Consider the following 57,671-nt stretch of genomic DNA (forward strand, 5'->3'; position numbering starts at 1 on the left):
GACGAAATCAATGGATGGCTCTATCACAGAATACGTATGTGTATATGGAAACAATGGAAGAAGCCCAAGACAAAGGTGCGAAATCTGATTAAGATGGGTGTGCCTAAGGACTTGGCACATATGGCTGGCAACAGTCGGCGTGGATATTGGTTTACCACACATACAGTCGCAGTCAACATGGCGATGACAAAAGATAGACTGATAAACAGTGGCTTCTATGATTTAGCCACAGCCTATCAGTCTGTGCACGTCAACTATTGAAAACGCCGTATACCGAACGGTACGTACGGTGTTATGAGAGGACGGGAGCTAGTCACTCCCTCCTACTCGATTAAAATGTAGAAATTAGCAAACACCATGTGCAAGCATAGCATCCGCAACTTTTTCAAAACCAGCGATGTTAGCACCGGCAACATAGTCACCTTCCTTACCGTAACGCTTAGCAGCATCGTCGATATTGTGGAAGATATTTACCATGATTCCCTTAAGCTTAGAATCAACTTCTTCGAAAGTCCAGCTAAGTCTTTCTGAGTTCTGGCTCATTTCAAGAGCGGAAGTAGCAACACCACCTGCGTTAGATGCTTTACCTGGGGAGAAGAGGACCTTATTTTGCTGTAAGTAGATTGTAGCATCTGCAGTAGTAGGCATGTTAGCACCCTCAGCAACAGCAATGACACCATTAGCAACAAGCTTCTTGGCATCTTCAAGATTTAACTCATTTTGTGTTGCGCAAGGAAGTGCGATGTCAGCCTTAATCTGCCACTGATTTGTTCCTTCTTTTGCCTTATCATGATACTCAGCAGAAGATCTTTGAGCAGCATATTCTGTAAGACGGGCACGCTTAACTTCTTTGATTTCCTTAAGAAGATCAACATCGATACCTTCCGGATCATAAATCCATCCTGTAGAATCAGAGCAGGTAACAACCTTGGCACCAAGCTGCTGAGCTTTCTGGATAGCGTAGATTGCAACATTACCGGAACCGGATACAAGACAAGTCTTGCCCTTGATATCATGTCCGTTGCATTTAAGCATTTCTTCTGTTAAATATAACAGGCCATATCCGGTAGCTTCTGTACGAGCAAGAGAACCGCCATAGCTAAGTCCCTTACCAGTCAAAACACCTTCAAAAGAATCTGTTAATTTCTTGTAATATCCAAACATATATCCAATCTCACGAGCACCGGTTCCGATGTCTCCGGCAGGAACGTCTCTGTCAGCTCCGATATATTTGTAAAGTTCGCTCATGAAGCTTTGGCAGAATGCCATAACTTCGCGATCGGATTTACCCTTAGGATCGAAGTCGGAACCACCTTTACCGCCACCGATTGGAAGACCGGTTAAGGAATTCTTAAAGATCTGTTCAAAACCAAGGAACTTGATAATTCCGGTGTATACAGATGGGTGAAGACGAAGACCTCCCTTGTAAGGTCCAATCGCATTGTTAAATTCAATACGGTATCCGGTGTTCACCTGTACGTTACCGTTATCGTCTACCCAAGGTACACGGAATTTGATCTGACGGTCTGGTTCGCAGATTCTTTCAAGAAGTGCTTCCTTGCGATATTCGGCTTCGTGTGCATCTACAACAGGTCTGATTGTTTCAAGAACTTCTTCAACGGCCTGAAGAAATTCCGGTTCAGCTGCATTCTGTTTCTTTACTCTTTCGAGTACTTCATCAACATAGCTCATGTTATTGTTCTCCTTTTAAAATAAATTAGACCATACGTTATGTATAAATCAGTTTACATTTTACACTTCAATACGTTAACGTGCAATAAAAAATTTATGGAATATTAATAGAAGAAATATGAAATGGTAGTATGATGAAAAAAGTGAAAAAAAAAAGAATTTTTTTAGAAAGCCATGAAATAAAAAAAAATATATAGTAATATAGGCATTGTGTGAAAAGGTGAAATTAGGAGGCAATATGAAAATCAGTTGGTCAAAGAGAACAGGGATTCTCGGCATTGTGGTGTTTATCGCTATGATGATATTTTTAATTATTAATCGCGGAGCATTTTTGGCAGATGAAGATCTAGAAAGTGGAAAATTATTGTTTTTCCTGGCAATCTTGTCTTGTGTATTATGCGGAGCAACCATTGTATTTAAATTGGAATTTAAGGATAAACGGTTGGGAATGATTGCAACCATGATTTGGTTTTTTCTTGCACCAATTATTTCGATTACCATGGTAGAAGCGTTTTCGGCAATATTTATCTATGATTTGGCACCGGTTTATTTTCTTGCCAATTATATATGTTATATGCTTTTTATGCTGTTGGTATTTGCAATAACGGGACATATCGGAAGGGCGATTTTGTTTCCAAACTGTTTCTTCTACGGATTTGCATTATGCAATAATATTGTGACAACATTTCGAGGAACCCCATTTGTACCGACGGACTTTTTAAGTATCGGTACGGCAGCGAACGTGGCAGCCAATTATGACCGCTATATTGATTTTGGAATTGCGATGGGAACATTTATTATGATTTTCATCGTGATTACGAGCTTTAAGATTCGCGGAGTAAGAATCAAAGCCAGAAAGTATAAACTCTTCGCAAGACTGGTATCCGCCGCCTGCGTGGTCTGCGTATGTGCGTTGTTCTACGGAACCGATGTTGTGCCAAATGCCGGTATCAAGCCTGATTTTTGGAATCAGCTAAGAGGATATAATAAGAGCGGAAGCTTTTTGAACTTTATGCTGAATACGAAATATATTCATGTCAGCGAGCCGGACGGATATGACGCGGATGAAATTGAAGAACTGGTAGAGTCATTGGCAAGTCAATCGGATTATGAACCGACCATAACAGACACAGAAGATATGCCAAATATTATTGCAGTTATGAATGAGTCTTATTCAGACCTTACGGTAGATGGGGAATTTGAGACCAATGTTGATTACATGGAATTTTATGATTCCCTAAGTGAAAATGCAATTAAGGGCAATCTCTTTATGCCGGTAAACGGAGCTGGAACATCCAATTCCGAGTTTGAGTTTTTGACAGGTCTTTCGCTTAGCTTTTTGCCATCCGGAAGTAATGTTTATAACTCTTATATCGATAGTGAGATTCCATCGTTAGTATCAACTTTGGGAGATCTTGGTTATTCTAAGACCGCCGTTCATCCGTATTATGAATCAGGATGGAACCGATCAACGGTATATCCGCTTTTGGGTTTTGACGATTTTATCAGTATCGAAGATATGATCGATCAGGATATTATAGACCAGTATATCGACAGCGATAACAATGTCTATCTGTATGAGAGTCTTTTAAAACAAGAATACGGCGAAGAAGCAGAGAATATGTTGGTGCGCCGTTATATCAGTGATTCTTATAATTATGAGCAGCTTGAGGAAGTATATGAGGAAAAGACCGATGATGGTCCGGTGTTTGAATTTAACGTAACCATGCAAAATCATGGAGGGTATGCAACAAATTATTATAACTTCGATGAAGAGGTAGAAATAACAAGCATGTCCAAAATCTATAATCTTGCCAATCAATATCTGTCACTGATTAAAGTTTCTGATGAGGCATTTCAAGAATTGATTGAATATTATGAAAATGTTGACGAACCGACAATCGTGGTAATGTTCGGAGATCATCAGCCATTTGTAGAGACAGCTTTCTTCGAAGAACTGTTTGGTACTTCCGTGAATTCGCTTACAACAGAGCAGTTGCAGTGCCGTTATATGACGCCGTTTATTATCTGGGCAAACTATGATATAGAAGAAGCGCAATATGACCAGCTAAGTGCGAACTATCTATCCTCACTTCTGCTTAAGACGGCCGGACTTGAGATGACGGAATTTAATAAATATTTACTGGAACTTTCTGAGCAGATTCCGGTAATTGATAGTGTAGGTTATATTGATAAGGATGGAAATTACTATACCTATAATGACGAGACGGAGTATACGGACTTACTGGAAGATTACGAAAAGATTCAGTACAATGCTTTGTTTGATGATGAAGGACGAGTGGAATCGGTATTCTATCTTTCCGATAATTAATAGGGGAAAATGAACAAAGTGAGAACAAAAATGATTTAAATGTTGTAAGATTTACCGATTTTTTTTCGTATATCTTGAAAAAAAAAGAAAATTAAGCTATATTACCAAATAGAAATTAGATTATTGAGACATATGCTGTAATGGCATAATCACAGATTTAATAAAAATAGAAAGAGAGAGACGATCCTATGAGCACAAAAGAAGTAGTTGTGGCGGATATTGTGAAGGCACATAAGAATCCGATTGCAGAGTTGGTTCAGGTTGCATGCCAGTTTGATAGTGAGATTACACTCGAAAGTGATAACCGTAAGATCAATGCGAAGAGTATTATGGGAATCATGGCCTTTAATCCAACGAGTGGGATGACAATCAACATCGTAGCGAATGGTTCCGACGAAGAAGAAGCAGTGGATGCTTTGGAGAGTTTCTTGGCTGTTTGTTAATAAAGAGTATGAAGCTGTCGCATAGAGCGGCAGCTTTTTTTCTGTAAATGGTAAAGGAATTCACATTTTGTGATGGATAAAGAAGAGCAATCGGAGGGGAGAGGTGAACGTGAGACAGATGGAATTTAAGATGGAAAGACCGGGCCTTTGTAAGGTTGGGGACCACCTGAAAGTAACAGAAGGAAAGTTACCGACTTCTTATTTCTATACGTTGGAGCATGCATATGCGATGTCCGCTAACTATAAGAACGCAGAGCGTTTAAAGTCGTTAGAAGGTGTTGTAAAAGATATTAAAGAAACCCCGCGCGGGTATTATGTAATTATGGAGTTTGATGAAGATGAGATATGATGGAATGATATACAGACCGCCGAGTGAAGCAAGAAGTCTGATTGTGCAAGTGACGGTTGGTTGTGCGCATAATGCATGTACGTTTTGCACGATGTACAAAGATAAAAAATTTTATATACGACCGAAGGAGGAAATTCTGGCAGACTTTGAAGAAGCATATGAGCGATATAAAGGTGCGATTGATCGAATCTTTCTGGCAGATGGGGACGCTTTGACGATTCCAACAGAAGATATGCTCGAGATACTAGCCTTTATAAAAGAACGCTTTCCTCATGCAAGAATCACTTCCTATGGGGCACCAAAAGATGTGCTCAATAAGACGCCTCAGGAGCTAAAAGCGATTGCGGATGCTGGATTATCCATGATTTATATGGGAGCTGAGTCCGGAGATGATGAAGTGTTAAGAAGAATCTGTAAAGGGGTAACGGCAAACGAGATTGTAAGAGCAGGACAATTACTTAAGGAAGCAGGATTTCAATTATCATTGACTCTGATTTCCGGTTTGGGAGGCCGCGAAAGACGGAAGGAACATGCCATCTGTTCGGCGAAGTTAGTAACAAAAATTAAGCCGGATTATTTGGGATTTTTAACCTTAATGCTGGATGATGCGGCGCCCATCATGAAGTCGATTCGAGAGGGAACGCTTAAACTTCTTAAACCGGATGATGTTGTGGAAGAGATGCTGCTGTTTTTAAATGAGGTAGATAGTGATGGCACGGTATTTCGGGCAAATCACGCGTCAAATTATGTGCCGCTTAAGGGAACTTTAAATGCCGATAAGAAGAGCCTGATTGACTTGCTAAAGAAGGTAAGAAAGGAAAATGGATATCGACCGGAAAGCTTTCGAGCGTTATAATTATTTTGTGAAAAATTTACAAAAAAAGGATTTTGCAGAATCCTAAATTCATAACTAACGAGTAAAGACAAAGGGAAAAATACTTGTTAAAATGAAATCGTGTGTGTAAATCTCAGTCGGAATGGTAATCGCCGACTAAGAGTCAATTTGGGCGATCACCTATCGGAGGATAAATCATGTCAATATTTACGATATTTTCGCTGCTAGGAGGCGTAGGCCTGTTTTTGTTTGGTATGACTATGATGTCAACAGGACTGCGTAATGCATGTGGAAGTAACTTACAGGGAATTCTGGAAAAAGCAACGAAGAATAGATTTCTTGCAATACTAGTTGGTGTCGGGGTAACAATGCTGATTCAATCATCATCCGCAACGGATGTAATGGTAATTGGATTTGTTAATTCCGGAATGATGACGCTTGCACAGGCCATCGGAATTATTATGGGTGCGAATATCGGTACCACTATCACGGCACAGATTACGGCATTTAGCTTAAGTAATTTTACACCACTTTTGTTGTTTGGCGGTGTAGTACTATACGTATTTGTAAAGCATAGCTTTATCAAGCATGTTGGATCGATTATTATGGGATTCGGTATGCTGTTTCAGGGTATCATTATTATGAAGGCTGCGATTGCGCCGCTCTCGCAAACACAGGGATTTGCCGACTTTATGACGACGCTTTCCAATCCTGTACTTGCGCTTTTGTTTGGAGTTGCATTTACGGCACTGTTGCAAAGTTCGTCATCATCGATTGTAATCTTTCAGGCATTTGCTGTGGAAGGAATATTAACTTATGATATTGCCATCTATTTGATTATTGGTGCTGCGATAGGTTCTGTAACGCCGAACCTTTTGGCATCTTTGACCGCGAATCGTAACGGTAAGCGAACGGCCTTGCTCAATTTGCTTTTTAACCTGATTCGTGCGGGAATTTTGATTGCAATTATTAATATAGCACCGGGCGTGTTAGAGCTTATTCAGAGTCTGTCACCGGGAGATATTGGACGACAGATTGCCAATACGCATACTATCTTTGCGATTGTGGCAGTGCTGATTGAGGCACCATTTGCCGGATTGATTATCAAGCTTACGAGGCGAATTGTGCCGGTTCTTCCGGAAGAGACGCAAAAGCTTGAGGACCGTGAACTAAAATATATGAATGTGGCAGCCAATATGCCAACGGCGGTTGCTCTTGGGCAGGCTCATATGGAGATTGCCAGAATGGGGCGCATTGCATATAAGAATCTCCAAAATGCGGTAGAATGCTTCTTTAGCGGAGATTCTGAACTGGCAGCTAAAGTAAAAGAACGCGAAGAGACCGTGGATATCCTAAATCAGGAAATCGGAAAAAAGATGGTCATGCTTCGAAGTCTTGGACTTACGGATAAAGACCTTGAGAGGGTATCTTTAATGACCATTGCAAGTACGGATATTGAACGAGTATCCGACCATGCAGAGAATATTGTGGAATATAATGAACTGCTTACGGCGCGTCGTGCGAAGATGTCCGAGGTGGCAAGAGCGGAATTGCGAGAGATGTCCGATACCATGCTTGAATCTTTGGAGATTGCATTGGAAATATTTGAAAATGAAGATTACAGTAAGATTCCGCAGTTGTATGAATTAGAAGATCAGGTGGATCAATTTGAAAATGACTTGATTTCGAATCATGTAGAACGATTAATGCACTCAAGCTGTGATCCGACAGCCGGAGTAGTATTTTCAGATATTGTGACAGATATCGAGCGATGCGGAGATCATGCCATTAATATAGCGAATTCACTTCGAGGAAAACTGATTGAAGAAGGTAAAGAAATATAATATCGTCTTCGTTTAGGCTTTGTGAGCGAGCCGAAACTGATAGTAAGAGCCATTCCGACTAGGGAATGGCTTTTCTAATGTTAGATACATAGGAACTAACCGCGAGAAAATCTAACCATTGTTAAAAGTGCAAAACGCACCGCGCCTAATATTGTTAAAAACTAACTAAAATTTGTCGAGGTGCACAAATTTTGGTTAGTCACAATGTGCAATAAAGACGAAAATAAATCAACAAATTGACTAAAAGGTATTGATTTTTACCAAAACGCGCAGTATAATTCACAATAAACAAAAACATTTACATGAACAAAAGGAATATGATAAGACATCGTAAGGAGGCATTTAATTATGGTAAATCGTAAAAAATGTTTAGGAACAGTTGGACTTTTTGCAGCAGGCGTTGCATTTGGAACACTTGGAATTAAGGCATTATCCAGCAAGGGAGCTAAGAAATTTTATACAGGCGTTACCGCAGCGGGACTTGCAAGCAAGGATTGTGTTATGAGAACCGTAACTAAGGTACAGGAGAATGCCGGAGACGTTTATGAAGACGCGAAGGAACTCAATGAGAAGTGGGCAGATGAAAGACATGCTCAGGAAATTGAGAAAGCAAAGGCAAAACTTGCAGAAGCTCAGGAAGCATTGGCAGAGGCGCAAGCAGCAGCTGAAAAAGAAGAAAAAGACGAGAAATAAAGTTTATGAGAGAAGGATCCGGGCTGTGGTAACACGGACCGGATTCATTTGTAAGGAGCAGGTTTATGAAGTTTCAGATTTTACATGAGTCTAAAAGACGTATGCGTATTCATATGTGTCAGCCGAAGATGAGCTATGCACAGGCTGATATTCTTGAGTATTATCTGCAATCAAAAAAAGGAATCGATTGTGTTAAGATTCATGAAAGAACTGCCAATGCAATTTTTGAATTCTCGATTCCGAGAGAAGAAGTTATTGCATATATCAATGAGTTTCATTATCGGGATGTGGAAGTGCCGGCAGGATTGATTGAAAATTCATCCAGAGAATTAAATGCCAAATACCAGGAAAAACTGGTGATGACGATTACGTGGCATTACGCAAGAAGATGGATTATTCCACTGCCAATTCGGATTATTTGGACAACCCTTAAAGGAATTCGATATATTATAAAGGGAATTCGCTGCCTTGCAAAAGGCAAGATTGAAGTGGCGGTCTTAGATGCCACATCCATTGCAGTATCCCTTTTAAGAGCAGACTTTAAGACTGCAAGCTCTGTCATGTTCCTTCTTGGAATCGGTGAGCTTTTAGAAGAATGGACACAGAAAAAATCAGTAGATGATTTAGCAAGAACAATGTCGCTGAACATCAGTAAAGTATGGCTGATGAGTGATGGACAGCAGGTGCTTGTTCCGGCGAGTGAGATTAAGGTCGAAGATGAGATTGTAGTACATATGGGCAATGTAATTCCTTTTGATGGAGAGGTATCTTGCGGAGACGGTATGGTCAATCAGGCATCGATGACCGGCGAAGGTGTTCCGGTACAAAAATCCGGCGGTGATTATGTCTTTGCCGGAACGGTATTAGAAGAAGGCGAACTTACCATTAAGGTAAAGGAGATAGGATGCTCAAGTCGTTATGAGAAGATTGTGCATATGATAGAGGATTCTGAAAAGCTAAAGGCAGGTGCCGAAAGTAAGGCAGAACATCTTGCAGATCGTTTGGTTCCGTATTCACTTGGTGGAACAGCATTAACCTATGTCTTAACAAGAAATGCGACAAAGGCGCTTTCCATCCTAATGGTTGATTTTTCTTGCGCATTAAAGCTTGCGATGCCGATTTCGGTATTATCTGCAATTCGCGAAGCCAGTCAGCATAAGATTACGGTAAAAGGCGGTAAGTTCCTAGAGTCTGTTGCAGAAGCGGATACGATTATTTTTGATAAGACCGGAACGCTGACAAAGGCGACACCAACAGTGGCAAAAGTAGTAACCTTTTGTAAGGAATCCGAGGATGAGATGCTTCGTGTTGCGGCTTGTATGGAAGAACATTTCCCACATTCTATGGCAAAAGCGGTTATTGACGCAGCTACAGCAAAAGGACTCGATCATGAAGAGATGCACACCAAGGTTGATTATGTGGTAGCACATGGAATCTCTACGACGATTGACGGTAAGAAGGCCATCATCGGAAGTTATCACTTTGTATTTGAAGATGAGAAGTGTACGATTCCGCGCGGAAAGAAGACTTTGTTTAGCGAACTGCCGGAAGAATATTCTCATTTGTATCTGGCAATTGAAAATAAACTGGCAGCCGTAATCTGTATTGAAGATCCGGTTAGAGAAGAAGCCGCTTGTGTGATTTCACAGCTTCGCAAGAAGGGGCTTACCAAGATTGTTATGATGACCGGTGATTCTGAGAAGACGGCAGCAGCGATTGCCAAGAAGATTGGTGTAGATGAATATTATTCGGAAGTACTTCCGGAGGATAAGGCTGCTTTTGTAGAGAAAGAAAAGCAGATGGGTCGTAAAGTTATTATGGTTGGTGATGGAATCAATGATTCACCGGCACTTTCGGCTTCCGATTGTGGCATTGCGATCAGTGATGGAGCAGAGATTGCAAGAGAAATTGCGGATATTACCATAGGAGCGGAAAATCTTTACGAATTGTTGACGCTGAAGGATTTAAGTGATGCACTTATGAAGAGAATTCAGAATAATTATCGTGCGATTATGGGATTTAACGGAAGCTTGATCGGTCTTGGTGTTTTAGGGCTGATTGCGCCAACAACATCGGCACTTCTTCATAATGCGTCAACCTTGATTATCGGTATGAACAGCATGAAGAACTTGCTCGACTAATCCTAAGAGGAGATGTCTTCTCCGAATCAGATAAAAAGTGTATAATAAATGCGCCGGGGATAATACCGGTGCATTTTTACGTAAAAGCGAACGTCATTTTCGCTTCTTGTATGGAGATGGATATGTGCAATTTAAGAGAAATGTTACAAGATCCCAATCGAGTCATTGTTCTGGACGGAGCAATGGGAACCATGCTTGAACGCGCCGGTCTCGATGTGTATCAAAGACCGGAAGAGATTAATATGAAGCATGCTGATGTGGTAAGTGAGATTACGGCGCAGTATGTTGCCGCCGGAAGTGATATTGTCTATGCGAATACATTTCAGGTGAATCGCCATAGATTAAAAGACAGTGCATACACGGTGGAAGAAGTTATCTTCGCTGCAGTTAGCGCAGCAAAGACGGCAGTTGCGGCAACGGACACAAAAATAGCGCTGGATATCGGTCCGATTGGATTGTTGGTAGAACCGACAGGAGAGCTAAGGTTTGAAGATGCTGTGGATATCTTTAAGGAAATCGTTGAGGCCGGTGTAAAAGCAGGATGTGATCTGGTGGTATTTGAGACCATGTCAGATTTAAATGAATTAAGAGCCGGCGTCATTGCGGCAAAGGAGAATTCAAATCTCCCGATCTTTGCGACGATGACATTTGAAAAAAGTGAACGAACTTATACCGGTTGTTCGCTAGAAGCGATGGTTGCAGTGATGGATGGACTTGGAGTGGATGCGCTTGGCATTAACTGTTCTAAGGGGCCGATGGAAATTTTGCCGCTTGCGCAAAAGCTGGTGCAGATTACGGATACTCCGATAATTGTAAAGGCAAATGCAGGGCTGCCGGATCCGGTGAAGGGAACTTATTCCATCGCAGCAGAGGAATTTGGCAAATATATGAAGGAGTATGCTGCACTTGGAATCCGAATTATAGGCGGATGTTGCGGAACGCAGCCGTCATACATTGAAGAGATCAAAAAACAGGCAAAGAAGGCATTTGTGAAGCACGGTGCAAAGCGGGATATGATTTTGGCCGGCCTCGCAACGAGTATGACAGAGGTTGATGAAACGCTGCTCAAAGAGTCTTTGATTGAGCCGGATGAGGATTATATAAAAACCGTAAAAACAGGAGAAGTTGAAGAGGTTGCCGAGTGTTTGATGAAAATGGAAGATAAGGGCGAGGAATTTATCTTTTGTGATGTGACAGGAGCGCCGGATGAAGTGGTGCTGATGAAAGAGGTTGTAAAAAAAGTGCAGTCAATGTCTAATACACCATTTATTTTTCGAAGTAATGATGCGGATGTGATTGAGGCGGCGCTTCGTCCTTATCAGGGAAGGGCTGTTGTTATGACAGATCTGAATGCTGTGAAAGCGGTTAAACCGATAGCGGAAAAATACGGAGCAATTCTGTATACAGATGAACAGGGGATTGTTTCCTATTGATTTTTGAAGGAAAATCAACTATGTTATAAGAAAACTGACAAATATGAAAGAGGTACAAGATGGCAACAGAATTAAAACCGATTAAAGAAGGAAAAGTAAGAGAGATTTATGATAACAATGACAGTTTGATTATGGTGGCAACAGACCGAATCAGCTGCTTTGATGTTATTCTTAACAATGTCATCTCCAAGAAAGGAACGGTTTTGACACAGATTTCCAAGTTCTGGTTTGATATGACAAAGGATGTGATTCCTAATCACATGATTTCTGTAGATGTTAAGGATATGCCGGAATTTTTCAGACAGGAAAGATTTGATGGTAATAGCATGATGTGTAAGAAGCTTGAGATGCTTCCGGTAGAGTGTATCGTGCGTGGATATATTACCGGAAGTGGATGGGCAAGTTATCAGAAGGATGGCACAGTCTGCGGAATCAAGCTTCCGGAAGGATTAAAAGAATCCGATCAGTTGCCGGAACCGATCTATACACCGTCTACAAAGGCGGAGATTGGTGATCATGATGAGAATATTTCTTATGAACAGAGTATTGAGCATCTTGAAAAAGCATATCCGGGCAGGGGAGAAGAGTATGCTTCGAAGCTTAAAGATTACACCATTAAGCTGTACAAGAAGTGCGCAGAATATGCTCGAACAAAAGGAATTATTATCGCAGATACAAAGTTTGAATTTGGATTGGATGAAGACGGTAATATCGTCCTTGCTGATGAGATGCTGACACCGGATTCTTCAAGATTTTGGCCGGCAGATACTTATGAAGCCGGACATTCCCAGCCTTCTTTTGATAAACAGATTGCAAGAGACTGGTTGAAAGCCAATTCGGATCACAACTGGACACTTCCGGAGGATGTGGCCAATCAGACAATTGGAAAATATCTGGAAGTTTATGAGCTGTTGACAGGAAAGAAATTGTAGAATTAAAGCCTAATAAAAGCTGCAAAAAGATACGAAACTCGTTCTTTTTGCAGCTTTTCGTTTTATTCGTTATCGCTGTCTTCTTCCGAAGTCATGTCTTTGGTTGCATGCTTGAAGCTTCTTGTAATTCCCGTATCATGATAGACAACGCCGGATACCGAATCCTTTGTATATATCATATTTGATTCTTCATAAAGCGGTATGACAGCAGCCTGTTTCATCAAGATGGATTCGGCTTTCTTTAATGTGCTGTAACGCTTTTTGGCAGAAGTGACAGAGCCGTTTAACGTAGACAATACTAGGTTGGTGTATTTCGAATTGGTCCATACATAGGTATGCCAGGTGTTGTCGCTGGCAGTGGCAAATGCTTCTAAATATGCAGATGCATCTGCATAAGTACCACCAAGACTTGTAAGGGAAAGACAGTAATTACCGGATTGTTCATCGGCAAGACGCTGTGCTTTTGGTTCTACGCGAAGCGTGATGGTAACACCTTCTAAGTTCTGTTCAATCTGAGATTTGATAGCATTACCAACAGCCAAGGAAGTTTCATCATCATCAATCAAAAGTTCAAGCTGAAAGCTTGTTTGCTTAAGTTGTTTTTTGGCCTTACCTAGATATTTCTGGGCGGTTTTCACATCATAGCCGATTTCATTGCTGTAAGTATCAGCACTTGTGAAATCGGATTTGTCCGAAGGATTTATAGAGATTCCGGTTGGGACAATGGCATAGGAAGCCACACAGCCATCTGCCAACACATCATTTGTCAGATGATCGCGGTCGATTGCGTAGGTAAGAGCTTTTCGCAGATTTTTATTGGCAAGGACTTTGTAATCTTCGGTGTTAGGGATGAGATACCATTCACAACCGGTAGAAACCGATTCGTAAGAAGTCTCCTCCATATCTTCCCCGGCAAGATCGCCGGAAATATTAATGACATCAAGATTTTCATCTTCCATATCTAAGATGGCAGTTTGGGAGTCTTGAACAATTTTGTAATTGAGTTCATTCACCGAGATGCTTGAGGCATCATAATAATCTTCGTTCTTTTCAAATTGAATCCAGGTGTCGGAAGACTCGTAGTCGGTTAACAAAAAAGCACCATTGGAGAGGATGTGATCTGCATCGGTGGCATAATCCTCGCCGCAGGATTCAATATAAGATTGGTTAGCCGGATAAAAAACAGGTAGACATAAAAGTTCATCAAAATTGTTGACCGGACAATTTAAGGTCACTTCTAACGTATAATCATCAATTGCCTTTACGCCGAGAGAAGAGACATCTTTCTTTCCGGAAAGAATGTCGGATGCATTTTCAATCTGCGCAACATCACTTAACAGATAGCCATTAGGGTTTTCGTTATTCGGATCGACGGCTCTTTGCCATCCGTAGACGAAGTCATAAGCGGTAACCGGATCGCCATTTGACCATACCGCATCTTCGCGAAGGGTAAAGGTATAGACCCGTTTGTCCTTAGATAAGCTCTCGTCAGTGCACAGAGCATTTACAATTGTTCCATCGTCCGCTTGCTGCTTTAGACCATCCGTAAAGTTCGCAATCATTTCCATGGAAGTTTCATCCGTTGCAGCTTGCGCATCCAATGTTATGACCGCATTAGAGACCATGGTCTGAATCTTGACCGGAATTTCTTCTTCGGCACCCTCGTCGTCGGCATCATTGGTTTGGGAGCTTGACTTGGAGGAACATGCACATAGGCCGGCCGCAAGCACGAACACAAGGCCAAGAGCACAAAGCTTTTTCATATGTTTCATAGTAATCATTCACCTCTTTTGGATATTTCCTTTCGGAAGATTTTCATAACTTATTTCGGCTATGAAAACAAACTGATATTATTATAGTGATTGGAAATGATGATGGCAAGGATTACGTAAAGAATTAAGAAAATCTAAGTATTTTCCTTAAAGATTATGGTAAAATCAGGAAGTAAAATGAAGAGGATAGGAGCTTATGTTGTAATGAACAATGTACTCGTAGCAATTAATGCAAAATATATTCATTCAAATCTTGCCTGCCTGTCATTGAAAAGCTATGCGGCATCAAAAGGACAGCATGCACAGATTGCAGAATATACGATTAATCAACCAATGCAGCAGATTCTGGCAGATTTATTTCGTCACAATCCGGATGTTTTGTTTTTTTCTTGTTACATCTGGAATATGGAACTGGTGCAGGAGCTGACAAAAGAATTTCATAAGATAAATCCGTCAATACCCATCTATCTTGGAGGCCCTGAAGTAGCTTTTCGTGCGGAAGAATATGTGCAGGAACATCCGGAGATTGCAGGAGTTATGGTAGGAGAAGGAGAAGTCCCGTTTACAAAGATTTGTCAGTTCTATGACCGAATCGGCGATTATGATAAGATACCGGGGCTTGTGTGGGTAACAGAAAATGGCCGTGTTGAGGTGCAGGCACCGGCGATGCCGCTGGCGCTTGATGAGATTCCATTTTGCTATCCGAGTCTAGATGGGCTTGACCATAAGATCATTTATTATGAATCAAGCAGAGGATGTCCGTTTTCTTGCACGTATTGCATATCTTCCATAGATAGGCATCTAAGATTTCGTTCTTTGGATAAGGTCTTTGAGGAATTACAGTTCTTTTTGGATCATAAGGTTACCCAGGTGAAATTTATTGATCGAACCTTTAATTGCAACGGAGCTCATGCGCTTGCAATCTGGCGTTATATTCTAGAACATGATAACGGAGTTACCAATTTTCAGTTTGAAATTGCAGCAGATTTGCTAAAGGCAGATCATATGCGAGTCCTTTCCAAAATGCGTCCAGGACTTGTGCAGCTTGAAATCGGAATCCAGACAACCAACTTTGAAACCATTCGGGAAATACATCGAACAATGAGCGTTGGACGAGTGGAAGAAGCGGTGATGGCAATTCATAAGATGAACAACATTCATCAGCATTTGGATCTTATTGCGGGGCTTCCGTATGAAGATTATGAATCGTTTCAAAATTCATTTGAGGATGTGTACCGGCTTGAACCAGATCAGCTCCAGCTTGGTTTTTTGAAAGTGCTGCGAGGATCGTATATGTATGAGCATGCACAAGAATATGGTCTGGTCTATACCGATAAGCCGCCATACGAAGTGCTGCAGTCTAAGTGGGTGACCTACGGACAGATGCTCAATCTGAAACTGGTAGAAGAGATGGTGGAGACGTATTACAACACCGGACAGTTTCGGGCTACGCTTCCGGTTGTGGAGACGATGTATGATACGGCATTTGAGTTTTATCTGCACCTGGGTGCATTCTATGCAAGTGTAGGCTGGATGGATAAGAAAGTCAGTCGTCTTCACAAATATGTAATTGTATTGCAGCTTGTAAAGAACACGGCGCCTGAGCTGTTTGATCTGGTAAAAGAGACGCTCTTATACGATTATTATCTGCGGGAGAAAGCAAAGAAACGACCAAAGTGGGCACCGGATATTTCCGGACAAAAAAAGGAAATTGCTCGCGCACTTCGATTGCTGGGTTATGAGCAAAAGTATTGCGACCTGCAACCATTTACCATTCCTGTCTGGGAGATTGAACGCGGAAAACCTTTCCCGAAGTGCGGTGATAAAAAGTGGGTTTTGTTCGATTATGAGAACAGAGATGTTATAACAAATAATGCAAAGGTGATCATATTAGAAGAACTTCCAAGTGAGTCTTGATTAGAGTAAGGAGGAGCAGGATCTGACAATGCATGAAAGACTAAAATTATATATTCGAAAAAATGTTGACCTGACGGGGGCAATTGCGCCAACCATTGTAGTGACGGGAATCTTCTTCGTAATCTATTATTTCTTTGGGATTGAGAATACGATTATCGGTCCATGTGTAACCTTGTCATATCTGTATTTTGCAGGCCTTAGCAATCATTATGCAAGTATGGTAAAGACATTTTTAATCTACATGGTGCTTGCCGTTGCGGCATATGTGGCAGGCCTTTCGCTTCCCTTTGCAATTGTAGTGAATGCAGCAGTATTTTTCTGGATTGTCTATCATCTAATAGATGAATATCATCCGGATAATTATTATACGCCGGGGATGGCCTTTATCCTATTTCAGCTTTCACCGGTAAGCGGCATGCATGGATTATCTATGCGTCTTATAGCATTGATTTTATCCTTTGCAATCGCATTTTTGGTACTTCTTCTTTTGCCGTCACGTCATAATAAAAATGATGTGCGCAAACTGGTTGGTCAGGGATTTGAGATCGGAAATCAGTTGTGTGAGGCTTACGTAGCGCGCGATAAGGTGGCAATTGAACAAAAGCAGCAATTGCTGCATCTTCTAAATGAGCAGATCTGCGATGAAATTTATCTGTATAATTATGCAGGATTTCGTAAAGAAAACAAGGTGAATTGGTATTGTCGATTTGTGGCGCTGTTTCAGGTGCTTACGGTTTTGGCAGAGCATGAAGATGTCGAAGAAAAGTCAGAGCAGATGCGGAACATGCTTGTCAATTTTAAGGCATTATATGAGGCAGACAAGGCAAATGACTTTAGTAAAAAACTGGTATTTAAGAAAGAAAAGCCGGATATTCATTCGTTCACGCTTCGCTTCGCATTGCGGATGCTTATTGTTATGACCGCTTGTATGATTTATGGCTATATCTGTCCTTGGGGAAATGGATTTTGGCTTGCGGTGTCGGTTTATTTTATGATGGTGCCTTTGTATGAAAATATAACAGGTAAGATCAAAGGTCGATTGCTTGGAACGATAGCAGGTGTGATACTATGCTTTTTGCTTTTTACTGTTTTTCCGAGTCAGCCGGCACATGTTGTCATCTTAATCATCTTTAATTTCCTGATTAACAGTTCTAAAAACTATGCGACAACGGTGGCATATTTGACCTGTGCAGTGTTAGCGCTGAATATCACACCGGACAATATTGGATTTACCTTATTAGAACGCCTGATTTATACCTTTGGCGGAGCGGGACTGACACTGCTTGGTTGCCGCTTTATCTTCCCGATACGGATTCAGCCGGAGGCGGATTATCTGCTGTCGAGATTAAATATGCTTCGGGAACAGATGCAAAGAATCAGGGTGTATAAAGGGGAAAGTCCGGAGGAGCTTCGTCATGAGCGAGATCAGCTTTTGGTTCGCTCCTATCTCCTTAGCCGGAGGCTTCGCAGATATAATCAGGCACTTCCGCATGAGAAACGCAATTTAAAACTGATTGATGTATTGAATGAACATATGTCGGATATGTCGATGTTTCTGGTTCATCACTTTATCGGAATCAAAAGTCGTGGGTTATAAACCGTACTTAACTTTCAATCCTGATGCTAGAAAACATGACAAAAATGTGTTAAAATTAACTCATTCGAAACGACTAATTTTGCTTAGAGTTGATGTTTAGAATGAATGCTTAAGAAGTTAAGCAGGAGTTGGTCAATTTAAGTAAATTTGCTTTCGAAGAGAAATGATTTAAAGTGAGTAAGAATAAAAAGCTGTCAAAAGCGTAAGCAACCTAAGGGGAACATTAATTGGATGTTTACAAATGCGACCGAGATGGGAGACCAAGAATGATTAGTAATCGACAATTGGAAGTATTTGTGACCGTTTATGAAGAAAAGAGTATGACGAATGCCGGCAAGAAGTTATTTATGACACAACCGGCAGTGTCGCAGGCAATCCGTGAGATTGAAGCGTACTATGGAGTGACCTTATTTGAGAGAGTAGGATCGAAATTGTACGTTACAAGGTCCGGAGAGACGATGTATTTTTATGCGAAGCGTATATTTACTTTATTTGAGGAAATGAATACGGAGATGTGTAATGTACAGGGAGTCCGGGAGATTACAGTTGGGGTCAACATATCTGCTGGGACAGAACTGGTACGAACTTATATTAATCGATTCCACGAGGAGTATCCGCAGATAAAAGTTCGTGTGAAGGTATCGAGATCTTCTGTATTGGAGAAATGGCTTAAAGAACAGGAGCTTGATTTTGCGATTTGGGAAGACCTGGTTCAAAAGGCTGATTATTTGGTTCAGGAACCATACTATAAAGATAAGATTGTAGTGGTTGCCTCAAAAGATCATCCGTTGGTAGCAAGAGAGAATCTGGTACTCAAAGACCTTGAAAATCAGCCATTTCTTCTTAGAGAAAGAGGAGCAGGCGTTCGGGAAAAATTCGAACAGCTGATGCGGCTGAATGATATGGCTGTGGACATTCTTTGGGAGAGTACGTCAACGAAAGCGCTTGTGAAGGCTGCGCAGGAGGGATATGGAATTGCGGTCCTTCCTTACTTGCTGGTCAAGGAATATGTGGAAAACGGTTCTTTGGTTGAGCTTGCTATTACAGATGTTTCTCTTAAGAGAAATCTCAATATTGTCTATCATAAGGACAAGGTTTTTTCAGAACCTTTGCAGCGACTGATGGATATTGTAAGAGAGTCTTAACTCAGTCGGAGAACAAGCTCCGACTGAGTTAAACGCTCCGCGAGGATGCGCACGGATTCGGACAGGAATTTGTCTGCTGAAGCAGATCCGAATCCGGCGCGCAAGACTCGCGAGCGAGTCTTGACCGAAATAACACACACCCCCTGGCGGTGATGGGTACCTGGAATTTAGGATGCCTATTACGGTTAGGGGGTGTGTTTTTGATTGTCGCATGATAACGCGCCGACAGACATTAGGCCTGATTTAATAACTGGTTTCGAATATCATATAGTTTTTGAGACAAATCAACATGGATTTTTTGTGGGTTAACAAATCGCTTGGATTCATCCCATAAAGTCTCTTTTTCTTTGTTACAGAATTTCTGAATATCCATAACCTTTGGAGAGTGGTAGATGGCTTTGCCGTTTTTGATAACCGGAATCAAAAGCTCTTTCATAGTATAGCTGCCACCGGGGAGGATGGTTTTCTTCCAAGGTTCATTTGGATCAAATAATTTAAGATCTTGAGAAGTATCATAAGATTCATCAACCAGGCAAATCAAATCACCTCGAATCTTTCCGGTTTCTTTATCGTAAATGCGATAGATGGTTTTGTTACCAGGATTCGTTACTTTTTCGGAGTTTTCAGAAAGCTTGATCTTAGGAACAAAATCACCACCATCCTTTTGGATTGCAGCCAATTTGTATACGCCGCCAAAAGAAGGATTGTCTTTAGAGGTGATTAAATTGGTTCCAACACCCCAGGAAGTAATTTGAGAACCTTGAATCTTAAGACTTTGAATCAAATATTCATCCAAATCATTTGATGCAGAGATAATAGCATCCTCAAATCCGGCGTCATCAAGCATCTTGCGAGCTTTCTTAGAAAGATAGGCAAGATCACCGCTGTCCATACGAATGCCATAACTTTTAGAAGTAATGCCGGCATCGCGCATTTCAGTAAAGACCCGGATGGCATTAGGAATACCGGAGTTTAAAGTATCATAAGTATCTACAAGCAAGGTACAGGCATCCGGATAAAGCTGTGCGTAAGTCTTAAAAGCAGTATATTCATCCGGAAAACTCATAATCCAACTGTGTGCATGAGTACCTAAAACCGGAACATCAAACATCTGACCGGTAAGCACATTAGAGGTTCCTTTACAGCCACCGATAATTGCAGCACGTGCACCATAGGTACCGCTGTCCGGACCTTGAGCGCGGCGAAGACCGAATTCCATAACGCCGTCACCATTGGCAGCATAACATACCCTGGCAGCTTTGGTAGCAATAAGGCTTTGATGATTAATAATATTAAGAAGAGCTGTTTCAATAAGCTGGGCTTCCATAATCGGGGCAACAACCTTTACAAGCGGTTCACGTGGAAAGATAACAGTGCCCTCTGCAATGGCATAGATATCACCGGAAAATTTAAAGGTAGACAGATATTCCAAAAAGTCTTCGTTAAAAATGCCAAGACTTCTCAGATAATCAATATCTTCCTTTTGGAAAGATAGATGTTCAATGTAATCAATGACCTGTTCTAGACCGGCACAGATGGCATAGGCTCCGCCGCTCGGATTGTTGCGATAAAAAGCATCAAACACGGCAACGTCATGATTGCCTGTTTTGAAATATCCCTGCATCATAGTAAGTTCATATAGGTCCGTAAGTAATGTTAAATTGAGAGTACTCATAATTTCCTTCTTTCTCATGGCATAAAACCACGTCTTAACCTAATTTCAAATCACCTGGTTTAATCCAGCCTATCTTACGTTCAATGGTACAAATAACACTGCAGATGACGGCCGGTAGGATGAAGCAAATTAAAATCATACCAAGCCAGTCAAATCCGGTAACCGTTTTGCCATCTGCGACCCATCCGGAATAGATGCCGATTTGTCCAACAAGTCCGCAGGTTCCCATGCCGGAAGAAACCGGTGAGCCGTTCATTTCCAGATGAAAGATGCAAGTGGCAATCGGACCTGTGATTGCACTGCAGATAATCGGCGGAATCCAGATGCGAGGATTTTTGACGATATTTCCCATCTGTAACATAGAGGTACCGATGCCCTGCGAGATAAGACCGCCCCATTTATTTTCATAAAAGGACATAACCGCAAATCCAACCATCTGTGCGCAGCATCCGGCAACAGCAGCACCACCGGCAAGTCCGACAAGGCCAAGTCCGGCACAGATTGCAGCCGAAGAAATCGGAAGAGTAAGGGCAATGCCGACTAAAACGGCTACAATAATACCCATCATAAATGGTCGAAGCGTGGTCGATACCATAATCAGGTTACCAAGCCAATTCGCCAGGGTTCCGATATGCGGCGCTATCAACGAGGAAAGAACGACGCCAATTATAATAGTGACGCCCGGAGTGACAATGATGTCGATTTTCGTCTCTTTCGATACGGCTTTACCAAACTCGGCAGCAATGACGGAAATAATCAGGACGGCAAATGGTCCTCCGGCTTCTCCTAAAGTATTCGCGGCGCTTCCAACAGCCAATAATGAAAATAATACAAGAGGAGGTGCTTGCAATGCATAGCCGATTGCAACTGCCATAGCAGGTCCGGACATTGCAGTTGCAAAGCCGCCAATCGTTACCAGGTAATCAATGCCGGCCTGTAAGCCTATCGTGTTTAGAATCGTGCCGATTAACAGTGTGCAAAAAAGACCTTGCGCCATGGCGCCTAGTGCATCAACAGCATATCGTTTTGCTGAAATTTCAATATTTTTTCTTTTTAAAAATTCTTTAAATTTATCCATGATGATAACTCCTGCCTGAATGATAGATTAGAAATGGGGGATTTCCCCGGGAGAGGTAAAGTCTACAGGTTCATAGGTTTGTAGCTTCGCCAGATATCCTTTTTTCTTAAGCTCAGCCTGAATCAGATCAAGGAGCTCTTCGCTGTCCGCTTCTACCGTGTGATAATGATATCCTGAAGTGACATTTTTGAGTAGAGAAGATTTGCCCTTGGACATCTCCATTAAGTAATTGTCTACATCTAGTTGAGAACGGAGGTTTAGCTCTCCGCGAATGACGCCATAGATTTTGTGATTGACAAAGACATCTTTTACACGGCCGCCTAGACTGATGATGCAAGACAGCTCATCAGCAACCTGTTCGTCGGTATGAATAACCTTAAATACCCGGCTGATATGGGAAGATTTTTGAATCAGATAACCACGGGTGGTGGATAGAATCTGAGAGCCGTTCGCCCGTAACAAAGCAATGTCTTGCACAATTACCTGTCGGCTGACATTCATTTTGCGGGCAATAAAGTCGCCGGAAAGAGGTCGGTCGGAAGAAAGTAGTAGATTCATGATTCCGCATCTTCGTTCTTCAGTAGTCATTTGCCATACCCCCCTTTATGATAGTCTTAGTTGTTAAAATTATAAGCGAAAAAGAAAGGTATAGCAAATTGAATTTTCCGTATTGGCGCATCCTATGAAGATTTGGAAAGTGGGTTGATATGACTGTTAAGAGGAAAAAAATTTGTTATAATAAAAAAGGTAACCTAAAAAGGAATTACATTATAATATTTCAGAAAAATAAAAAGGAGGTATTAATATGGCGGATAAGTTTTACGCAAAAAGTCCGGGAAACAATGGTTATATTAAGAACCTTGAAGTTCTTTCTTTTTGCGATTGGGACGGTCTAAGCGGCGCATTTCAGATGCAGCTTTATAAGACCAAAGAAGGCAAATACTACATCTATGGATCCGGATTTGGCGGATTTCATGGTTCAAGCGTTGTAATTGCAGAAGTAACCGATCCTAAGCATCCAAGATTTGTAAAGAGATTGGTATGTCTTGATCCGGAAGAATATCCAACAACATCTTCTCCAAAGATTCAGATTGCAGAGGATAAATTGATTGTTGCAATGACAGCAGGTTCAGGCCCTGGTGCACTTGTAGATCAGAGCGAACTTCAGAATATGAAGTGTCAGGCAGGAATTCAAATCTGGTCACTGGCAAATGACCCTGAGAATCCGGAATATCTTGGATATTGGGATTGTGGAGTTCCACATTCTATTGGTGTTCATCGTTTTATGTATAACGGTGGTCCTTATGTATATCTTTCTTGTGAATCTATGAGATTTGAAGGAATGATCATGAGAATCGTGGATATTTCCGATCCTAAGAATCCACATGAAGTTGGTAACTGGTGGGCACCTCATCAGTTCGTAGATGGATATCCGGGAAGAGAAGTGGATCATCATGCGGGACATGTTCCATCTTTCATGGATAAAGGATGGATGCACGGACCGCCATTTAGACGTGATGACGGAATTATGTTCTGTGGTTATGGCGGAGATGGTTTGTATGTGCTTGATACGAAGGATGTAACAAGACCAAAACTTCTCGGACAGCTTAAGTTCATGCCGGCATTTTCTTCTCATCTTGCAGGAGCTCGTACACATACAGCACTTCCGCTTCCGGGACGTGATTTGTGTGTGGTAACAAATGAAGGAGAACGTTTCCAGTTCTTCCCGCCGGGATCTATCAAGGAAGCGCAGGCAATGAATAACTTGCACATGATTGATGTGTCAGATCCGACTAATCCGACGATGATTGCGCAGTTCCCATATCCGGAAGTTCCGGAAGATTTCCCGTATCCAAACTTCAATGTTATGAATCTTGGATGCCAAGGACCGTTTGGACCGCATAACGTGCATGAGCCGATGAGCAATAAGCCATGGCTTGAGCAGGATGGAAATGTAGTTTATAATTGCTATTTTGCGGCAGGACTTCGAGTATTTGATGTATCTGATCCGTATTATATTAAAGAAAAGGCATATTTCATCCCGCCAAATCCGGTGAAGAAACCGGAAGAATCTTTCTTCCCTGGATTACCGGGTCCACGTAATGCCATGACAGAGGATTGCTGTGTAGATGATAGAGGCTATATCTATGTCACATGTTTTGATGATGGATTCTATATTTTAAAGAAATTATACGATTAAGAAATAATGAATCAGAAGGAAGGCTGTAATTTAAAAGATTGCAGCCTTCTTTGTTTGTGTAAAACAGGTAAATGATGCTATAATGAAAAACAAGAAAACAGCGAGGATAAGAAGATGGAATTACCGGAAAAGTTTTGCGAGCGGATGCGCCAACTGATGAATCAAGAAGAATATGCACAGTTCATAAGCAGTTATGAGGAGCCGCGAAGTTATGGACTAAGAAGCAATCCTTTAAAGCCGGCTTCGTTAAAGCACTTGCAATTAGAACCGGTTGCATGGTGCAATACAGGGTATTACTACAGACAGGAGCAAAGACCGGGAATACATCCGCTTCATGAAGCGGGAGCATATTATATACAAGAGCCGAGTGCAATGGCAATCGCGCCGTTGCTTGACGTTAAGCGTGGAGAGAAGGTTTTGGATTTGTGCGCGGCGCCGGGAGGAAAGACAACGCAGCTTGCGGGGGAGATGAAAGGTGAAGGTCTTCTTGTTGCTAACGAATATGTGTCATCAAGGGCGAAAGTGCTTTCCCAAAACGTGGAGCGGATGGGAGTTCGAAACTGTGTTGTGTTAAATGAAACGCCGCAACATCTTGCGCAGGTATTTGAAGGTTTTTTTGATAAAATACTGGTGGACGCGCCCTGTTCGGGAGAAGGAATGTTTCGAAAGGAAGAGATTGCGCGGCAGCAGTGGAGCCTTGATAATGTTACAATCTGCGAGGAGAGGCAAAAGGAAATTCTTGCGTGCGCTGTACGCATGCTCGCGCCGGGAGGACGTCTGGTATATTCCACATGCACCTTTTCGCCACAAGAAGATGAATATATTGTAGAATGGTTATTGGAAACCTATTCCGATCTTACCATTTTACCGATGAACAAGGTGGGAGGCATGGAGGATGCCAGGGTGCAGTGGAGCAGGCACGAAACACAAGATGTGAAACGTGCTGCAAGGCTATGGCCTCACAAGCTGCGCGGCGAAGGACATTTTGCAGCGGTTTTTGAAAATACACGGACAAAAGAGCCGGTGACAAATTCGAATGGAAAGAAGTCAAAAGCTAAGAAGAAATCGCCGGCAGTTTTGCAGGTGATAACAGCATATGAAGAATTTGCAAAAGAATATCTGGATTTTACGATTGAGGGACGGTATGAAGTATTTGGAAACCGAATATATCTTGTTCCTGAGCAAATGATACCGCTAGACGGTTTGAAGGTGCAAAGAGCAGGGCTTGAATTTGGCGAGGAGACAAAAGGCAGGTTCACACCGGCACATGCACTGGCAATGGCATTGACGGACAAGGAAGTCACAAACAGCTGTGAACTGGGAGACAAGGCAGCTGATTATTTACACGGGGAAGTCATTCATACATCGACATCAAAAGGCTGGATGCTGATGACGGTGGATGGGGTGAGTATCGGTTGGGGGAAAGGAACCGGTACGCAGATAAAAAATCACTATCCCAAGGGTTTGAGAAAGTAGGGAAACAACAATGGAAATTATTGCGGTTGATGATGAAAAATTAGCATTGGAAAGTTTGGTGCAGTCTATTGAAAAAGCATCGCCAAAGGCGACGGTGCACGGATTTCGTCTGGGGGCGGATGCCATTACGTATGCACTTGAACATAAGTGTGACATTGCGTTTTTGGATATTGAGCTTCGGGGAGAAAGTGGACTTGATATTGCAGCATCTTTAAAAGAAATATATCCCAAGATTAATATTATATTTACCACAGGATACGGGGAATATGCAGGAGATGCCTTTGGAATTCATGCAAGCGGCTATGTGATGAAGCCGGTAACAGAGGAGAAGATTGCAACGGAACTTAAGAATCTTCGCCATCCGTATGAAGATAGCGAGAAGAAACTTCAGGTAAAGGCATTTGGCAATTTTGAAGTGTTTGCCGGGGGACAGCCGCTGAAGTTTCAATATACGAAGGCAAAGGAATTGCTTGCCTATCTTGTCGACAGAAATGGGGCTATGGTATCGAACCAGGAATTGCTCGTGACTTTGTGGGAAGATGATGATCTAGAAAACGATCACAGCTCGTATCTTAAGAATATCCGAAAGGATCTTGTGGAAACGCTCGCAGCGGTTGGTCATGAAGATGTATTGGTGCGACAGCGAGGCAAGATGGGGATTCTTCCGGGTAAGATAGCGTGTGATTATTTTGATTATTTAAATGGCGAAAATATGGACGCATATCGAGGGGAATATATGTCACAGTATAGCTGGAGCGAATTGACTCACGGGTTACTTTTCTAGATAGAGAGGCAGTATCCGTTTTGTGTCCTTTTAAATGCTATAATGACTAAGTCATAAAGACAGAGAGCAGGTGAGTGTATGACCATCATTGCATTAGCAGATAAGTTGCCGGAATTAGAACGGTTGATACAGATGATTGAAGCAGAATCACCACAAGCAGAAGTTTGGGGATTTTCTCAGACTAAGAGTGCAAGAGAATGCATCGAGAGAGTAGGATGTGATGTCTTATTTGTAGATGTGATTTTGCAGGATGCGAGTGGACTTGAATTTGCGAAAGAAATAATGGAACTGAATCCGGAAGTGAATGTGATATTTACCGCAGAGAGTACCTCATTTGCCAATGCAGCTTTTCAATTATATGCGAGTGGGTATATTACAAAACCTTTAACGCCGCAGAAAGTTGCAAAAGAGTTGCATGAACTTCGATATACGAAGATTTCGGAGTCTGTCTGAGTGACAGGATATCGTCTATTTCTAATATTTTCGTTTATATAACCCTCAAACCCAAGAAAGGGGAGCTATGGAAAGCATTATTGCTTTTTGTAGCTCCCTTTTCGCATGCGTCTTTGATTGACAATATACCGATTTATAGGCATAATAGAAATGTAAAAGATAGGACTTTTGTACTTGTATAAAGAAGGAGAAGGAGGCACTACGATGGATAAGTTTAGCGAAGGAATCAGAAAATTTTTCCTGGCAGGAGTAGGAGCGGTAGCGACAACTGCGGAAAAATCACAGGAGATAATCAATGATCTGGTGGAAAAAGGAGAACTTACGGTGGAACAGGGCAAGGCTATGAACGAGGAACTCAAGCATAAAGTGACAAGCCGTGTTAATCCGACTCCGGAAGAACGAGCAGATCATATTGTAGGCAAGTTATCGGAAGAAGAACTTGAAGCATTAAAAGCAAAACTGGCAGAAATGGAAGAAGACGGAGAAGAGGAAGAATAAGGTTCTATGGCAGAAAAAACGACAATTACTCAGGGCGGTCGTTTCAAGGAAATTATCGGTGTACTTCATAAACACGAGATTATGAAAGGGCTAAGTCCGGAGAAAGTAAGGCTGATCATTGAAGATCTAGGTCCGACATTTGTCAAGTTGGGTCAGATTATGTCAATGCATTCAGAAATATTGCCAAAAGAATATTGTCAGGAGCTTGAAAAACTTCGGTCAGATGTAAAGCCAATGCCTTATGAAGAAGTCGTAAATGTATTACAGGAGGCATATGGACAACCGGTAGGTGATATCTTTGCAAAGATTGATAAAGAACCGCTTGGATCTGCATCGATTGCGCAGGTCCATGCGGCTACTTTAAAGACCGGAGAGCGCGTGGTCATGAAAGTACAGCGAGAAGGTGTGTACGAAAAGATGTCACGTGATATGGCACTGCTTCATCGCGGTATGAAATTGTTTCGATACCGTAGTTATTTTGATGCCGTAGATTTTGATGAAATTTTGGATGAAATGTGGGCAGTAGCGCAAGAAGAAATGAACTTCCTGATCGAGGCGTCTAATATCGAAGAGTTTGCACGTCTAAATGAGGAAGTGGCATTTGTTACCTGTCCGGTACTTTATCGGAAATATACAACGCCGCAGGTTCTGATTATGGAGCTCATTGATGGATGCGGAGTTGATGAGAGGGACAAGCTGCTTGCAAACGGATATAATCTTGAAGAAGTGTGTCGTAAGATGGTCGACAATTATCTAAAGCAGATATTAGAAGATGGCTTCTTTCATGCAGATCCGCATCCGGGCAATCTTAGGATTCGGGATGGAAAGATTGTATGGATTGATATGGGAATGATGGGTCGTCTGACACCGCGGGCGCGCAGTTTGCTGGATGATATTATAGCCGGAATTGCAACGCAGGATATCAATCGGATTAAGGATGGGCTGCTTGCAATTGGAGAACCGACAGATCGCATAGACCATCACAAATTGTTTGTCAGTCTTGATGAGATTGTAACGCGCTATGCGACGGCCAATCTGGGAAGTATTAATCTGTCAGAAATTATAGATGCATTTTTCAGTGCAATGGCGGAAAATAAGATTCGCATTCCGGGAACATACACGATGCTGGTCAGAGGCCTTGCAACCATTGAGGGGGTCGTGGCTAATCTGGCACCGCAGATTGATATTTTAACCATTGCAAAAAGCAGGATGAATCAGATGTATCTCGATAATCTGGATATCCCAAAGGAACTCAAACGAAACGGAAGGCTGATTTATAATTCGTTTAAAAAGGCAATCGAGATACCCGCAACAACCTCTGACTTGCTCCGGATGTTTATGAGAGGACAGACGCGGCTGAATCTGGATCTTCACGCAACGGAGGATTTGAGCAAACTTTTGACACGATTGGTACGGGATATTGTAATGGGACTGATTGTAATGGGATTGCTCATAGGTTCTAGTATTATTTGTGTAACCGACATGAGACCGAAATTGTTTGGGATTCCGGTGATTGGAACTGCGGGATATATCATAGCAGTAGTATTAGCCATTATCCTGGGATGGCAGCAGCATCGCAGGATGAAAAAGAAAAAACGCAGACGGCGAAAGAAAAGGAAGTTGTAAATGCCAAAATCAGAAAATCAAAAGCAAAAGCTATTGTATTTGCAAAAAATCTTAATGGAAGAGACGGATGAAAATCACCCTATCAGTGTTCCGAAAATAATAGAAAAATTAGATGCATATGATATCAAAGCAGAGCGAAAAAGTATTTATGATGATATTAAGGTGCTGACAGCCTGGGGGATGGATATTGAAAACAGAAGGTCGAAACCATCCGGATTTTATCTGGCATCAAGAGAGTTTGAACTGGCAGAGGTCAAGATGCTGGTAGATCTGGTGCAGACATCAAAATTCATCACCGAAAAGAAATCCAATGCACTCATCAAAAAACTGGAAAGTCTGGTATCGCATACACAGGCAAAGGAATTGCAACGAGAAGTTGTAGTAGCGAATCGCGTGAAGACCGACAATGAAAATATTTACTATAACATTGATGAATTGCATCATGCGATAGCCGATAACAAGAAGATTACTTTTGAGTATTATAACTGGAATATAGATGGAACGAAGCATCTGCGTCATGGCGGAGAATTGTATCGGGTAAGCCCATGGAAACTTACCTGGGACGATGAGAATTATTACCTGATTGCTTTTGATGATAAGGACAAGAAGGTGAAGTACTACCGGGTCGATAAGATGCAGCACATATCTACGTTGGAAGAAATTCGTGATGGCCGAAAAGTATTTGAGAAGATGGATATGGCCAGATTTGCCCGAAAGACATTTGGAATGTATGACGGCGAAGAAAGAACGATTACGCTTACGATGCCTAAGGAGATGGTATCGGTCGTATATGATCGGTTTGGACTAGATACCAGCATCCGACCGGAAGGTGATGAGAGGATCCGGTTCCATGCGGATGTTGCAGTAAGTAATCAGTTCTATGGATGGATTTCCTCGCTGGGAAAAGGAATTCGAATTGAAAGCCCAAAAGATATTCGGGAAGAATACATAGAATATTTGCAATCGTTGATAGATAGTCAGCAGTGAAAAAAGGTCTGCCGCGAAAAAGCGACAGACCTTTTGGCGTGTTGGATGGAAAGCTTCATAGCGCCGGGAAATTGTTGATGAAAATTTTAGAATTGAAACATAAAATCTTCACAGGACGAATGTTGATTTTACAAAAGTAAACACATATAATAAAAAGATAGTTTGGAAAATAATTCAGGGTAATGGACGAATTATAAAGCCCGGAGGAAATACATGGATAATAAATATAACAATTACAACAATAATTACAACAATAACGGGGGCAATAATAACAACAATAATAATAACAATAGCGGAGGCGGCGGTAATAACGGCAATAATGGTCGAGGACCGACGATGCTGGTGTTTATCTTTGCGGCATTGTTTGTTTTGTTGATTATGAGCTTTTTGTCAAATCGGATCACTTCTATGTCGAATCAGGAAATCTCCTATACCGAGTTTTTGAAAATGGTGGAAGAAGATAAGGTAGAAGAAGTTGAGATAGCGACATATCAGATTAATATAACGCCAAAGAGCGACAGCAGCTCTGATAGTTCAAGCACAAGTAATACGACAACAGATTCTACAACTAATCAGATCACATCAGCACTTGGAAGTGATGTGACAACAACGTATTATACAGCGCGAATTGCGGATGAAGATCTGCTTTCTTTGTTAAAGGAGCATGACGTTACCATTCGCGGAACGATTCCGGATACCAGATCAACCATTATATACAACATCTTAAGCATTTTGATACCGATTGCTTTAATCTGGATATTACTTGGATTTGCCATGCGTAGAATGGGTGGTGGCTCCGGTGGTTTGATGGGCGTTGGAAAAAGCAATGCTAAGGTATATGTTGAAAAAGAAACCGGTGTTACATTTGCCGATGTGGCAGGTCAGGATGAAGCGAAGGAGTCGCTGCAAGAAGCAGTTGATTTTCTACATAATCCGCAGAAATATACCGATATTGGAGCTAAGCTGCCAAAGGGTGCATTGTTGGTAGGCCCTCCGGGAACAGGTAAGACCTTGCTTGCAAAAGCAGTTGCCGGAGAAGCGAAGGTGCCATTTTTCTCTATGGCAGGTTCGGCTTTTGTTGAGATGTTTGTCGGAGTAGGTGCATCGCGCGTGCGAGATCTTTTTAAAGAAGCACAAAAGCAGGCACCTTGTATCATATTCATCGATGAGATTGATGCCATCGGTAAGAGCCGTGATTCTCATTATGGCGGCGGAAACGATGAACGTGAGCAGACGCTCAATCAGCTGCTTGCAGAGATGGACGGATTCGACAGTTCAAAGGGTGTTATGATTCTTGCAGCTACAAACCGTCCGGAGGTATTAGACAAGGCACTTCTTCGTCCGGGACGATTTGACCGGAGAATCATTGTAGAAAAGCCGGATCTCAAAGGTCGATATGAGACTTTGAAAGTACATGCCAAAAACGTTCTTATGGACGATTCTGTAGATTTAAATGAAATTGCACTTGCGACAAGTGGAGCAGTCGGTTCCGATCTTGCCAATATGATTAACGAAGCCGCTATTAATGCAGTAAAGCATGGCAGAAGATTTGTAAATCAGCAAGATCTCTTCGAGTCCGTAGAGCTTGTAATCGCAGGAAAAGAGAAAAAAGACAGAATTCTTGGAGAAGATGAAAAGCGAATTGTGGCTTATCACGAAGTGGGACATGCGCTTGCCGCGGCATTGCAAAAAGGCTCCGAGCCGGTGCAAAAGATTACGATTGTACCGCGTACCATGGGAGCACTTGGCTATGTAATGCAGGTTCCGGAAGAAGAGAAATATCTCATGACGGAGAGAGAACTTCGCACAGAGATTGTAACATTTATGGCCGGACGTGCAGCAGAAGAAATTGTGTTTGATTCGGTAACGACAGGCGCTTCAAATGATATAGAAAAAGCAACGAAGATGGCACGCGCCATGGTAACGCAATATGGTATGTCTAAGAAGTTTGGCTTGATGGGATTGGAATCTGTTGAGAATCGCTATCTGGATGGCCGCGCAGTCTTAAACTGCGGTGAGCAGACGGCAGCCATGATTGATGATGAAGTCATGAAGATTCTAAAGGATGCTTATGAAAAGGCAAAAGAATTGCTTGCCGAGAACAGATCCATCCTTGATGAAATTGCGGATTATCTCTTTGAACATGAAACCATTACCGGTAAGCAGTTTATGAAGATCTTTCGTAAGTTAAAGAATATTCCGGAGCCGGAAGAAGAGGAGACGGAAGAAGAAAAATTAAAAGCGAAAAAGTCGAAGCCGCGCGTTCATATGAAGCCGGTGCTACCAGCACAAGAGATTAAGATTGACTTGCTTGCGCAGGATGAAAAAGAGGAGCAGATGCGGGGGGAAGAAAACGCAGTAGAGATTGCACCGGAAGATATTGTAGATCCAAGCGAGGAAGTGGACGAAGAGCCGACATGGACAATGGAAAATAAGTCAGACGAAGAACCTAAGATACAACAAGAGCCGGCTGAACAAGAGGAGCCGCAGCCACAAGCAACTAAGATGGATGCAGATGTCGAAGCTCTTCTCAAAGAGAAAGAAGAAGAGGAGCGACTAGAAAAATTACTTCGTGGAGAATAGAGGGATCGTAATGTTTGATATTCCGGAAGAACTAAAAAAACTACCGGACAAGCCGGGGGTCTATCTAATGCATGATAAGAATGATGCAATCATTTACGTGGGAAAGGCAATCAGCTTAAAAAACCGCGTGCGTCAGTATTTTCAATCATCGAGGAATAAGACGGCGAAGATTGAGAAGATGGTATCGCTGATTGATCATTTTGAGTACATCATTACAGACTCTGAACTAGAAGCATTGGTGCTCGAGTGTAATCTTATAAAAGAGCACCGCCCCAAATATAATACGATGTTAACGGATGATAAGAGTTATCCGTATATAAAAGTGACTCTGGGAGAGCAATTTCCCAGAGTCCTCTTTTCACGCCAGATGAAAAAGGATAAGTCCAAATATTTCGGTCCTTATACCAGTTCCGAAGCGGTAAGAGAAACGATAGAACTTCTGACCAAACTATACAAAATCAGAAGCTGCAGTCGCGTCTTGCCGCGAGATATCGGGAAGGGCAGACCGTGTCTGAATTATCATATCAAGCGATGTCTCGCTCCATGCCAGGGAAATATATCGGAAGAAGAATATAAAAAAAATATCGATGAAGTTTTGCGTTTTCTAAATGGAGATTACAGCAAGATATTGAAGATGCTGGAAGATACGATGTATGAAGCAGCGCAGGAATTAGATTTTGAAAAAGCGGCAGAGTATCGTGAACTTCTAAAAAGCGTACAACAGATTGCGCAAAAACAAAAGATTACACATGCAGACGGTGAAGATCAAGATATCATTGCCATGGCAAAAGAAAGAGAAGATGCCGTGATTCAGGTATTCTTTGTCCGCGGCGGACGTATGATTGGACGGGAGCATTTCTATATGAAGATTCCCGCAGAAGATGACAATGGTAAGATCTTAAACAGCTTTGTCAAACAGTTTTATGCAGGAACACCTTACATTCCCAAAGAACTGATGTTACAAGAAGAAGTGGAAGATGCGCAGCTTTTAGAAACCTGGTTAAGTGATAAGAAGGGGCGCAAAGTCTATGTACGGGTGCCGCAAAAGGGTGCGAAGGAAAAACTGGTTGAACTGGCTGCGAAGAATGCGAAGATGGTATTAGAACAAGATGCGCAGCGCATCAAACGAGAAGAAGGCCGCACGATAGGTGCGGTAAAAGAAATCGCTTCTTGGCTTGGACTTGAGAAAATAGAGCGGATGGAGGCTTATGATATATCTAACACAAGCGGATATCAAAGTGTCGGTTCTATGGTCGTATTTGAAAAAGGAAAGCCGCAGCGAAGTGATTATCGAAAGTTCAAGTTAAAGACGGTAATCGGACCGGATGATTATGCGTCGATGCGGGAAGTGCTGACGAGAAGATTTACGCACGGACAAGAAGAAGCAAAGGATCTAGAAGAAAGAGGTCTGGCCAAAGAGATGGGAAGTTTTACCAAATTTCCGGATCTTATTATGATGGATGGCGGAAAAGGCCAGGTCAATATCGCACTCGAAGTGTTAGAACAACTGGGACTTCATATACCGGTCTGCGGAATGGTAAAGGATGATCATCATCGTACGAGAGGACTTTATTTCCAAAATGAAGAAATACCGATTGATATTCATAGTGAAGGATTTCATCTGATTACCAGAATACAAGACGAGGCACATCGATTTGCAATAGAATTTCATCGTTCACTTAGGGGAAAAAATCAGGTGCATTCGGTGCTTGATGATATTGAAGGAATCGGTCCGGCAAGACGCAAGGCTCTTATGAAGCATTATAGGGGAATTGAACAGATCAAAAACGCAACCGAAGAAGAACTGATGCAGGTTCCGGGGATGAATCGGCAGGCGGCAGGGTCTGTATATCGATTTTTCCACTCCTAACCTTGTCGGGAAGCCAGGTATAGTTGTATAGTATAGACAACGAAAAATCAAACAGATTAGAAACGGAGAGAGTATATGCAGGAAGTAAGTGTAAGCAAGATCGTAAAAAAGATGGGGCTTAGAGTATTTACAAAAGAAATCGATTTGGATAAGAAGATGATTCGGCAAAGAGATGTCAATCGTCCGGCGTTGCAGCTAAACGGTTATTTTGAACATTTTCAGGAAGATCGGGTGCAGATTATCGGAACCGTAGAATATACCTTCCTGCAACATATGGATCCGATTCGTAAAGATCAGATCTTTCATGACTTTTTGTCTTATTCTATGCCATGTATTATCTTTTGTCGTGGATTTGAACCGATTGACGCATTCTATCGTCTGGCAGTGGAAAATGGAATACCACTTCTTGGAACAGACCTGGAGACATCGGAATTTATGGCAGAACTAATCTTGACGTTATCTTGGGAGCTTGCCCCAATGATATCGCTTCACGGTGTATTGGTAGACGTATATGGTGAAGGTGTCATGATTACCGGAGAAAGCGGAATCGGAAAGAGTGAGGCGGCACTGGAACTGATTCGACGTGGTCACAGATTGGTAACGGATGACGTTGTGGAGATTCGAAAGGTAAATGATAAGACGCTGGTAGGAACGTCGCCGGAAGTGACGCGTTACTTTATTGAACTTCGAGGAATTGGAATTATAGATGTAAAGACGATGTTCGGAGTAGAAAGTGTAAAAGAACGACAAAACATTGACTTTGTAATCAAGATGGAAGAGTGGAAGAAAGACTGTGAGTATGACAGATTGGGACTTAAAGAAGAATACACTGACATTTTAGGAAACCAGGTAGTCAGCCAGTCGATTCCAATCAGACCGGGACGAAATCTGGCTGTGATTGTAGAAGCGGCAGCGGTCAATCACCGAACCAAGAAGATGGGTTATAATGCTGCGCATGAGCTCTACAATCGCGTTCAAAATAATATGAGAAATGACTGGTCGTAATATGATGATATAGGAGGCAAAATAAAATGGAACGAGAAAACGCATGGAAAAAATATTCGCAGGAAGATAAGGACAAGGTATTTCAATTTGCAGAAGAATATAGAGTGTTTTTGTCAAATTGTAAGACGGAAAGAGAATGCGCACAAGAATTTATGTTGCGCGCACAGGCAGCAGGATTTCGCGATCTTGATGAAGTGATAGAAGAAGGAAAACCGCTCAAGGCCGGTGATCGAATCGTAGCCGGTAATATGGGAAAAGCACTTGCGATGTTTGTCATCGGAGAAGAAGATTTAGAAGACGGTATGAATATACTTGGAGCGCATATTGACTCTCCGAGAATGGATGTTAAGCAAAATCCATTGTATGAAGATACACAGATGGCATTTTTGGACACTCATTATTATGGTGGAATCAAGAAATACCAGTGGGTGACATTGCCGCTGGCACTTCATGGAACTATTATAAAAAAAGACCTGACGCAGATAGATTTTGCGATTGGAGAAGCAGAAGATGATCCGGTATTTGGTGTAAGCGATCTGCTCATTCACCTGTCGGCAGATCAGATGGACAAAAAAGCCTCTAAAGTGGTAGAAGGTGAGAACTTAAATGTCCTGATTGGAAGTATGCCGCTTTCGGAGGCAGAAGATGATGAAGAGACCAAAGAAGCAGTAAAGGCGAATATCTTGCAGATCTTAAAAGACAAGATGGATATTGAAGAAGAAGATTTCCTGTCTGCAGAGATTGAGGTGGTGCCGGCAGGTACGGCAAGAGACTACGGTCTTGACCGCAGTATGATTATGGGATATGGACATGATGACAGAGTCTGCGCATATCCATCGTTTTGTGCAATGCTTGAAATGGATGTGCCAAAGCATACCAGCGTGTGCCTGCTTGTAGACAAAGAAGAAATCGGCAGCGTAGGAGCAACCGGAATGCATTCTAGATTTTTTGAAAATTGTGTTGCAGAGATTCTTGCACTGTGTGGTTTTAACAGCGACCTGTCAGTAAGAAGGGCAATGGCCAATTCTTTTGTGTTATCCTCAGATGTCAGTGCAGCATTTGATCCAAACTATCCATCTGTTATGGAAAAGAAAAATGCGGCCTATTTTGGAAGAGGACTGGTATTTAATAAATTTACAGGATCACGAGGAAAGAGTGGCTCTAACGATGCGAATCCGGAATATATTGCAATCCTGCGAGATGTGATGGATCGAAATGAGGTGTCTTTCCAGACAGCAGAACTTGGCAAAGTAGATCAAGGCGGCGGTGGAACGATCGCTTATATTTTGGCGAATTATGGCATGCAGGTAATTGATAGCGGCGTTGCGGTATTGAATATGCATGCACCATGGGAAATTATCAGCAAGGCAGATTTGTATGAAGCATATAAAGGCTATGTTGCATTTTTGAAGGAAGTATAGATGGAAAAAGAGCAGATGATAAAAACAATTCAAAACGTGCTTTCAAAGGAACAGATTTTACCGGATGAGGCGATGGCAAAACATACATCATTTCGCGTGGGAGGAAAGGCAAAGCTTATGCTTACTCCGACGATTGAGCAGATGCCTTCGCTTATCCGACTGCTTCACAAAGAAGGGATCGGATATCTGGTAAAAGGAAACGGCAGCAACCTTCTTGTAGGTGATGAGGGCATTGATGGCGTAGTCATAGAACTAAGCACGAAAGCAGCGAATATTACCTGCGCACATATAGATGACAAGATTGTTTTGAATGTGCAGGCCGGATGCTTATTGTCTAAGATTGCAAACCGTGCACTTGAAGAGAGTGCTAAGGGATTTGAATTTGCAGCCGGAATACCCGGTACATTTGGCGGAGCAGTGGTTATGAATGCCGGTGCATACGGCGGAGAAATCAAGGATGTACTTAAGACAGCCAAGATTTTGACCAAAGAAGGAGAAGTTTTGGAATTAACGGCGAAGGAACTTGAGCTTTCCTATCGTCACAGCATTGTGCCGGAGCGTGAATACATCGTGCTAGGCGGAACGCTTGTATTAGACAAGGGAAATCCATCAAACATCAAGGAACGCATGGAAGAGCTGAAAGTACAAAGAACGACAAAGCAACCACTTGAGTATCCAAGTGCAGGAAGCACCTTTAAACGACCGGAAGGATATTTTGCAGGAAAACTGATTGAGGATGCCGGGCTAAAGGGCTATACAATTGGCGGCGCACAGGTCTCTCAAAAACACAGCGGATTCGTTATCAATACCGGAGATGCAACTGCGCAAGATATTTTAGAACTGATTCAAACGGTACAGGCAAAGGTAAAAGAGCAGTTTGGAGTAGAACTGGAACCAGAAGTAAAGATAGTAGGTACATTTCGTAAATAGTAGTAGGGTTTAAGAGGTGTATATGGAATTTGCAATTATAACCGGATTATCCGGAGCCGGTAAGACGGCAACACTTAAGATGTTTGAAGATTTTGGATATTTTTGTGTGGACAATCTGCCAATTGAACTGGTAGAAAAGTTTGCCGAACTGACAGTGAATCATCCGCGAGCAGAAAACGTTGCATTAGGACTCGATGCGCGAAGCGGTGATGACTTAGATCAGATGGAACAGATCTTACAGCATCTAAGGCAGATGGGAATCGGATACAAGATTGTTTTTTTGGATGCGTCAGATGAGATTCTCATAAAGCGATATAAAGAAACGCGAAGACGCCACCCGCTTTCGGAAGACGGAAGGATTCAAGAAGGCATACAAAAGGAGCGGGAACGACTGCAGTTTTTGCGTAAACAAGCAGATTATATCTTTGACACCTCACATCTTCTGATTAGAGATTTGAGGAAAGATCTGCAAAATGTTTTTGTAGATAAGAAACAATTTGGAAATATGATGGTAAATATCGTGTCATTTGGCTATAAATACGGGATTCCATCCGATGCAGATCTGGTATTTGATGTGCGTTTTTTGCCAAATCCATATTATGTAGAGGAACTAAAGGATAAGACCGGTAACGATTTAGAGGTAAGAGATTACGTCATGAATGATCCGGAGAGCGAAGTATTTGTAAATAAATTACAGGATATGCTGGCATTTCTTTTGCCGAAGTACTGTGCAGAAGGAAAGAATCAGGTAATCATCGCCGTTGGATGCACAGGCGGAAAGCATCGCTCGGTAACAATAGCCAATCTTTTGTATGAACATTTTAATGAAGAAGAACTGGGCGGATTTGGGTACCATCTCGGTCACAGGGATATCGAAAAAGGAAAAGCAAGGTAGGAATCAAAGATGTCATTTTCGGGAAATGTAAAAGAGGAGCTTGTGCGCCAGACAGCGAAGAGTCGACACTGTCAGATTGCTGAGCTGGCTGCGGTTGTGGAATTTCTAGGAAAGATTTGCGTAGATGACGGGGAAGAAAGAATTGTTCTTACAACAGAGAATACAGGGGTTGCCAGGAAGTTTATCACCCTGATAAAGCAGCTTTTTTCTTATGAAGTGCAGCTCAAAGTTATAACGGGCTCGCAGGTGAAAAGCAGAAGCTATCGGGTAACCATTGAAGGAAAAGAACGCACACAGATGGTATTAAAGGCCATTAAGAAACTAGATGATAAGGGGCAGATGAGAAACACATCGCAACTGGTTGAAGGACTTTTGGTTCAGCAGACTTGCTGCAAACGTGCATTTATCCGCGGCGCTTTTCTCGCAGCCGGGTCTATGAGTAATCCGGAGAGAGCCTATCATCTGGAAATTGTGGTGGCAACGCGACAAAAAGCACAGCAGCTTATGGAATTGATTAATGGCTTTGAGATGGACGCTAAGATTGTACAGCGTAAGAATCATTATGTCGTATATCTCAAAGAAGGAGCGCAGATTGTGGATCTTCTTAATGTCATGGAAGCACATAAGGCACTGATGGATCTGGAAAATGTTCGCATCGTTAAGAATATGCGCAACAACGTAAACCGTCAGGTCAATTGTGAGACAGCCAATATCAATAAGACAGTAAATGCAGCGCTGCGACAGCTAGAGGATATCAAATATGTGGAAGAGCAGATTGGGTTAAGTGCTCTTCCAAAGAATTTGCAGGAAATCGCACAGCTTAGACTAGAGCACCCCCAAAGTTCGTTGCTAGAACTAGGGCAGATGCTGAACCCACCGGTGGGAAAAAGCGGTGTAAACCATAGATTACGCAAGATTTCCGAGATGGCACAAAATCTTAGAGGGGACAACTGACGTGAGTAAGAAAGCATTATTTATATTTAATCCTTTGTCAGGAAAAGGAGTTATCAAAAATAAAGTATATGAAATTGTAGACATCATGGTGAAAAACGATTATGAAGTTGTGATTCATCCGACGCAGGCGCGAAAGGATGCTTACCATGTGGTACATGAGACCGGTGGCAATTACGATCTGATTGTCTGTGGCGGCGGAGATGGGACACTTGATGAAGTCGTACGCGGAATCATGCGAGGAGAACATAAAACACCGCTTGGCTATATTCCGGCAGGTAGTACAAATGATTTTGCAAATTCTCTGCAACTTCCTAAGCGCACACTGAAGGCGGCGAAAGTAGCAGTAGAAGGGAAACAGTTCCCGTGTGATGTCGGTTCGTTCAATGGTAAGAATTTCGTGTATGTTGCAGCATTTGGCGTGTTGACGGACGTTTCTTACGCAACGAACCAGGAACTTAAGAATGTGTTAGGACATGCGGCATATGTCGTGGAAGGATTCAAGCGTTTTCATGGTCTTGACAGCATTCATATGAAGATTGATTTTGACGGAAAAGTAATTGAGGATGACTTTTGTTATGGTATGGTTGGTAATTCGGCTTATGTTGCGGGCATGCGTATTACCTATTGCAATGAAGTCGAACTTGATGATGGAAAGTTTGAAATCGTGTTAATTAAGAAGCCGACGAATCCGGTGCAACTCAATCGTATTTTGTCGGGAATGCTAAGCCTGACAGAAGAAGAGGAGCTGATTTTGATTATTCAGGCATCTCATGTGAAGTTTTATTGCGAGGAGCCGGTATCCTGGACTTTAGATGGTGAATTTGGCGGAGAACATACGCAAGTGGAAATCGAAGTATGTAACAAAGCAATTGCACTAAAAGTCAAGGAGGATTATAATCCGGTATATAGACTGCGTCCGGGACAAAATCCAACGGTGCGGATGTGTCGAACACCGGAGGAGATTGAGCCGATGCCACAAGGAAAGGCAGAGGACGAAACACTGTGAAAATCGCATAAATAAAAGAATCCGGCTGAGAAATAATTGTCAGATTTGAGAAAAATGGAAATCCTCTCTTGCAATTTTGAGAGAATTGATGTATTGTATAGCAAGAACAAAGGCGTTCCAGTTAGTGGGAGCGCCTTTTTTTTTACAAATGGAAATGGCTTTGCGACATTTTTATAGATTTGTTTAGTGGGAAAGGAAGAAAACAAATGAGTGACAAAATCAAAGTAAATGAAATATTCGGAGAAAATGTCTTTAACGATACGGTCATGCAGGAACGTCTTCCAAAGAAAGTGTATCAGAAATTACATGAAACACTTTCTGAGGGAAAAGATCTAGATCTTGCAACCGCAGATGTTATTGCTCATGAGATGAAAGAATGGGCAATTGAACAAGGCGCAACGCACTTTACACATTGGTTCCAGCCGCTGACAGGAGTAACGGCAGAAAAGCATGATTCCTTTATTACATCACCGATGAAGAATGGAAAGGTTTTGATGAGCTTTTCCGGTAAAGAGTTGATTAAGGGTGAGCCGGATGCTTCCTCATTCCCATCAGGTGGTCTTCGTGCAACGTTTGAAGCAAGAGGATATACAGCTTGGGACTGCACATCACCGGCATTTGTAAGACATGATGCAGCAGGTGCAACGCTGTGCATCCCGACCGCATTTTGTTCTTATACAGGAGAGGCGCTCGACCAAAAGACACCGCTTCTTCGTTCTATGGAAGCTTTAAGCAAGCAGACGATTCGTCTTCTTCGCTTATTCGGAAATACAACTTCAAAGGAAGCAAGAGCATCCGTTGGAGCAGAGCAGGAATATTTTATTGTAGACCGCGAGAAGTATCTGCAAAGAAAGGATTTGATTTTCACAGGACGTACCTTGTTCGGTGCAATGCCACCAAAGGGACAGGAATTGGAAGATCATTACTTTGGTGCGATTCGTGAAAGAATTGCCGCTTATATGAAAGATGTAAATGAAGAATTGTGGAAGCTTGGTGTACCGGCTAAGACACAGCATAACGAAGTGGCACCGGCGCAGCATGAGCTTGCACCGATTTACGAAGAGGCCAATGTGGCAGTTGATCACAACCAGCTGATTATGGAGACACTTAAAAAAGTAGCTGGACGTCATGGCCTTATGTGCCTGCTTCACGAGAAGCCATTTGCAGGAGTGAACGGATCCGGAAAGCATGACAACTGGTCCATTACAACAGATGATGGAATCAATATGTTAGAGCCGGGCAAATCACCACATGACAATATGCAGTTCCTTTTGGTACTGACATGTATTTTGAAAGCAGTTGATACACATGCGGATATTCTTCGTGAGTCCGCAGCTGACGTTGGAAACGATCATCGTCTTGGAGCAAATGAAGCACCACCGGCAATCCTTTCCGTATTCCTTGGAGAGCAGCTTGGTGATGTAATTGAACAGCTGATTGATACCGGTTCGGCAACACATTCCTTAAAGGGATCGAAATTAGAGACCGGAGTTAAGACGATTCCGGACTTTATGAAGGATGCAACCGATCGTAACAGAACGTCACCATTTGCATTTACCGGTAACAAGTTTGAGTTTAGAATGTGCGGTTCGGCAGATTCCGTTGCAATGCCAAATACGGTACTCAATACAATCGTAGCAGAAGCATTTGACGAAGCCTGCACCATCTTAGAGCAGGCAGATGACTTTAATCTTGCAGTACATGATTTGATTAAAAAGTACGCAACGGAGCATCAAAGAATCATCTTTAACGGTAATGGATATTCTGATGAATGGGTTGAAGAAGCGGAAAAACGTGGACTTCCAAACATCAAAAATATGGTAGATGCTGTACCGGCTCTTGCAACCGAAAAGGCAGTCAAATTATTTGAAAAATTTGGAGTATTTACAAAAGCTGAGCTTGAATCACGTGTGGAAATTGAATACGAAGCATATTCAAAAGCAATTAATATTGAGGCTCGTGCCATGATTGATATTGCCAGCAAGCAGATTATTCCGGCAGTTGTAAAGGCGACAATTGAAATCGCAGATTCTATCATCAAGGTAAAGGAAGCATGCGGAGCCAATGTTTCAACACAGACAGAGACCTTAGAAGAAGTTTCAGATCTTCTTGTTGAGACCAAGACAGCGCTTACCACATTGATTGAGGTGACAGAAAAGGCAGCTGCTATGGAGGATGGCCGCGAAAAAGCTGTTTACTATAGAGATGAAGTTGTTACAACAATGGCTGCATTAAGAGCACCGGTTGATAAAATGGAAATGCTGATTGATAAGGAAAGATGGCCAATGCCGTCATATGGAGATTTGATCTTCGAAGTATAAGATCAAGGATTATTGTTGGTACTATCTAATCCCCTTAGTTAGTATAAATCGCCAAAGGGTTCCCGCAGTGGGAACTTTTTGGCGTTTTTGTGTTATAATACAGATAACTTTGTCGGGGCAGAAATGAAATTAAGTAAGTGCTCCGCATTTGCTGCGCACAGATGTGCATATGAATTAGGCATTTGTCCGGCGCGGGGGGACTCAAAGGAGTCTTAATCTATGCAATAAATTCGCAGGAGGCATTATGGGATTAACGAATTTAGAACAAGATGCAATACTTCATAACGCAGGAGATATCGTCAAAACTCTTGAAATTGTCGTAAAAGGAACAATTGTCGTATCAGATGGCGATGGGGAGCTGGAACTGCCAAGCGGTTCTTTGGTTGGTGTATTTGAAACGCCGGATCAAGAATATGCATTTTCTTATTATGCAAAAGAAGACAGTGCGGTATATTCTTATGAATATAATGAAATAGAAGACATTCGAAAAGTGCTCAGTGCGAATCCAAAGCTGATGCAGATGATCACATCCAAAATTGTCTCATCGGTAAAGGATACGTATGATATGTGCGCGCAACAAGTGGCGCTTGCACATAAGGATTATCATACCTTGATGAATCAGTTTGAGAAATATCCGGCGCTGTGTATCGAAGTAGGTGAGACGCCGGAAATATTTTCAGAAATGTTAAGGATTGGACCGCCACCGGAAGATATGTATGTACCGGATTGGCAGATTCCATTTTTGGATGCCATAATCGAGCATGACGCAGCCCTTGGAAAGGTGCTGTATGGTACAGATGTTGATATTTCGGCCGGTATCGTATTTACCACATCTTTATTTGTGACAAGTTTTGTAGAAGAATGCGAAGTGTTCCGCAAATATCGTGAGGAGATTCATACAAAATCGCAGGCTTTTCGGCAGAAATATGTTCTGATCGAAGCGAAAGTCAATGCAGTTCGAAGTGCACAAGGAATCGAAGGAGACGAAGTTCCGGAGATAAAAAATGCTCTAGATACCATCTTGGCATATGCTGCAGTTTCGGCGGAACAGGTGGATGAATTTAAGAACCTGATCATGACCTATAAAGGGTACAATGACCGCTCGTCAACAACGGATGAACTTCGAATGCTGCGTAGAAAGATTACGGGCAAATTCAACGAGATTTATTACGCAGTATTTTTGGAGAGCATGAAATCACAACAGAGCATACCGATGGAAGTGCGCATGTTCTTGAACTTTGGCTTTGTCGATGAAGAACTTGCCGGGGAACATAATACGGAGATGATTTATAAATATGTCCGCGATTACAAAGCAGATAGAGAAGGCTTAGTTGTGACTATGTATGAGTGGCTGACCAAGGTATATAAAGGGGAAGTGCCACCATCAAGAAATGAATTTGACAATGATTACGAGGCACAGCTTCGGGAAGATAAAAATGCCGGCAAGATGACGGAAGAAAAATACAAGGAATTGCTTGTTGATAACAAGAATAAGATGAAGTTTGAGCTTACCAATATGTGTGCATCTGCGAGCAGAATGACCTTTGGAAGAGTGACGGCATATGTTCCAATCTTTGATGCGCAGAATCTGATTATGCCGATTGAAAGATGTTATATGACAGCAGAGACGCTGCATACAGAGCTTAACCGGGTTAAGGCAATTGATTATTCGTTATTCTATCGGGAAAGAAATTATTCGAATCCGGAACTTGAACTGGTGCATTTTAGCGTGCAGCGAGAGATTTTGCCGTATATGATTATGATGCCAAATGTCGGAAGCCGTATGGGAATGTGGCAGGAAATTGAAGGTAGAGACAGAGGAACGCCAGCTCGATTTGTCATGCCGATTTTGATGATTGAGGATGTTGGTAAGAATATCGTGCAGATCTGCGGCGAGTTTAGATGGGAGATGTGCAAGTCTATTCAGGGAATTCGTTGGAGTGATATTCGAGAGCCGTCTTTGACGTCTGAGTACAATGATTATATTCAATGCTATAAGAAGAATTCGCAGCTTTCGCCCGAACATAAAGAACGAATCAAGAAGACACTTAAGAAAGTCGGGAATAATCTGCGCCGTGCATTTGTAACGGACTATGTTAAATATATTCAGACAGAGAGTGGCGGATCGCCGACAATGAACAAGGTCGCAAGAGCAATGCTCTTTAAGTATTGCCCGTTTTCGGCAGAAGTTCGAGAGCGGATTGGAGCCAATCCTCAGTATACCGATCTTATCCGGATTTTTGAAAATCATAAGAAGCAGAAGTTGCATCCGGTCGATCTGGTGATTAAGAAGCTAAATAGTAAGGGGCTTGAGATTCCGGAGGAAGTAAAGGCACAGATGGAATTTTTAGAACTTTAAAGAAGGTAAGAACGTTGATTTATTTAGATAATGCAGCAACAACCAGAAGAAAGCCACAGCAGGTAATAGATGCGGTCGTTTATGCAATGAATCATTCGGGCAACGCTGAGCGTGGGACACATGATGCAGCTCTTGCAACGTCAAGAGGGGTATTTGACGTACGCTGTCAGATTGCAACGTTGTTTGGCGTAGGCGATCCGGCGCAGGTGGCATTTACCGCCAATTCTACAGAGGCACTCAACATCGCCATCAAGGGATTGTTAAATCCCGGTGAGCATGTTATTACGACGATGCTGGAACATAACAGCGTACTGAGACCGCTCTATGAGATGGAGAAAAAAGGCATTGAGCTTTCTATTATAAAAGCGGATGCGAAGGGGTGCATCGACCTTGCAGATATGGAGCAGGAAATTAAGGACAATACGCGTGCAATTGTCTGCACGCATGCTTCGAATCTTACCGGCAATCTGATTGATTTAGAAAAGGTCGGGAAGATTGCACAGCGTCATGGATTGTTGTTTATTGTGGATGCTTCTCAGACGGCAGGTGTTTTTGATATTGATATGGACAAGATGCATATTTCCGTATTATGTTTCACCGGCCATAAGAGTTTATTAGGCCCGCAGGGGACAGGTGGAATCTGTGTACAAAAGGGAATTACCGTGCGGCCGCTGATCAGTGGCGGAAGTGGGATTATGACGTATCACAAGGAACATCCGCAGGTGATGCCGACGGCGCTTGAGGCCGGTACCTTAAATGCGCATGGCATTGCCGGACTTGGAGCTGCAATTTCCTATATTGAAGATGTCGGGATGGAGGAAATTCGCGCAAAAGAGCAATTGCTTATGAAGCGATTTTATGAAGCAATCCGTGAACTAAAGCAGGTGAAAGTCTATGGAGACTTTTCAGACATGAACCGGGCGGCAATTGTATCTTTGAATCTAGGAGACTATTCATCCGGCGAAGTTAGCGATGCGCTGTATATGGATTATGGAATCGCAACAAGACCGGGCGGTCATTGCGCACCTTTGATGCATGAGGCACTTGGAACGGTAGAGCAAGGAGCGGTACGGTTTAGTTTTTCCCATTATAATACGCAGCAGGAAGTGGATGCAGCCATAAAGGCCATAAAAGAATTGCTCTAGCCGGCGACTGGCTAGGAGGAAAGGGATGAAATGCCCCATAGAACCTAAATACGGTTGACAACATTAGATAAGTTATCTAGAATAAGAACACTAGTGCCATGTAAGTGGCTAATTATGGGAGTAGAAGGGTGTCTGGTGTGCCCCCCGGTCTTCAACACCGGTGTGAGGAGCTAATACTTCTCGGGTGGGTTCGATTCCCACCTGCTCTCGCCAACAATTATGACAGCGCAGGCTGTTTTGATATACATGGTGACGATGTATTTCGTCGCCATTTTTTGACTAAAAAATGACGGAGGAGACGCATGAATCAGGAAATGTTTCGTAATATCCCGAAGATGGATGTACTCTTAGAACTGCCACAGGCCGTAGCTTTAGAGAAGGAATATTCACATACCTATCTAAAAGAATCCATTCAGCAATATCTAGAGATGCTTCGAAGAAAAATCGCAAACGGCGAGCTAGACGCTGTTCCGGGGTCAATGGAAATTATAGAAGCAGTTGCCAAGAAGATGGAAACGGATACGCAGTATACATTAAAACCGGTGATTAATGCAACCGGAGTGGTACTTCATACGAATCTGGGACGCGCACCGCTAGGAAGAGAGATTACAAAGCGCTTGCAAGATGTTGCACAAGGATATTGTAATCTGGAATATGATATTAAAGAAGGAAAGCGGGGAAGCCGCTATGTACACGTCGAAAAGCTATTATGCAGATTGACCGGTGCGCAAGCCGCATTGGTTGTGAATAACAATGCCGCTGCTGTCTTTTTGATGTTAAATACATTGGCTAAGGGAGAGTCCACCGTCATATCAAGAGGAGAACTTGTAGAAATAGGCGGCTCTTTTCGCATACCGGAGATTATGGAACAGGCCGGTACACAGCTAATTGAAGTGGGAACGACCAATAAGACACATGCATCCGATTATATAAAGGCAATCGAAGAACAAGAGGCGAAAGTCCTGTTAAAAGTACATAGCAGCAATTTTGAAATAACCGGATTTTCTGAAAGTGTTGAAATCGAAGAATTGTCACAAATTGCAAAAGCACATGGAAAAATGCTGCTGTATGATTTGGGATCGGCCTTTATGATGCAGCCGGAGCGGTTGGGACTTCACGCCGGCAGCCTTGTACAAAAGGCAATCAAAGACGGCGCTGATGTGGTATGTTTTTCCGGAGATAAATTATTAGGATCGGCGCAGACCGGAATTATCCTTGGAAAGAAAGAATATATCGAACGTATGAAGAAAAATCATCTGACTAGAATGCTCCGCGTAGATAAACTGACATTATCGGTATTAGAGCAGACTTTGCTTTATTATCAGGATGAGCGCGAGGCAATTTCTCATATTCCGGTAATGAAGATGCTTGAGGCCAGTCAAGAAACACTAAAAGAACGTGCGGGGAAACTGGCACAAGAACTAAAGCAGGCAGATGAAACATTAAACGCTCAAGTGGTTTCGTGCAAGGATGAACCGGGTGGCGGCTCTTTGCCAAATGTCTACTTAGATGGATATGCGGTAGTAATCAGCAAAGAAGGATGGAAAGTAGAAGACCTTGAAAAGCAACTTCGCGGTTATAAGATTCCGATTATTGCAAGAATCTATAAAGATAGACTTCTTTTGTCAGTGAGAACCCTACAGGAAAAAGATGACAAGGTTATAAAAGAAGCGTTAAAGGCCATCGAGGCATAACGTTATCTGCAAGCGAACAAGGTAGAATCTAACGTTGCAGTCATCACGCAGATATAGGAGAAATACATGAAGCATGTAATCATAGGAACGGCCGGTCATATAGATCATGGAAAGACCTGCCTTACCAAGGCGCTTACCGGAGTCGATACGGATCGACTAAAAGAAGAACAAAAGCGTGGAATCACAATTGAAAATGGCTACGCCAATCTGGTGCTTCCAAATGGGCAGACAGCCAGCATTATTGATGTGCCGGGGCATGAAAAATTTGTAAAAAATATGATTGCCGGAGCAACCGGAATCGATGCAGTTATGTTGATTGTAGCAGCAGATGAAGGTGTGATGCCGCAGACGAGAGAGCATCTGGATATATTACAACTGCTAGACATCGAAGTTGGTGTCGTCGTATTGACCAAGAAAGATCTTGTGGATGATGAGATGCTAGAGTTGGTAAAAGAAGATGTGCAAGATGCGGTTGCGGGAAGTTTCCTGGAAGATGCACCGATGATAGCAGTCAGCGCATATAACAAGGAAGGTATCGACGAGTTGAAAGAAAGTCTGGTGCAACTTTTGCAGGATGCACAAGAGAAGAATCACGACCGTTATTTTAGACTTCCCATAGACAGGGTCTTTACCATAAAAGGACATGGAACTGTTGTGACCGGAACGTCGCTAGATGGAACCATCAAAAATGATGCACAGATAGAAGTCTATCCACAGCAAAAGTTATCAAGAGTTAGGGAAATGCAAAACCATAATGCGCAGGCGAATAAAGTAACAGCGGGAATGCGCGTAGCGATGAATCTTCCGGATTTTGACAAGAGCGAGTTAAAGCGAGGAGATGTAGTTGCAGAGCCGGGAACCGTTATCTTGACAACAAAGATAGATGTCAAGCTGACGATAACAAAAGACTGTGAATACGTGATCAAGAATGCATCGCAGTTACATTTCTATCATGGAACAAGAGAGATGACCTGTAAGATTAGACTGTTAGAAGGCGATGAAGTGAAAGCAGGAGAGACCACCTATGCGCAGCTAAGATTCAAAGAACCTTTGGCAGCAAGGAATAAAGACCGTTTCGTCATCCGATTCTTTTCCCCGATGATCACCGTAGGAGGAGGTATGATTCTAGATGTGTCAGCGCGAAATCATAAGCGCTGTCATGCAGAGACCTTGGCGGTATTTGACAGGCTCGCGAGCGAAGACTATGCAGAGCGTTTAGATCAGGTTATTGCGGAACGCGGCATATGGCCAACAACGGCAGAAGATCTTATAGTACGGGAAAATGAATCCAAGGCCGTGGTAAAGCAGACGGTCAGAAAACTTTTGGATGCCAAAAGCGTAGTGCTGATAGAGAAATATTATTATGCAGTAAGAGAACTTCAGATTATCTGGCAGGAAATCGAAGAGATTTTAGGCGAATATCATAAGGCAAATCCATTAAGAAACGGCATGAATATTGCAGAACTAAGAAGCCGGATATACAATGGACAGGTTCCGAAAAAGGAAGTTGTCTTATCCTATTTTGAAGAGCAGGGGAAATTGCGATTTGAAAAAGAAAGCGTAGCGCTATCAACCTTTGAACCGACCATATTAGAAGGCTATGACGATCTTATGAAGGAGATAGAAGCGTATTATGTAAAAGCAGATGTGCGCTTCCCATCCAATGATGAAGTAAGAGCGCAGACATTTGCAGCAAAGGATATGAAAGCATTCGAAAGAGTATTTGAGCGCATGAGAAAAGATGGCAAATTGATTGCCCTCGATTCGAAATATTGTGTCTGGCATGAAGCGTATGACAAAGCACTAAGTACCTTTAAAGAAATGTCAAAAACGCAAAAGGAAATTAAGCTGGCAGAGTTTAAGGATGCGATGGAATTCTCAAGAAAATTTGCGCAGGTATACTTAGAATATTGGGACCGCACTCAGGTTACAAGAAGAATAGGCGATGCGCATGCACTAAGGCAATAAGAAATGAGGAAATGCGATGAGTGAACCGATAGTATTTTGTAAGAGCGGTGGCTGCACGGCAAAGCTTGGACCGGGTGCCTTAAACCGCGTACTGGAAAAACTTCCCAAAGCAGATCGGGATGAGAAATTGCTGATCGGCTATGATAGCCATGATGATGCGGCCGTCTATCAGGTAAGTGAAGATCTTGCAATCGTACAGACACTGGACTTTTTTCCGCCAATGGTAGAAGATCCTTATACATTTGGCAAGATCGCCGCAACAAATGCCCTGAGCGATATCTATGCGATGGGCGGGGAGGTAAAGACGGCGCTGAATATCGTATGCTTCCCGCAAGAGTGGGATCTTAACATATTAGGAGAAATCATGCGTGGTGGCGCAGAGAAAGTCATTGAGGCAGGAGGCACCTTGGCCGGAGGGCATTCCATCTCAGATACCGATGTCAAGTATGGTCTGTCGGTTATGGGAGTCGTGAATCCTAAGAAGATGTACCCTAATGATGGCGGTCAGATTGGTGACAGCTTGATTCTCACCAAGAAGCTGGGTGTTGGAATTATGGCAGCGGCCAATCGCGTAGGGGCTGCCTCGAAAGAAGCGATGGAAGAAGCCATTACATCCATGACAACACTTAATAAATATGCAGCTGAGATTTTAAAAGACTATGAAGTCCACGCTTGTACGGATGTGACGGGATTTGGATTTTTGGGACATTTGCATGAGATGTTAGGAAAAGGATATGCGGCGCAGATTGATCTGGCGCATATACCGCATATTGCAGAAGCAGTGCATCATGCAGATGAGTTTTTGCTCACGGCAGCAGCCCAGAGAAATCGAAATCATATGGAACAATATGTAAGATTTGAAGATGTTCCATTTGCCATGGAAGAGATTTTGTACGATCCGCAGACGTCAGGAGGACTATTGGCAGCAGTCGATAAGAATCAGGCAAAGGAAATCGTTCAAAAGATGCAATCGGCGGGACTTGCGGCACAAATCGTGGGAACCATTACGCAAAAGGAAGATATCGAAATTATAGTTAAATAAAGAGAGGTAAGACAACATGAAAAAAACAGTCAATGCAATGGGCGATACCTGCCCGATTCCGGTAGTAAAAACAAAGAAAGCCATCAAAGAACTTGGCGGCGAGGGCGAGGTGGAAATCCTTGTAGATAACGAAGTTGCGGTACAGAATTTAACCAAGATGGCGAACCAGAAGAAATATGGTATTAAGTCAAAGAAGGTGGAAGAAGGTAAGTACCAGGTAATTATGACAATCGGCGAAGAATCCGGTGATGCGGAGGATGTAGACGAATCGCAATTTGAAGCTTGCGACGTAAGAAGCGGAAAGAAGAATACCGTTGTGGTAATTTCCTCTGATGTTATGGGACAGGGCGATGATGAGCTTGGAGCATCTTTGATGAAGAGCTTTATCTATGCGCTTTCCGAACAGGACAATCTGCCGACGACTATGCTCTTTTACAATGGCGGCGTAAAAGTGACCACACAAGGCTCGGTGTCAATTGAAGATCTGCAGTCATTAGAAGCACAGGGCGTTAAGATTATGAGCTGCGGAGCGTGCCTCAATTATTATGGCCTAACCGACAAGCTTCAGATTGGTGAGATTACGAATATGTATGCAATCGTAGAGACTATGATGAATGCAGATCATATTATAAAGCCTTCTTAAAACGAGGAGCGCCATGAGAGAGAAGAAATTAAGTCTGCTCATCACCTTTGAAGCGACTACGCAGGCAATGAAACTTGAGAAAGTGGCGGGTCAACAAGGCGTAGCGGGCAGGTTGATTCCACTTCCGCCGGCAGTTTCGGCCGGGTGCGGATTCGCCTTTAAGGCACCACTTGAAGAACGCCGGCGATTAGAAGAGTTAATCAAGGAATGTGACATTGAAATTAAAGAAGTTTCGAAAATGCTCTTATAGAGAAAATATATAAAAAGAATTAGCAATCATAATTGCTAAAAAAGTAAAGGGCTTTTTCGGTAAAAAATGCGGTAAGAAATTGGTAACTATCCCTGTTTTTTACCGCTTTTTTGGTGTGAATTGATAAATTGTTGTGAATTGTGCATTGATTTGAAGAAATAAGTATGCAAAATGCTACCGGTTACCCTTTTGAAACCGCACAAATGCAGTGTTTATGCGGTTTGACAATTATTGAAAATTTATATATATTCTTTATGGTGAGATTGTGGTTTAATGCCCATGGTCTCGATATATAGAGAAAATATTTAGCAGAAGTGGAGGAAATGTAATGAGCAAACTGACAATAACTGGCATTCATCATTCAAGTGCCAAGTTAAAAGATGATATGGCTCGTTTTGCGCGAAGAATCGAAGCAACACCACCTGGAATGTGTCCGGTAGCATTTCATTTGTCTTTACTGAAATCAAGTGAAGTTCAGACATGTGGAAAGTGTGTACCATGCCGTGACGGTATTCCTCAGATGACTGCAATGCTTGAGAAGATCGTAAAGTGTGAGGCTACACCTGAGACTTTAGAGAACTTAAAAGCACTTGCAACTATCGTGCGTGATTCAGCAGACTGTGCAATCGGTTATGAAGCAGCAAATATTGTACTAAGTGGTATGGAAACATTTGCCGCAGAATATGCAAGCCATGTAAATGAAAAGCTTTGCACAGAAGATGTGGAACAGAAAGTACCATGTGAAGCTATGTGTCCGGCACACGTTAACGTACCGGCATATATCGCACTCGCAGGAGAGGGAGATTACGCAGGCGCAATCAACATGATTCGTCGTGACAATCCATTCCCGACAGCATGTGCTTTAATCTGTGAGCATCCATGTGAAGATAGATGCCGCCGTACTTTGATTGATGCACCAATCAATATCCGTGGAATCAAGAAATTTGCAGTTGATCAGCTGCATGCAGACAAGGTTCAGACACCGCCTCGTAATGTTGACACAGGCAAGAAGATTGCTGTAGTCGGAGGAGGCCCATCCGGACTTACCGCTGCTTACTTCCTGGCTCTTATGGGACACAAAGTAGTAGTATTTGAAGACAAGAAGGAACTTGGCGGAATGCTTCGCTATGGTATTCCTGCATATCGTTTTCCACGTGAGAGACTTGACGAAGATATTCGTGCAATCTTAGGCGTTGGAAATATCGAAGTAAAATACGAAACATATGTAGATGCCGAAGCTATGAAGAAGATTGCAGAAGAATATGATGCAGTCTATGTTGCAATCGGTGCTCATACCGGTAAGACTTTAAGACTTGCCAATACCGATGCCAAGGGCGTAAGCTCTGCCGTAGATATGCTTCGCGAGATCGGATACAATCGTTATCCGGATTTCCACGGCAAGAAGGTAGCTGTAGTCGGTGGTGGTAACGTAGCCATGGACTGTGCACGTACTTCCGTTCGTGCAGGCGCTGACGAAGTAACGGTTATCTACCGTCGTCGTCAGGAAGACATGACAGCGCTTCCATCCGAGGTGGAAAGTGCAATCGCCGAAGGCGTTGAGATGCTGACATTACAGGCTCCTGGAGATATCGTTGTAGATGATAACGGTAATTGCAAGGGTATTAAGGTACAGCCGCAGATGATTGGACCTGTTAAGGGAGGCCGTCCTGCACCTGTAACAGCTGACAAGCCGGAAGGATTTGTAGAAGCAGATGTTATCTTGATCGCAGTAGGTCAGGACATTGTCTGTCAGCCATTTGAAGAATTTGGAATGAAGACAGATCGTGGTCGATTTGTTGCAAATGAATACCTTGAAGCGGATGGTTATAAGAATATTTTCGTTGGTGGAGACTGCCAGACAGGTCCTGCAACCGTTATCAAAGCAATTGGTGCAGGTAGAGTCGCAGCTAGAAACATCGATGAATTCTTAGGCTATCATCATAAATTAGACTGTGGAGTGGAAGTTCCAGAGCCAAAACAAAACGATCGTACGCCAAAAGGTCGAGTGAACATTACCGAAAGAGAAGCTCGTATCCGTAAGAACGATTTCCTTGGTGTGGAAAACGAAATGAGTCGTGAAGAGGCAGTTCAAGAATGTGGACGATGCCTTAGATGTGATCATTATGGATGTGGGGCTTTAGAAGGAGGAAGACTCAACTATGATTAATATTACAATTGATGGAATCAGCATGGCATGCGATGAGAATCTTACGATTCTTGAGGCCGCAAAAAATGCCGGTATTTCGATTCCTACATTATGCTATCTAAAAGAGCGCAACGAAATTGGTTCTTGTCGTGTCTGTGTCGTGGAAGTAGAAGGACAAGATAACCTGGTTGCTTCTTGTAATACGAAAGTTCAGGAAGGCATGAGCATCCTGACAAATTCTGAAAAAGTAATTGCTGCCCGTAAGATGAACTTGAATCTTGTTCTGGCAAATCACGGACTTGATTCTACACAGCATTGCTTTACATGTGCAAAAAATGGCGCCTGTGAGCTTCAGGCACTTTGCCGTGAATATGAAATTGATGAACCGATGTTTACTGTGGAAAAGACACACGAACCGGTTCTTGACAGCAATCCATTCTTAACCTATGACCCGAATCTGTGTATTCAGTGTCAGCGATGCATTGGTGCTTGTAACGAAGCTGCCGGCAATCATACACTTCGCACAGCGAAAAAGGGTGTAAAGACAGCAATCATGGCTCCATTTGGAGAAGGCTGGAAAGCAACCACCTGCGAATCTTGCGGTAACTGCGCTCAGGCTTGTCCGACAGGAGCATTGACGGAGAAGAGAAGAAAGAATTATCGCGATTGGGAAGTGAAGAAGGTTCTTACAACCTGTCCTCACTGTGCAGTTGGATGTCAGTATTATCTTGTTGTAAAAGACAACAAGATTGTGGATACAGAAGCTGCACCTGGACCGACTAATAAGTCGCTTCTGTGCGTGAAAGGTCGTTCTGCAAGTTTCGACTTTATCGATTCTAAGGAAAGACTTCGCGATCCTTTAATCAAGAATAAGGAAACCGGTGAATTTGAAAAGGCAACCTGGGATGAAGCTCTTGACCTTGTTGCAAGCAAATTTACCGAAATCAAAGAAAAGCATGGCGCAGATTCTCTTGCTGCATTTGCCTGCTCACGTTCTACGAACGAAGATATTTATTTACTTCAGAAAATGGCCCGCACAGCCTTCGGCACAAACAATACCGATAACTGTGCGCGAGTCTGACACGCTCCTACAGTTGCCGGTCTGGCAACCACACTTGGCTCAGGAGCCATGACAAATACAATCGAGGACATTACATCTAAGTCTGACGTAATTCTTCTGGTTGGGTCGAATCCTGAAGAAGCACACCCGGTACTGGGTATGCATATCCGTAGAGCAGTAGAACACGGAACTAGATTAATCGTGGTTGATCCACGTGACATCGGTCTTACTAAGAAAGCTGATGTACATCTTAAATTAAAACCGGGTACGAACGTTGCCTTTTCAAATGGTATGATTCATATCATGATTCGCGACGGCCTGGTAGATGAAGAATTCATCAAGAATCGTACAGATGGTACGAAGTTTGAAGAATTAAAGAAAATGGTAGAATCTTATACACCTGAGCGTGTTGCTAAGATCTGTCATATCGAGGAAGATCGCCTCGTAGAAGCCGCTCATATGTATGCGAAAGCAGACCGTGCGCCAATCATTTATTGTCTTGGTGTTACCGAGCATTCTACAGGAACACAAGGCGTTATGTCTTTAAGTAACATTGCCATGGTTTGTGGTAAACTCGGTCGCGAAGGCTGTGGTGTGAACCCGATCCGTGGACAGAACAACGTACAGGGTGCCTGCGACATGGGCGCAATGCCAACTGATTTCACTGGATATCAAAAGGTTGCTAATCCTGATGTTATTGCGAAGTTCGAAAAGGCATGGAACACGAAGCTGAATCCTAAGGTTGGTATCAAAGCAACGGAGTGCTTCCCTAAGATGATTGAAGGCGAAATCAAAGGTCTGTTCATCTTTGGTGAAGATCCTATGAGAACCGATCCGGATACGCATCATGTTCAAAAGGCTCTTGAAAGTCTCGACTTCCTTGTTGTAGATGAACTCTTTATGACAGAAACAGCAAAATATGCTGATGTTATCCTTCCTGGTCGCAGTTATGCCGAGAAGGAGGGTACATTCTCGAATACAGAACGTCGCGTACAGCGTGTTCGTAAAGCTATCGAAGTTGCCGGCAATACGAAACCGGACACTTGGATCTTTACGGAAATCATGCAGCGTATGGGTTACAATCAGCCACATCTTACGCCTAAGGAAATTATGCATGAGATTGCTTCTGTTACGCCATCTTTCGCTGGTATCTCACATGAGAGACTTGATAGCGAAGAAGTTGGTGGAATGGGACTTCAGTGGCCATGTACATCACCGGATCATCCGGGTACTCCGATTATGCATGTTGGCAAATTCTCCAGAGGAGAAGGTGACTACAGCATCGCTGAGTACAAGGAATCGGTTGAAATGCCGGATGATGAATATCCATTTATCATGATGACAGGACGTATCTTGTATCACTACAATGCCTGCGCTATGACAGACAAGACGGAAGGTATCAATGAAATCGCAAACAGCTCATTCATTGAGATTAACGATCAAGATGCCCAAAGACTTGGCATTGCAGATGGCGACAGAGTAAAAGTAGCATCACGTCGTGGTGAAATTGAATCTACTGCCCGCGTTTCTTCGAAGACCGGCGTTGGCGAAGTATGGATGCCATTCCACTTCCAGGATGGTAATTCAAACTGGCTGACAATTGCTGCTCTCGATAGTATTGCAAAAGCACCTGAATATAAGGTATGCGCAGTAACAATCAAAAAAGCATAATGATTCAATTGTAATATCGAATGGACAGAGGGATAAGACCCTCTGTCCATTTTTTGTGTGGAAATAAAGAATTGTTTTGATTTGGGGAGCTGGGCAGGAAAAGCGTGGACGCGCCCCCAAGAATTGTCGGAGCTTGGGGAGCCGGGCAGGAAAGCAGGGGCGCAGCCCCCAAGACTTGTCGTTGATTGGGGAGCTGGGCAAGAAAAGCAGGGTCGCGCCCCCAAGAATTGTTTTGGCTTGGGGAGCTAGGCAGGAAAAGCGTGGTCGCGCCCCCAAGAATTGCCGGAGGTTGGGGAGCTGGGTAAGAAAAGCGAGGGCGCGCCCCCAAGAATTGTCGTTGTTTGGGGAGCTGGGTAAGAAAAACGTGGTCGCGCCCCCAAGAAATGATCTGTGTTGGGGAGCTGGGCAGGAAAAGCGGGTGCGCGCCCCCAGGAATTGATCTGTGTTGGGGAGCTAGGTAAGAAAAGCGTGGTCGCGGCCCCAAGAATTGTTTTAGGTTGGGGAGCCAGGCCAGAAAAGCGAGGTCAAGCCCCCAAGAATTGTCGTTGTTTGGGGAGCCAGGTAAGAAAAGCGTGGACGCGCCCCCAAGAATTGATCTGTATTGGGAAGTTAGGTAAGAAAAGCGTGGACGCGCCCCAAAGAATTGATCTGTGTTGGGGAGCTGGGCAGAAAAGCAGGGGCGCAGCCCCCAAGAATTGTTTTGGCTTGGGGAGCTGGGCAGGAAAAGCGTGGTCGCAGCCCCAAGAATTGTCGTTGTTTGGGGAGCTAGGTAAGAAAAGCGTGGTCGCGCTCCCAAGAATTGTTTT

42 protein-coding genes, 1 tRNA gene and 1 pseudogene are annotated in these 57,671 nt (G+C 42.7%); 39 read left to right on the plus strand and 5 right to left on the minus strand.

The annotated features are described in order from the left end of the window. Positions 1-261 (plus strand): annotated as a pseudogene (locus BLS20_RS10915) (group II intron reverse transcriptase/maturase); the annotation flags it as partial. Positions 262-345: 84 nt separating this feature from the next. On the opposite strand, the gene gdhA reads toward BLS20_RS10915, so the two are convergent. After that, positions 346-1,692 carry an NADP-specific glutamate dehydrogenase gene (gdhA, locus tag BLS20_RS10920; protein ID WP_090174403.1) on the minus strand — a complete coding sequence of 449 codons (1,347 nt, stop codon included), beginning with the start codon at positions 1,690-1,692 and terminating at the stop codon, positions 346-348. 238 nt (positions 1,693-1,930) lie between these two features. On the opposite strand from gdhA, the gene BLS20_RS10925 reads away from it, so the two are divergent. The 9 genes from BLS20_RS10925 to BLS20_RS10965 all read left to right on the plus strand — a co-directional run bounded on the left by BLS20_RS10925 (position 1,931) and on the right by BLS20_RS10965 (position 12,694). Further along, on the plus strand, positions 1,931-4,024 hold the full coding sequence (locus tag BLS20_RS10925) for an LTA synthase family protein (RefSeq protein ID WP_090174404.1): 2,094 nt from the start codon (positions 1,931-1,933) through the stop codon (positions 4,022-4,024). Positions 4,025-4,212: 188 nt separating this feature from the next. Then, a complete protein-coding gene (locus BLS20_RS10930) occupies positions 4,213-4,467 on the plus strand; it encodes an HPr family phosphocarrier protein (RefSeq protein WP_090174405.1) in 255 nt (84 codons plus the stop codon). A 103-nt stretch (positions 4,468-4,570) separates the two neighbouring features. Continuing rightward, complete coding sequence (locus BLS20_RS10935; protein ID WP_341443227.1) at positions 4,571-4,816, plus strand: hypothetical protein; 246 nt, start codon at positions 4,571-4,573, stop codon at positions 4,814-4,816. After that, positions 4,806-5,672: a radical SAM protein gene (locus BLS20_RS10940; RefSeq protein ID WP_090174406.1), complete on the plus strand. Its 867-nt coding sequence runs from the start codon at positions 4,806-4,808 to the stop codon at positions 5,670-5,672. The genes BLS20_RS10935 and BLS20_RS10940 overlap by 11 nt, the downstream gene beginning before the upstream one ends. Positions 5,673-5,848: 176 nt before the next feature. Further along, entirely contained in the window at positions 5,849-7,495 is a 1,647-nt protein-coding gene (locus BLS20_RS10945; protein ID WP_090174407.1) for a Na/Pi cotransporter family protein, read from the plus strand. A 348-nt stretch (positions 7,496-7,843) separates the two neighbouring features. Further along, positions 7,844-8,188, plus strand: a complete 345-nt coding sequence (locus BLS20_RS10950) for a DUF6110 family protein (RefSeq protein WP_090174408.1) — start codon at positions 7,844-7,846, stop codon at positions 8,186-8,188. A gap of 65 nt (positions 8,189-8,253) precedes the next feature. Next, positions 8,254-10,329, plus strand: a complete 2,076-nt coding sequence (locus BLS20_RS10955) for a heavy metal translocating P-type ATPase (protein WP_090174409.1) — start codon at positions 8,254-8,256, stop codon at positions 10,327-10,329. Positions 10,330-10,451: 122 nt separating this feature from the next. Then, entirely contained in the window at positions 10,452-11,762 is a 1,311-nt protein-coding gene (locus BLS20_RS10960; protein ID WP_176762388.1) for a homocysteine S-methyltransferase family protein, read from the plus strand. 59 nt (positions 11,763-11,821) lie between these two features. Next, positions 11,822-12,694, plus strand: coding sequence for a phosphoribosylaminoimidazolesuccinocarboxamide synthase (locus BLS20_RS10965; RefSeq protein WP_090174411.1), 873 nt, complete (start codon positions 11,822-11,824; stop codon positions 12,692-12,694). 62 nt (positions 12,695-12,756) lie between these two features. Here BLS20_RS10965 and BLS20_RS10970 read toward each other — a convergent pair whose 3' ends face one another. Further along, positions 12,757-14,466, minus strand: coding sequence for a peptide ABC transporter substrate-binding protein (locus tag BLS20_RS10970; RefSeq protein ID WP_176762389.1), 1,710 nt, complete (start codon positions 14,464-14,466; stop codon positions 12,757-12,759). Positions 14,467-14,643: 177 nt separating this feature from the next. Between BLS20_RS10970 and BLS20_RS10975 the strand changes: the two genes are divergently transcribed. The 3 genes from BLS20_RS10975 to BLS20_RS10985 all read left to right on the plus strand — a co-directional run bounded on the left by BLS20_RS10975 (position 14,644) and on the right by BLS20_RS10985 (position 19,125). After that, positions 14,644-16,383, plus strand: a complete 1,740-nt coding sequence (locus BLS20_RS10975; protein ID WP_242870577.1) for a B12-binding domain-containing radical SAM protein — start codon at positions 14,644-14,646, stop codon at positions 16,381-16,383. Positions 16,384-16,411: 28 nt separating this feature from the next. Continuing rightward, positions 16,412-17,980 (plus strand): FUSC family protein, encoded by a 1,569-nt coding sequence (locus BLS20_RS10980; RefSeq protein WP_090174413.1) that lies wholly within the window; start codon positions 16,412-16,414, stop codon positions 17,978-17,980. A gap of 266 nt (positions 17,981-18,246) precedes the next feature. Beyond that, on the plus strand, positions 18,247-19,125 hold the full coding sequence (locus BLS20_RS10985) for a LysR family transcriptional regulator (protein ID WP_090174414.1): 879 nt from the start codon (positions 18,247-18,249) through the stop codon (positions 19,123-19,125). Between the two features lie 232 nt (positions 19,126-19,357). On the opposite strand, the gene BLS20_RS10990 is transcribed toward BLS20_RS10985, so the two are convergent. Genes BLS20_RS10990 through BLS20_RS11000 form a run of 3 tightly spaced genes read right to left on the minus strand, consistent with a single transcriptional unit; the run spans position 19,358 to position 22,466 of the window. Beyond that, positions 19,358-20,800 carry a nicotinate phosphoribosyltransferase gene (locus tag BLS20_RS10990; protein ID WP_090174415.1) on the minus strand — a complete coding sequence of 481 codons (1,443 nt, stop codon included), beginning with the start codon at positions 20,798-20,800 and terminating at the stop codon, positions 19,358-19,360. A 34-nt stretch (positions 20,801-20,834) separates the two neighbouring features. Then, positions 20,835-21,878, minus strand: a complete 1,044-nt coding sequence (locus BLS20_RS10995; RefSeq protein WP_090174416.1) for a PTS sugar transporter subunit IIC — start codon at positions 21,876-21,878, stop codon at positions 20,835-20,837. 27 nt (positions 21,879-21,905) lie between these two features. After that, positions 21,906-22,466, minus strand: a complete 561-nt coding sequence (locus BLS20_RS11000; protein ID WP_090174417.1) for a transcription repressor NadR — start codon at positions 22,464-22,466, stop codon at positions 21,906-21,908. A gap of 217 nt (positions 22,467-22,683) precedes the next feature. On the opposite strand from BLS20_RS11000, the gene BLS20_RS11005 reads away from it, so the two are divergent. From BLS20_RS11005 to fdhF, 26 genes are all read left to right on the plus strand, one after another. After that, the gene (locus BLS20_RS11005) at positions 22,684-24,078 is read left to right on the plus strand and encodes an LVIVD repeat-containing protein (RefSeq protein ID WP_090174418.1); all 1,395 of its coding nucleotides are present in this window, start codon (positions 22,684-22,686) and stop codon (positions 24,076-24,078) included. A gap of 114 nt (positions 24,079-24,192) precedes the next feature. Beyond that, positions 24,193-25,554 (plus strand): RsmF rRNA methyltransferase first C-terminal domain-containing protein, encoded by a 1,362-nt coding sequence (locus BLS20_RS11010; RefSeq protein ID WP_090174419.1) that lies wholly within the window; start codon positions 24,193-24,195, stop codon positions 25,552-25,554. A 10-nt stretch (positions 25,555-25,564) separates the two neighbouring features. Further along, positions 25,565-26,338 carry a response regulator gene (locus BLS20_RS11015; RefSeq protein ID WP_090174420.1) on the plus strand — a complete coding sequence of 258 codons (774 nt, stop codon included), beginning with the start codon at positions 25,565-25,567 and terminating at the stop codon, positions 26,336-26,338. A gap of 78 nt (positions 26,339-26,416) precedes the next feature. Continuing rightward, positions 26,417-26,791 (plus strand): response regulator, encoded by a 375-nt coding sequence (locus tag BLS20_RS11020; RefSeq protein WP_090174421.1) that lies wholly within the window; start codon positions 26,417-26,419, stop codon positions 26,789-26,791. Between the two features lie 204 nt (positions 26,792-26,995). Continuing rightward, positions 26,996-27,289 carry a phasin family protein gene (locus BLS20_RS11025; protein ID WP_090174422.1) on the plus strand — a complete coding sequence of 98 codons (294 nt, stop codon included), beginning with the start codon at positions 26,996-26,998 and terminating at the stop codon, positions 27,287-27,289. Between the two features lie 6 nt (positions 27,290-27,295). Beyond that, positions 27,296-28,915, plus strand: coding sequence for an ABC1 kinase family protein (locus BLS20_RS11030; RefSeq protein ID WP_090174423.1), 1,620 nt, complete (start codon positions 27,296-27,298; stop codon positions 28,913-28,915). Further along, positions 28,916-29,902, plus strand: a complete 987-nt coding sequence (locus BLS20_RS11035) for a helix-turn-helix transcriptional regulator (RefSeq protein WP_090174424.1) — start codon at positions 28,916-28,918, stop codon at positions 29,900-29,902. It abuts the gene before it with no gap. Between the two features lie 336 nt (positions 29,903-30,238). Further along, complete coding sequence (gene ftsH, locus BLS20_RS11040) at positions 30,239-32,485, plus strand: ATP-dependent zinc metalloprotease FtsH (protein ID WP_341443231.1); 2,247 nt, start codon at positions 30,239-30,241, stop codon at positions 32,483-32,485. 10 nt (positions 32,486-32,495) lie between these two features. Further along, a complete protein-coding gene (gene uvrC, locus BLS20_RS11045) occupies positions 32,496-34,355 on the plus strand; it encodes an excinuclease ABC subunit UvrC (RefSeq protein WP_090174426.1) in 1,860 nt (619 codons plus the stop codon). Positions 34,356-34,430: 75 nt separating this feature from the next. Then, on the plus strand, positions 34,431-35,360 hold the full coding sequence (gene hprK / locus BLS20_RS11050) for an HPr(Ser) kinase/phosphatase (RefSeq protein WP_090174427.1): 930 nt from the start codon (positions 34,431-34,433) through the stop codon (positions 35,358-35,360). 26 nt (positions 35,361-35,386) lie between these two features. Beyond that, positions 35,387-36,781, plus strand: coding sequence for an aminopeptidase (locus BLS20_RS11055; RefSeq protein WP_090174428.1), 1,395 nt, complete (start codon positions 35,387-35,389; stop codon positions 36,779-36,781). Then, positions 36,782-37,711 carry a UDP-N-acetylmuramate dehydrogenase gene (gene murB / locus BLS20_RS11060; RefSeq protein ID WP_090174429.1) on the plus strand — a complete coding sequence of 310 codons (930 nt, stop codon included), beginning with the start codon at positions 36,782-36,784 and terminating at the stop codon, positions 37,709-37,711. Positions 37,712-37,733: 22 nt separating this feature from the next. Then, the gene (rapZ, locus tag BLS20_RS11065) at positions 37,734-38,606 is read left to right on the plus strand and encodes an RNase adapter RapZ (RefSeq protein WP_090174430.1); all 873 of its coding nucleotides are present in this window, start codon (positions 37,734-37,736) and stop codon (positions 38,604-38,606) included. Positions 38,607-38,615: 9 nt separating this feature from the next. Next, positions 38,616-39,560, plus strand: coding sequence for a DNA-binding protein WhiA (gene whiA / locus BLS20_RS11070; RefSeq protein WP_090174431.1), 945 nt, complete (start codon positions 38,616-38,618; stop codon positions 39,558-39,560). 1 nt (position 39,561) lies between these two features. Continuing rightward, positions 39,562-40,566 carry a diacylglycerol/lipid kinase family protein gene (locus BLS20_RS11075; protein WP_090174432.1) on the plus strand — a complete coding sequence of 335 codons (1,005 nt, stop codon included), beginning with the start codon at positions 39,562-39,564 and terminating at the stop codon, positions 40,564-40,566. Positions 40,567-40,772: 206 nt separating this feature from the next. Beyond that, a complete protein-coding gene (locus BLS20_RS11080; protein WP_090174433.1) occupies positions 40,773-42,887 on the plus strand; it encodes a glutamine synthetase III family protein in 2,115 nt (704 codons plus the stop codon). 244 nt (positions 42,888-43,131) lie between these two features. Further along, positions 43,132-45,246, plus strand: coding sequence for a Crp/Fnr family transcriptional regulator (locus tag BLS20_RS11085; RefSeq protein ID WP_090174434.1), 2,115 nt, complete (start codon positions 43,132-43,134; stop codon positions 45,244-45,246). A gap of 14 nt (positions 45,247-45,260) precedes the next feature. Next, the gene (locus tag BLS20_RS11090; protein WP_090174435.1) at positions 45,261-46,391 is read left to right on the plus strand and encodes an aminotransferase class V-fold PLP-dependent enzyme; all 1,131 of its coding nucleotides are present in this window, start codon (positions 45,261-45,263) and stop codon (positions 46,389-46,391) included. 116 nt (positions 46,392-46,507) lie between these two features. Beyond that, positions 46,508-46,604, plus strand: a tRNA-Sec gene (locus BLS20_RS11095). 89 nt (positions 46,605-46,693) lie between these two features. Further along, positions 46,694-48,085: an L-seryl-tRNA(Sec) selenium transferase gene (gene selA, locus BLS20_RS11100; protein WP_090174436.1), complete on the plus strand. Its 1,392-nt coding sequence runs from the start codon at positions 46,694-46,696 to the stop codon at positions 48,083-48,085. A 66-nt stretch (positions 48,086-48,151) separates the two neighbouring features. Continuing rightward, on the plus strand, positions 48,152-50,053 hold the full coding sequence (gene selB, locus BLS20_RS11105; RefSeq protein WP_090174437.1) for a selenocysteine-specific translation elongation factor: 1,902 nt from the start codon (positions 48,152-48,154) through the stop codon (positions 50,051-50,053). 16 nt (positions 50,054-50,069) lie between these two features. Beyond that, positions 50,070-51,095, plus strand: a complete 1,026-nt coding sequence (gene selD / locus BLS20_RS11110; RefSeq protein ID WP_090174438.1) for a selenide, water dikinase SelD — start codon at positions 50,070-50,072, stop codon at positions 51,093-51,095. 16 nt (positions 51,096-51,111) lie between these two features. Continuing rightward, complete coding sequence (gene yedF, locus BLS20_RS11115; protein WP_090174439.1) at positions 51,112-51,738, plus strand: sulfurtransferase-like selenium metabolism protein YedF; 627 nt, start codon at positions 51,112-51,114, stop codon at positions 51,736-51,738. Between the two features lie 13 nt (positions 51,739-51,751). Further along, on the plus strand, positions 51,752-51,988 hold the full coding sequence (locus tag BLS20_RS11120) for a putative Se/S carrier protein (protein ID WP_090174440.1): 237 nt from the start codon (positions 51,752-51,754) through the stop codon (positions 51,986-51,988). Between the two features lie 328 nt (positions 51,989-52,316). Then, positions 52,317-54,155, plus strand: coding sequence for an NAD(P)-binding protein (locus tag BLS20_RS11125; protein WP_090174441.1), 1,839 nt, complete (start codon positions 52,317-52,319; stop codon positions 54,153-54,155). A 22-nt stretch (positions 54,156-54,177) separates the two neighbouring features. Then, positions 54,178-56,865: a formate dehydrogenase subunit alpha gene (gene fdhF / locus BLS20_RS11130; protein WP_479723613.1), complete on the plus strand. Its 2,688-nt coding sequence runs from the start codon at positions 54,178-54,180 to the stop codon at positions 56,863-56,865. Positions 56,866-57,671: the final 806 nt, after the last annotated feature.

The sequence above is a fragment of the Eubacterium oxidoreducens genome (assembly GCF_900104415.1).
In the GTDB taxonomy this organism is placed as follows: domain Bacteria; phylum Bacillota; class Clostridia; order Lachnospirales; family Lachnospiraceae; genus Eubacterium_C; species Eubacterium_C oxidoreducens.

What these genes read in the sequence shown, in the direction of transcription:
- BLS20_RS11000 (WP_090174417.1), bottom strand. Translation starts at nt 22,466, where the DNA reads ATGACTACTGAAGAACGAAGATGCGGAATCATGAATCTACTACTTTCT.
- BLS20_RS10955 (WP_090174409.1), top strand. Translation starts at nt 8,254, where the DNA reads ATGAAGTTTCAGATTTTACATGAGTCTAAAAGACGTATGCGTATTCAT.
- BLS20_RS10985 (WP_090174414.1), top strand. Translation starts at nt 18,247, where the DNA reads ATGATTAGTAATCGACAATTGGAAGTATTTGTGACCGTTTATGAAGAA.
- BLS20_RS11080 (WP_090174433.1), top strand. Translation starts at nt 40,773, where the DNA reads ATGAGTGACAAAATCAAAGTAAATGAAATATTCGGAGAAAATGTCTTT.
- BLS20_RS10930 (WP_090174405.1), top strand. Translation starts at nt 4,213, where the DNA reads ATGAGCACAAAAGAAGTAGTTGTGGCGGATATTGTGAAGGCACATAAG.
- murB (WP_090174429.1), top strand. Translation starts at nt 36,782, where the DNA reads ATGGAAAAAGAGCAGATGATAAAAACAATTCAAAACGTGCTTTCAAAG.
- BLS20_RS11125 (WP_090174441.1), top strand. Translation starts at nt 52,317, where the DNA reads ATGAGCAAACTGACAATAACTGGCATTCATCATTCAAGTGCCAAGTTA.
- BLS20_RS11010 (WP_090174419.1), top strand. Translation starts at nt 24,193, where the DNA reads ATGGAATTACCGGAAAAGTTTTGCGAGCGGATGCGCCAACTGATGAAT.
- BLS20_RS10940 (WP_090174406.1), top strand. Translation starts at nt 4,806, where the DNA reads ATGAGATATGATGGAATGATATACAGACCGCCGAGTGAAGCAAGAAGT.
- BLS20_RS10960 (WP_176762388.1), top strand. Translation starts at nt 10,452, where the DNA reads ATGTGCAATTTAAGAGAAATGTTACAAGATCCCAATCGAGTCATTGTT.
- BLS20_RS10945 (WP_090174407.1), top strand. Translation starts at nt 5,849, where the DNA reads ATGTCAATATTTACGATATTTTCGCTGCTAGGAGGCGTAGGCCTGTTT.
- rapZ (WP_090174430.1), top strand. Translation starts at nt 37,734, where the DNA reads ATGGAATTTGCAATTATAACCGGATTATCCGGAGCCGGTAAGACGGCA.
- ftsH (WP_341443231.1), top strand. Translation starts at nt 30,239, where the DNA reads ATGCTGGTGTTTATCTTTGCGGCATTGTTTGTTTTGTTGATTATGAGC.
- BLS20_RS10995 (WP_090174416.1), bottom strand. Translation starts at nt 21,878, where the DNA reads ATGGATAAATTTAAAGAATTTTTAAAAAGAAAAAATATTGAAATTTCA.
- BLS20_RS10965 (WP_090174411.1), top strand. Translation starts at nt 11,822, where the DNA reads ATGGCAACAGAATTAAAACCGATTAAAGAAGGAAAAGTAAGAGAGATT.
- BLS20_RS10975 (WP_242870577.1), top strand. Translation starts at nt 14,644, where the DNA reads ATGAAGAGGATAGGAGCTTATGTTGTAATGAACAATGTACTCGTAGCA.
- yedF (WP_090174439.1), top strand. Translation starts at nt 51,112, where the DNA reads ATGAAAAAAACAGTCAATGCAATGGGCGATACCTGCCCGATTCCGGTA.
- BLS20_RS10980 (WP_090174413.1), top strand. Translation starts at nt 16,412, where the DNA reads ATGCATGAAAGACTAAAATTATATATTCGAAAAAATGTTGACCTGACG.
- BLS20_RS11030 (WP_090174423.1), top strand. Translation starts at nt 27,296, where the DNA reads ATGGCAGAAAAAACGACAATTACTCAGGGCGGTCGTTTCAAGGAAATT.
- BLS20_RS10950 (WP_090174408.1), top strand. Translation starts at nt 7,844, where the DNA reads ATGGTAAATCGTAAAAAATGTTTAGGAACAGTTGGACTTTTTGCAGCA.
- selA (WP_090174436.1), top strand. Translation starts at nt 46,694, where the DNA reads ATGAATCAGGAAATGTTTCGTAATATCCCGAAGATGGATGTACTCTTA.
- BLS20_RS11015 (WP_090174420.1), top strand. Translation starts at nt 25,565, where the DNA reads ATGGAAATTATTGCGGTTGATGATGAAAAATTAGCATTGGAAAGTTTG.
- BLS20_RS10990 (WP_090174415.1), bottom strand. Translation starts at nt 20,800, where the DNA reads ATGAGTACTCTCAATTTAACATTACTTACGGACCTATATGAACTTACT.
- BLS20_RS11035 (WP_090174424.1), top strand. Translation starts at nt 28,916, where the DNA reads ATGCCAAAATCAGAAAATCAAAAGCAAAAGCTATTGTATTTGCAAAAA.
- BLS20_RS11055 (WP_090174428.1), top strand. Translation starts at nt 35,387, where the DNA reads ATGGAACGAGAAAACGCATGGAAAAAATATTCGCAGGAAGATAAGGAC.
- BLS20_RS11025 (WP_090174422.1), top strand. Translation starts at nt 26,996, where the DNA reads ATGGATAAGTTTAGCGAAGGAATCAGAAAATTTTTCCTGGCAGGAGTA.
- BLS20_RS11020 (WP_090174421.1), top strand. Translation starts at nt 26,417, where the DNA reads ATGACCATCATTGCATTAGCAGATAAGTTGCCGGAATTAGAACGGTTG.
- BLS20_RS11005 (WP_090174418.1), top strand. Translation starts at nt 22,684, where the DNA reads ATGGCGGATAAGTTTTACGCAAAAAGTCCGGGAAACAATGGTTATATT.
- hprK (WP_090174427.1), top strand. Translation starts at nt 34,431, where the DNA reads ATGCAGGAAGTAAGTGTAAGCAAGATCGTAAAAAAGATGGGGCTTAGA.
- BLS20_RS11085 (WP_090174434.1), top strand. Translation starts at nt 43,132, where the DNA reads ATGGGATTAACGAATTTAGAACAAGATGCAATACTTCATAACGCAGGA.
- gdhA (WP_090174403.1), bottom strand. Translation starts at nt 1,692, where the DNA reads ATGAGCTATGTTGATGAAGTACTCGAAAGAGTAAAGAAACAGAATGCA.
- whiA (WP_090174431.1), top strand. Translation starts at nt 38,616, where the DNA reads ATGTCATTTTCGGGAAATGTAAAAGAGGAGCTTGTGCGCCAGACAGCG.
- BLS20_RS10970 (WP_176762389.1), bottom strand. Translation starts at nt 14,466, where the DNA reads ATGAAACATATGAAAAAGCTTTGTGCTCTTGGCCTTGTGTTCGTGCTT.
- BLS20_RS11120 (WP_090174440.1), top strand. Translation starts at nt 51,752, where the DNA reads ATGAGAGAGAAGAAATTAAGTCTGCTCATCACCTTTGAAGCGACTACG.
- selB (WP_090174437.1), top strand. Translation starts at nt 48,152, where the DNA reads ATGAAGCATGTAATCATAGGAACGGCCGGTCATATAGATCATGGAAAG.
- BLS20_RS10925 (WP_090174404.1), top strand. Translation starts at nt 1,931, where the DNA reads ATGAAAATCAGTTGGTCAAAGAGAACAGGGATTCTCGGCATTGTGGTG.
- selD (WP_090174438.1), top strand. Translation starts at nt 50,070, where the DNA reads ATGAGTGAACCGATAGTATTTTGTAAGAGCGGTGGCTGCACGGCAAAG.
- uvrC (WP_090174426.1), top strand. Translation starts at nt 32,496, where the DNA reads ATGTTTGATATTCCGGAAGAACTAAAAAAACTACCGGACAAGCCGGGG.